Raw genomic sequence first — 57,671 nt, 5'->3', positions numbered from 1 at the left:
ACGGCCAGGGAGACCTGGAGGTTCTTGGGCGCGTTGCCGGTGACGCCGGAGACGGTGATCGGGGACTGGACGGTGCCGAGGTCCGGGACGGCGTACGAGGCGTCGTTGAGGATCTTCGTACGGCGGGTGGTGTCGGCGGGCTCGGGGGCGGGCGGGGGCGTCGCGGCGCCGACCGCCTTGCCGACGTCGATCCGGGGGACGGTCACGCCGGCCTCGTCGGTGACCGGCGTGCCGGTCGACTTCAGCAGCGCCTCCAGCTCGGCCAGGGTCTTGTCCGGGTAGGCCTGGCGCAGGACGGCGAAGGCACCGGCGACGTGCGGGGTCGCCATGGAGGTGCCGCTCTTGGAGTCGTAGCCGGTGAGGACGGAGGAGACGATGCCGTTGCCGGGGGCGAAGACGTCGAGCAGCGGGCCGTGGTTGGAGAACGAGGCGACCTCGTCGTCGTCCGTGGTGGCGCCGACGGAGACCGCGTTGGGCACACAGGCCGGGGCGGTGACGGCGGTCGCGCTGCCGTTGTTGCCGGCCGCGACGACCGTCGCGACCCCGGCCTCGTAGAGGCTGTCGATGATGGTCTTGCGGGCGTCCTTGGTGCAGGCGGCGGAGTAACTTGCCGAGCCCAGGCTCAGGTTGGCGGCGACGATGGGCGTGCCGGCCTGCTTGAGCGCGAGGACCTTCTCCAGCGCGGCGATCTGGGCGCTGGTGAAGCTGCGGATGCACGGGTTGGTGGCGCCGCAGTACTTGGTGGAGTCGAGCCGGGAGAAGACCTGGATGGCGACGATGTCGGCGCCGGGGGCGACGCCGGTGGCGGGGGCCCCGCTCAGTCCGGTGCCGTCACCGGCGGCGATACCCGCCACATGGGTGCCGTGGTCGCACTCGTCGATGCCCGCGCAGGTGTTCGCGGAGTTGGCGGCGCCGGTGCCCTCCTGGGTGGCCGCGCCGTTGCCGCACAGGCTGGTGGCGCCGTAGTTGGGGTCGACCGGGGAGAAGCAGGCCTCGGCGGCGATCCGGCCCTTCAGGAAGGGGTGGTTGGTGGCGACGCCGGTGTCCAGGATCGCGATGGCGCTGCCCTTGCCGGTCCTGCCGGCCGCGATGGCCTTGTCGCCGCCGATGATCGGCACGCTCTCGTCCAGCGAGGGCGCGACCAGCTCGTCCTCGGTGACACTGACGACGCCCGGCTGGGCGGCCAGGTCGTCCAGGCCGTCCTTGTCCACCTCCAGGGTGACCACGGGCAGGGTCTGGAAGGACAGCAGGGTCTCACCGGCGCTCGCCGCGTTGGAGAGATCGCCGCGGTCCTCGGTGACGACATTGACGCGGACGGTTTTGCCGTCGGCGGTCTCGTCGTACAGCGGCGGGTCGACCGGATCGGATTCCGTGACCGCCGTGGTCGATATCTCGGCGGCATAGGCGGGAATTACTCCAAGGCTCACGGTCATCATCAAAGTGGCGACCGTCGCCCATATTTGTCTCTTCATGGCACTCTCGAAATCAGGAAGGTGAATTACCGTGAATTACCCTGGAGTTGTTCCAGGACACGGTTTCGCCTTTCCCCTTCGGCGTTGCCGCGCAGGCATGATCCTTCCACGGGCTACCAGCCGCGAGCGAGAGCTACTTGAGTCTTCTGAGCTTCAATTGAGCCTGATCCCGCGTTTTTGAGCTTCAATTGAGGCTCTGTTTGAGCCTCAATTGAGAATGACTCATCAGGCGCGGTGCGAACCGGACTTGGCACGCGAGGACCCGTCCGGCCACAGCTGCGGCTTGCGCTTGGCGGCGAGGTCCTCCGCCCAGCCGAACCAGACGATGCAGCTGCCGATGAGGATCCAGGCGAAGACGAGCACCGGCCAGGGGCTCTCCAGGAACCAGGAGAAGTGCTGCCACATCAGGTCGATGCCCCACAGCCGGTCCCAGATCGTCATGGCGACGACGATGCAGGTGTTGTGCCACAGATAGATCGTGACGGCACGGGAGTTGAGGAGGGTGATCGGCCGGTCGAAGCGCCGCAGCCGCTTGGGCCACTCGGACCAGGACGGGCTGACGTGCAGCAGGATCATGACCGTGCCCAGGGACCACAGGGCCTGCGCGAAGGGCATGCTGTCGAGGTCGTTGCCCTGGGAGAAGTCGTGCCGGGTCGCGTACCAGAGGCCCAGCAGGGCGATCGCGGGCGCGACGGACGGGACGACATAGCGCGGCAGCTTCTTGAGGATGCCCTCCTGGTGGGCCATGCCGAGGATCCAGCAGGCGCCGAAGGTGCTGAAGTCGGTGAGGGCGGAGGGGAACCGCTCGCCGGGCAGGGTGAGGTAGCCGAACTCGAAGGCGGCCGACAGCGCGATCGGCGCGAAGACCGTGGCGACCGGCAGGGCGCGCAGCGCCTTCAGCAGGAACGGCGACAGCAGGACGTACCAGAGGTAGGCGCGGATGTACCAGAGCGGTCCGGCGAGGTCCACGGCCCAGTTCTCGGCGAGGTAGCCGTGGATGCCGGGCAGGCCCTCGGCGTACGGCGGGTCGCTCAACGGCAGGACCCAGTAGGTGAGATGGAGCCACCACCAGCCCGGGTGGCCGTCGTCCGAGGGGCCCCAGCCCTGTACGACCATGCCGGTGACGCCCACGACCCCGAGCACCCACAGCGGGGGCAGCAGCCGGCGGATGCGGCTCTTGATGACCTGGGCGGCGGGGCGCTTCAGCGAACGCGCCATGAGGTTGCCGGCGAGGGCGAACATCACGCCCATGGAGGGGAACACCAGCGGCAGCCATGCCCAGCCGGTCAGGTGGTAGAGGACCACGCGGAACAGGGCGAGGGCCCGCAGCAGGTCGAAGTAACGGTCGCGGACGGGGCCCTTGGGCCGGGCGGCCGGTTGCGGCGGCTGCTGCTGTTCGGGGACGGTCGGCACGAGGGGAACGGTCACGTCCACGGCTTTCTGCGACGGAGGGGGATAGTACGGCGTGCTCATCGGGCGGACCCCCCGCCCACGGCCTGCCGGTGTCCGGTGGGCGCGGTCGGCGGGGCGGACACGCCGCCCTTGCGGCGCAGCTTCTGCCAGCGCAGCCGGCCGCCGGTGAGCGCCGTGATCCAGGACTGGAGCAGTACGACGTACATGAGCTGGCGGTAGAGGATCTGCTGCAACGGCAGCGAGATCAGCGGGGTCAGGCGCTCCCGGTCCAGGATGAACGCGTAGGTGGCGCAGACCAGTTGGATGGCGAGGACGCCGAACCAGGCGAGGATCGTCTTGTCGGTGGGCCCGAAGACCAGCCCGTAGACGAGGAACACGTCGATCAGGGGGGCCAGCAGCGGCGCCAGGACCATGAAGAGGGAGACGAGCGGCAGCCCGACGCGGCCGAAGCGACCCGAGGGACCGCGTTCCACCAGCGCCCTGCGGTGCTTCCAGATCGCCTGCATGGTGCCGTACGACCACCGGTAGCGCTGGGACCACAGCTGCTGCACGGACTCCGGGGCCTCGGTCCAGGCGCGGGCCTTCTCGGCGTAGACGACCCGCCAGCCGTCCCGGTGCATCGCCATGGTGATGTCGGTGTCCTCGGCGAGGGTGTCGTCGCTCATGCCGCCGACCCGCTCCAGGGCGGAGCGGCGGAACGCGCCGACGGCGCCGGGGATGGTCGGCATGCACTGAAGGACGTCGTACATGCGGCGGTCGAGGTTGAAGCCCATCACGTACTCGATGTGCTGCCAGGCGCCGATCAGGGTGTCCTTGTTGCCGACCTTGGCGTTGCCCGCGACCGCGCCGACGCGCGGGTCGGCGAAGGGCTGGACGAGTTCGCGGACGGTGGCCGGTTCGAAGACGGTGTCGCCGTCCATCATCACGATCAGGTCGTACCGGGCGTTCGCCAGGCCGCGGTTGAGGGCGGCGGGCTTGCCCGCGTTGAGCTGTCTGATCACGCGTACGTTGGGCAGCCCGAGCCCTTCCACGAGCCGGGCCGTGCCGTCGCTGGACCCGTCGTCGATGACGATGACCTCGATGGGATGCTCGCTGCGCATCAGTGAACGCACGGTGTTCTCGATGCACTTGGCCTCGTTGTACGCCGGCACCAGCACCGACACCGGTTCGGTGACCGGCAGCGGGCCCCAGCGGAAGCCGGGGCGGCGGGTGCGGCGGGCGTGGATGCCGGAGAGCAGCAGCATCAGTCCGAAGCGGGCGAAGACGAGGAACCCGATGACCGCGAGGCCGACGACCAGGACGCCGGTGATGTTGTCGGAGGCGTCGACGAGGAAGACCCAGGCCTTGCCCTTCCACAACTCCGGGCCGGTGACCGGGGTGTGCGCGCTCGGGGCGTGCAGGGCCTCGGTGAGGTTCTGGAACTTGTAGCCCTTCTCCTTCAGCTGCGGGAGAAGCTGCTCCAGCGCCTGGACCGTCTGGTGCCGGTCGCCGCCGGAGTCGTGCATGAGGACGATCCCGCCGTGCCCGGCCTTGGGCGTGGAGTTGCGGACGATCGCCGCCACGCCCGGCTTGCGCCAGTCCTCGCTGTCGGTGTCGTTGACGATGGTGATGTAGCCGCGGCTGCCGATGTACTCGGTGACCGGCCAGGAGTTGTTGTCCATGTTCGCGGCCTTGGAGGAGTACGGCGGCCGGAACAGCGAGCTGCGGATGCCCACCGAGCCCGCGAGCGCGAGCTGGTTCTGGGAGAGCTCCCAGTCGATGCGCTTCGTCGACTGGTAGGACAGATCGGGGTGGTTGAAGGTGTGCAGCCCGATCTCATGGCCCTCGTCGACCATGCGCCGGACCAGGTCCGGGTAGCGGGAGGCCATGGTGCCGGTGATGAAGAAGACGGCGTGCGCGTTGTTCTTCTTCAGGGTGTCGAGGACCTTCGGGGTCCAGGTGGGGTCCGGGCCGTCGTCGAAGGTGAGGACGACGCTGTCGTCCGGCACGGTCATGCTGGTGCTGCGGCCGCTGCGGGTGTCGATGACCGGGCCGCCCTTGAGGATGTCCTGCGGCACCTTGTCGTTGGCGGTGGCGGGGGCCACCCGGTAGTCGGCGAGGATCTCGCTGTGGACGTAGCCGCGCAGCATCAGCATCGCGGTCATCGCGACGAGGACGAGCAGCGGCAGCAGCAGGCGCAGGGGCAGACGGCGACGGGAGCCGTCACGGGCTCCGGTCGCGGGCCCGGGACGGCTTGAGCGGGATGCCATCAGAGGGTGTTCTCCAGGGATGGTGCGGTGGAGCGGCCGGACGCGGTGTTCGCGCCGTCGGCGACGTTGTCCGTACCGGTGCCGGCGCTGCCGCCGGCCGGGGAGTCGGACGGACCGGGCGGGGTGGTCGGCGGGGTGACCGACGGGTTGGGCGAGCTGGTGGTGGGCTCGTCGGTGGGCTTCGCCGAGACGGTGGGGTGGGTGACCGGACTGGTAGCGGTCTTGGTCGCCGTCGGCTTCGGGTCGGCGGACGCGCCCGGGGTGGTGGCCGTGGCGGAGGCGCCGGGCGCGGTGGCGTCGGCGCCCGGGGACGGCGTCGCGCCGTCGCTGAGGGTCGGCGAGGCACCGGGCGACACGCCGGCGTCGTCGGTCGGCACGGCCGGGTCGGCGGGCAGCGGCGTGGTCTCCACCTGCCCGGCCTCCTTGCCCTCCTGGCCCGGCACAGGCAGCCAGGGCGCGTTGGAGTTCCCCGACAGCAGGGTGCTCACGATGACGACGGCGTAGATCGCACAGGCGATCCCGACGAAGATCCCGATACGCCGGAATCTCCGACTCCGCCGCCCTGACTCATCGACGAAGACGGGCCCGTCGGACCCCTCACCCACGGCGCCGCCACCGGCCTGCCCCACGATCCGCTGATCGGCCCGCAACGCCACGGCGTCCAACTGGACGGTCACCTCGTGCGGATCATGGGCACTACCACCGACCCCGTCAACACCGTCCGGACCGCCGGCCGACGCCCACGGGTCCCGAAAGACGCCCCCGCCGGACCCAGTACCGGACCCGTGGCGCAAGCCGAGCCCGGCGCTGGGGCCGAAGTTCGGGCCGGAGGTGGGCTGCGGCGGGGACTTCGGCAGCGTCTCGGTCGGGTCCGGGGAGGCGAGGGCTTCGGTTCCTCTCGTCTCCGGGAACGCCTGGGTGCCGTCCGTCGGCGCAGGGAACTCCCTCGTCCCGGATGCCGCGTCGGGCCATTCCGGTTGGGCGTCTTCTCGCCATTTGTTTTCGCGCACGCAGTCCCCCCACGGGATGGTTCCGGGTGCGCATACGACTCTGGGCACCCGTCGACCGAACCAGGCCCCCACCCGGTCCGAGCGCCCCCTTTATCACATGGTGCTCAGGCGACGAATGTAGCGCACACGAGGCAGGCGTGTTTGCCATGTGTCACTTGTGGACATTTTCGATCTCCATGTCGATGTCCGGAAACCACCCCTCGACGGGCCGGTTCAGCCACCCCTCCGCCGCCGACAGCTCGGCCGCCGCACGTCGAAGGGCGTCGAACCCGGGGTGCACCAGCCCCTTCCGCCACACCAACGAGACGGGCGACAGCGGCACCGGATCGATCAACGGCCGCAGCACGGTCGACGGCATGGCCGGAAAGTCCACCACGGCGAGAATCGGGTTCCGTGTCTTGGCCATGATCCGCTGGAACTCCTCGTGACCGACGGCCATCGGCGCGGGTGAGGCCACCTCGATCCCCCGTCCCTCGAACAGGTGCCGCGCCAGGTCGGTCCACTCGGGCGTCCGGGGATTCCCGGCCCCCGCGTACACCTCCTCACCGGCCAGCTCGGCCAGCGGCACCGCGTCCAGCGCCGCCAGCCGGTGGTCCTCGGGCAGCACGACCGCCATGGGTTCGAGCCGGACGAGCTGATGGCCGAGCCCTGCCCGCAGCGCCGGCTCCAGCCCCGCGAACCGGCCGAAGGAGGCGTCGAGACGACCGGCGAGGATCTCGGCGGCGGCGCCGGTCAGACCGCTCTCGTAGCGGGCCATCAGCTCCTGCTCGGGAGCCAGCTCACGGGCCCGCAGCAGCACCCGGCGCCCGGTGCCGAGCCCCGGCGAGTTGACGTCGACGAGCAGCGGCCGGGCCTGCCCGAAGGCGGCGATCAGCTCGTCCTGCGCGGCGAGCACCCGCCGCGCGTGCGGCACCAGCCGCTCCCCGTCACCGGTCAGCGTGACCTGCCGGGTGGTCCGCACGAACAACTCGGCATCCAGCTCCCGCTCCAGCCGCCGTACGTCCCGGCTGAGCGCCTGCTGGGCCACGTACAGCCGGGCGGCGGCACGGGTGAAGTGCAGCTCCTCGGCGACGGCCAGGAAGGCGCGCAGCAGACGGGGATCGAGGTGGCTCGGGGCGGGCATCCGGCGAACCTACCTCCACCTCGGCATTGACAACAGAGGTGCGTCAATCACCGCGCGGCAGGTGTTGGACCCCGAGATCACCCACCGGCGACGGTGGACCCATGCCGCAACCGACCCACCGCCGCACCCTCTTCACCACCACCGGCGACATGCTGGTCATGGCCGACTTCACCCCACGCCCGCCCCGCGCACCCCGCCCGCCCGGCCCCTATCGCCGCCTCTTCACCCACCCCGGCACCCGCGCCTTCACCGCGGGCAACCTGCTGGCCCGGCTCCCCATGGGCATGTTCAGCGTGAGCGCGGTCGTCATGATCGCCGGGACGCGGGGTTCGTACGCCCTCGCCGGCGCCGTCACCGCGACGGGCCTCGCGGCGACGGCGGTGCTGGCCCCCTTCACCGCCCGCCTCATCGACCGCCACGGCCAAGCCCGCGTCGCCGTACCCGCCACGCTCCTGGCCGCCCTCGGCTCGCTTGCCCTCCTCCTGTGCGTCCGCCACGACGCCCCGGCCTGGACCCTGTTCGCCGCGTACGCCGCCACCGCCACGACCCCCAACATCGGCGGCATGTCCCGGGCCCGCTGGGCCCACCTCCTCAAGGGCGACGACAAGGCGCTGCACACCGCGAACTCCTTCGAGCAGGCCGCCGACGAGCTGTGCTTCATGCTGGGCCCGGTCCTCGCGGCCCTGCTCTGCGGGACCCTCTTCCCGGAGGCGGGCACGCTGGTCGGGGCCGTACTGCTGGTGACGGGAATGCTCCTGTTCACGGCCCAACGCGCGACGGAACCCCCACTCCAGCGACATGCTCCCGCGAAGACACCGCTACGGGCCCCGGGCATGCCCCCGCTGCTGCTCGCCTGTCTGGCCATGGGCGCGGTGTTCGGCTCCATGGAGGTCGTCACGATCGCGTTCGCGGACGAGCGGGGCCATGCGTCGGCGGCCGGTGTCGTGCTCGGCCTCCAGGCAGCGGGTTCATGTGCGGCGGGCCTGGTGTACGGCGCCCTCAAACTGCGCGGCCGGGCCGAGGACCGCCACCCGTGGTGCGTGGCCGCGATGACCGCACTCCTGACCCTGCCGCTCCTGGCGGCGGCCACGACCGGCTCCCTGCTGCTCCTCGCGACCACCCTCCTGATCGCCGGCATGGCGACGGCCCCCACGATGGTCACCACGATGACCCTGATCCAGGAACGCACTCCCCCGGGCCGCCTGAACGAGGGCATGACCCTGGCGGTGACGGGCCTGTTGGGCGGTATTGCCGGGGGCAGCGCGACAGGGGGCTGGACCGCCGAGCACATATCGACAACGGCGGGCTACGGAGTCCCCCTCACAGCAGCAGCCGCGGCCTTGATGATCACGCTGGCGACAACCCCCTAGGGGCGCGGGGCTGTACACATGTGCGGCTCCGCCGCGTGGGCGCGACCAGCCACGACGGAGCCGCACCCGAACAAGCACCACTCACCCCCGCGACCTGATCCGCACCCTCGCCGCCCCTTTGGCCATCAACGTCACCCCAGCCCCCACAGGCACCTCCCTGCCCTCCAAGTCCTCGAACTCAAAGGCACGAAGCAACACCGCCACCCCCAACACCGACTCCAGCATCGAAAGGTGCTGCCCGATACACGCCCGCGGCCCGCCCCCGAACGGAAACCACGCGTACCGAGGCCGCCCAGCCTCCGCCCCCGGCGCGAAACGGCCCGGATCGAACCGCTCCGGCTCAACCCAGTACGCGGGATGCCGCTGCGTGACCCACGGACTGACGATCACATCCGCGCCCGCGGGAATCCGTACGCCGTCGATCTCCGCGTCCGCGACGGACCGCCGCCCGATCACCGGCGCCGAGGGATACAGCCGCATCGCCTCCTTGACGACCATGGTGAGCCGGGGCAGCGCCTCCATGTCCCCGGCCGTGGGCATCCGGTCATCGCCGAGCACCTCATCGACCTCCTTCTGAACCCGCCGCTGCTCTTCCGGATGCCGGGCGAGCAGATGGAGGGCGAAGGCGAGTGCCGTCGCCGTCGTCTCATGCCCGGCCAGCAGGAAGATCAGGACCTGCTCGCGGAGTTCGGCGTCATCGAGGCTGCCGTCCTCGGCGTTCCGGGCGTGGACGAGCAGTCCGGCGAGATCCTCGGAGGCCCCCGCTCCACCCCGGCGCCGACTGTCGATGATCTCGTCGCACACCGCGAACAGCTCACCTTGAAGGCGGGCGGCACCACGGTTCGCCGGAGTGGGCCAGTTCCGCGGCGACTTGAGGGGGGAGAGGCCACGCTTCATCGAATACTGCTGGAGCGGCGGCAGCGTGCGCTCGACGACGTCGAACGCCTTCTCCATGTCCGCCCCGAACAGGATCCGCCCGACCATCCGCAACGCGAACCGGTGCATCTCGCCGACCAGTTCGACGGTGCCGCGCCCCCGCCACTTTGCGGCCAGAGCCACCCCCTCCGCGGCGACCTGCCCCGCGTACCCGTCCACCCGCCGCCGGGTGAACAGCGGCTGCACCAGCCTGCGTTGCCGTAGATACACCTCGTCCTGGCTGGTGAGCAGCCCGTTGCCGATGGTCTGCCGCAGCTCCTCGTAGAAGACGTTGTCCTTGCGGAAGTCGGCGGCCTGCCCGGCCAGCACCTGCTGCGCCCCCGCGGCCGAGAAGACGGCGTAGACCTCCGCCCGCAGCCCGGGCGGACCCGCGCGGAAACGCACCACGTCACCATGGTCACGGCGGGCCCGCTCATAGGTACCCAGAGGGTCCCTGAGCAGGTCGTTCATCGAGCCCAGCAAAGGGCTTCCCGGCACGATCGGCGCCTCGCGCACCACCGTCGTCATCGTCCCGCCTTCCCCGCTCCCGGCGATCGTGGTCGCTGCAATTCTCGCGCGAGCCATTGACTCACTCACAGCCCCCACATACCTTCCCCCGTCGAAGCGCTTCGACGTAAGTCGTCGAAACGGTTCGACGTACCGAGGAAGAACCGAGCACGACCCGCGAACGATCCGAAGCACCATCCGGCTCCGACTCCCCTGGAGGCACGGGATGTTGACGGCACGAAGGCGCGTGGTGGCGACGGCGGTGCTCGCCGCCGGAGCACTGCTCCTGACCTCCTGCGGGGACTCCGACAGCGGATCCTCAGGAGACGGCAAGACACTCAAGCTGTGGCACTACGAGGCCCCGAACAGCGCGATGGGGCAGGCCTGGAACGAGGCGATCAAGGAGTTCAAGGCCAAACACCCGGGCGTAAAGGTGGAGTTCGAGGAGAAGGGCTTCGAGCAGATCCAGAAGACCGCTCCGATGGTCCTCAACTCCTCCGACGCGCCCGACGTGATGGAGTACAACAAGGGCAACGCGACGGCCGGGCTGCTGTCGAAACAGGGCCTGCTCACCGACCTCACCGCAGAGGCGACGAAGCGCGGCTGGGACAAGAAGCTCAGCGCGAGCGTCCGCACCACCAGCGTGTACGACACCAACGGGGTGATGGGCTCCGGCAAGTGGTACGGCGTGCCCAACTACGCCGAGTACACGATGGTGTTCTACAACAAGGACCTGTTCAAGAAGTACGGGATCGCCGAGCCGAAGACGTTCGACGAACTGACCGCCGCGATGGACACGTTCGTCCGGAACAAGGTCACCCCGCTGGCCAACGCGGGCGCCGAGTACCCGGCCCAGCAGTACCTTTACCAGCTCGCCCTGTCGAAGGCGGACCGCGCCTGGGTGGACTCCTACGAGCTGTACAAGGGCAGGACCGACTTCCACGACGCGGCCTGGACGTACGCCGCCGAGACCTATGCCGACTGGGTGAAGAAGGGCTACATCAGCAAGACCTCGTCCAGTACCAAGGCCGAGGACGCGGGTGTCTCCTTCCTCCAGGGCAAGGCGCCGATCTTCTTCTCCGGCAGCTGGTGGTACGGCCGTTTCGTCGACGAGGCCAAGTTCGACTGGGGCACCTTCCTGTGGCCCGACTCGAACCTGACCCTCGGCTCCGGCGGCAATCTGTGGGTGGTCCCCAAGGGCGCCAAGAACAAGGAACTCGCCTACGACTTCATCGACATCACCATGTCGAAGAAGATCCAGAACCTGCTCGGCAACAAGGGCGGTGTCCCGGTCGCCGCCGACGCGAGCGCGATCACCGACGCCCGGTCGAAGGCGCTCATCGACAACTTCAACACCCTCTCCCAGCGCGACGGGCTGGCGTTTTACCCCGACTGGCCGGTGCCCGGCTTCTATGACGTCCTGGTCTCCCAGACCCAGAAGCTGATCACCGACAGCGAGAAGCCGGACGGCTACCTGGACGCCCTCCAGGACGCGTACGACAAGGGCGCGCCGAAGCAATGACGGTGACCGTCGAGAAGCGCGGGGTGACCGGCAAGGCGGCACAGGCCGGTCACCCCCGCCGCCCCCGCGACTCCTACGCCCTCTTCCTGCTCCCCGGCGTGCTCGCCTTCCTGGCCGTGATCATCGTCCCGTTCCTGATGAACACGTACGTCGGCTTCACCGACTGGCAGGGCGTGGGCTCCCCCGACTGGACCGGGCTCGCCAACTACCGCGAGCTGCTGGACGACTCCGAGTTCTGGGCGTCGTTCCGGCACAGTCTGTTCATGGTGGTCGCGATGGCGGCCGTACCGACGGCGGCCGGACTGGTCCTCGCCGCCGCCCTGTTCGACTACGTCGGCAAGCACTTCGGCAGCCGGGTCACCGCCGTCCTGCGCGCCTGCTTCTACCTCCCCCAGGTGCTCCCGATCGCGGTCGCGGGCATCGTGTGGAGCTGGATCCTCGCCCCCGACAACGGCTCCCTCAACGCACTCCTCAAGGCCGTCGGCCTCGCCTCCTGGCAGCAGGACTGGCTCGGCGACCCGGACATCGCGCTCTACAGCGTGATGGGCGTGATGGTGTGGGTGCAGCTCGGCTTCCCGCTGGTGGTCTTCATGGCCGGACTCCAGCGGGTGGACCCGCAGTTGTACGAGGCGGCCGAGCTGGACGGGGCCGGCTGGTGGCGCCGGTTCTGGCACATCACGCTGCCGCAGATCCGCCCGGAGATCTACGTCGTACTGACCTGGTGCACGATCGCCGCGCTGAAGGTGTTCGGCGCGGTGTACGTCCTGACGAAGGGCGGCCCGGGCGGCGCGACCGACGTCCCGTCGTACTTCTCCTTCACCACGTTCTTCGAGAAGACGCAGGTCGGCTACGGCGCCGCGATCTCCACCGTGCTCACGGTCATCATCCTGGCGCTCTCCCTGATCGGGCTGCGGCTCCAGACCCGCGAGGAGGACCGGTCATGACCCGAGCGCTCCGCCGTTACCCGGTGCTGGTCGCCCTGTGCGTCGCGGCCCTCTTCATGATCGTGCCGTTTCTGATCGTCACCCTCAACGCCTTCAAGTCCCCGGCGGAGTACAGCCAGAACGGCCCGCTGAGCCTCCCCGACGGCCTCTATCTCGACGGGCTGAAGGACTTCTGGGAGCGCGTGGACTACGCGCAGAAGCTGTTCAACTCCGTGCTGATCAGCGGCGCGGTGGCGGTCCTCGCGGTGGTGCTGTCGATCCTCAACGCGTACGCGATCGGCATCGGCCGTATCAAGGGCCGACCCTGGGTCCTCGCCTTCTTCGTGCTGGCGAACATGCTGCCGCAGGAGGCGCTGGTCTACCCGATCTACTACCTGAGCAAGGAGGCGGGCCTCTACGACACGAGACTGAGCGTGGTCATCGTCTTCACCGTCATCCAGGCGGCGTTCGGCACGTATCTGCTCTCCTCGGTCCTCGGCCAGTTCCCCCGGGAGATCATCGAGGCCGCGAAGATCGACGGCGCGAGCAAGTGGCAGGTGCTGTGGCGGATCGTCGTCCCGGTCAGCCGCCCCACGCTCGGGGTGCTGATGGTCTTCTTCTTCATCTGGACCTGGAACGAGTTCCTGCTCCCCCTGGTCATGCTGATCTCCAACGACAACCAGACGGTGTCGGTGGCCCTCGGTGTCCTCCAGGGCCAGCGGCTGATGGACGCCACCATGACCAACGCGGCCGCCCTGCTCGGTGTGCTGCCCGCGATCGTGTTCTTCCTCCTCTTCCAGCGCACGCTCACCCGCGGCATCGCCGTGGGAGCGGTGAAGTAAGGAACCCCCCACATGAAGTTCACCGACGGCTACTGGCTGCTCCGCGAGGGCGTCACCGCGGCCCACCCGGTCGAGGTCCTCGACGTCACCGCCGGCGAGGGCGCGCTGGAGATCCACGCGCCGACGCAGCCCATCCGCCATCGCGGCGACCTGCTGAAGGGACCGGTCGTGACGATCAGCGCCCACTCCCCGATGCCCGACGTCATCGGCCTCACCTTCACCCACTTCCAGGGCGAGCGGCCCCGCGGCCCCCGGTTCGACGTCGCCAAGGAGGAGTTCGCGGCCCACACCGAGTACGACGAGGAGCACGCGACCCTCACCTCCGGCGCCCTGTCGGTCCGGGTGGCCCGCACCGGCCCCTGGCACGTCGACTTCCTGGCGCACGGCAGGACCCTGACCAGCAGCGGCCCCAAGGGCATGGGCATCATGCGGGACGCGGACGGCGCCCACTACCTGCGCGAACAGCTGAACCTCACCGTCGGCACCTCCGTCTACGGCCTCGGCGAACGCTTCGGCCCGCTCGTCAAGAACGGCCAGGTCGTCGACATCTGGAACGCCGACGGCGGCACGGCCACCGAACAGGCCTACAAGAACGTGCCGTTCTATCTCACCGACGCGGGCTACGGCGTCTTCGTCGACCACCCGGGCAAGGTCTCCTTCGAGGTCGGCTCGGAGGCCGTGTCACGGGTCCAGTTCAGCGCCGAGGCCCAGCAGTTGACGTACTACGTCATCCACGGCCCGGACCCCAAGGACATCCTGCGCAAGTACACGGCCCTCACCGGCCGTCCGGCGCTGCCGCCCGCCTGGTCGTTCGGGCTGTGGCTGTCGACGTCCTTCACGACGTCGTACGACGAGGAGACGGTGACCTCGTTCATCGAGGGCATGCGGGAGCGTGAACTGCCGCTCTCCGTCTTCCACTTCGACTGTTTCTGGATGCGCGAGTTCAACTGGTGCGACTTCCGGTGGGACCCCCGGGTCTTCCCCGACCCGGCGGGCATGCTGTCCCGGCTGCACGCACGGGACCTGCGGGTCAGCGTCTGGATCAACCCGTACATCGCCCAGCGCTCCCCGCTGTTCGCGGAGGGCAAGGCGCTCGGACATCTGCTGAAGCGCCCCGACGGCAGCGTCTGGCAGTGGGATCTGTGGCAACCGGGCATGGCACTGGTCGACTTCACCTCCCCGGCCGCCCGCGACTGGTACGCGGGCAAGCTGGAGATCCTGCTCTCCCAGGGCGTGGACTGCTTCAAGACGGACTTCGGCGAGCGAGTGCCCACCGACGTGGCCTGGGCCGACGGCTCGGACCCGGAGCGGATGCACAACTACTACTCGTACCTCTACAACCGCACGGTCTTCGAGGTGCTGCGCAAGCACCGGGGCGAGGAGGAGGCGGTCGTCTTCGCCCGCTCGGCGACGGCCGGCAGCCAGCAGTTCCCGGTGCACTGGGGCGGTGACTGCGAGGCGACGTACGAGTCGATGGCCGAGTCGCTCAGGGGCGGGCTCTCCCTCGGGCTGTCCGGTTTCGGCTTCTGGAGCCATGACATCGGCGGCTTCGAGGGCACACCGAGCCCCGCGCTGTTCAAGCGGTGGCTGGCGTTCGGCCTGCTGTCCTCCCACAGCCGGCTGCACGGCAGCTCCTCCTACCGCGTCCCGTGGCTCTTCGACGAGGAATCGGTGGACGTGCTGCGGCACTTCACCCGGCTCAAGCTCAGCCTCATGCCCTACCTCTACGAGGCCGCCCGCACCGCCCACACCGAGGGCACGCCCGTCATGCGGGCCATGGTGCTGGAGTTCCCGGGCGACCCCGGGTGCGCGCATCTGGAGCGGCAGTACATGCTCGGCCCCGACCTCCTGGTGGCGCCGGTGTTCTCCGACGACGGGGAGGTCGCCTACTACGTGCCCGAGGGCACCTGGACCCACCTCGTCGGCGGCGAGACGGTGACCGGGCCGCGCTGGGTGCGCGAGAAGCACGGCTTCCAGAGTGTGCCGCTGCTGGTCAGGCCCGGTGCGGTGATCCCGGTGGGCGCGGTGGCGGAGCGCCCCGACTACGACCACGCCGACGGGGTGACCCTGCACGCCTACCGGCTGCGGCGGGGCGACCGGGTGGTGGTGCGGGTCGGCGAGGTCGCCTTCACCGTCGTACGCGAAGGGGACACGCTTCGGGCCTCGTGCAGCGATCCCTCGGCGCCCTGGGGGCTGGCCGCCGGGGAGCGGACCGTGCGGGCGCAGGCGGGCACCGGCTTCGTCTCGCTGGAGCTGGGCTGATGGTGAAGATCACGGACGTGGCCCGGCACGCCGGTGTCTCCCCCAGCACCGTGTCCTACGCGCTCAGCGGCAAGCGCCCCATCTCGGAGGAGACCCGGCGGCGCGTCGAGGCGTCCATCCGCGAGCTCGGCTACCGCCCGCACGCGGGCGCCCGCGCCCTGGCCAGCAGTAGGTCCAATGTGCTGGCCCTCGTCGTGCCCTTACGGGCCGGCATCCACGTCCCGGTGGTGATGCAGTTCGCCGTGTCGGTGGTGACCACCGCCCGGCGCCACGACCACGACGTGCTGCTGCTGACCCAGGAGGAGGGCGAGGACGGCCTCAGAAGGGTCGCCGACTCCGCGCTCGTGGACGCGTTCGTCGTCATGGACGTCCAGCTCGACGACCCGCGGCTGCCGTTGCTGCGCTCCCTGGACCGGCCCTCGGTGATGATCGGCTTCCCCGCCGACGCCGACGGCCTCACCTGCATCGACCTCGACTTCAGGGCGGCCGGCGAGGCGTGCGTGGAGCATCTGGCCCGACTGGGACATCGGGTGGTCGCCCTGGTCGGCTCACCGCCCGAGGTCTACGTCCGCCAGACCGCGTTCGCCCAGCGGGTGGTCCAGGGTTTCACCGCCGCCGCGGACCGGGGCCGCCTCGCCTCCTCCGTCCACCCCTGTGAGGCGACGCCCGCCGCCGCCCGCGAGGTGGCCGGGCAACTGCTGCGCGAGCAGCCCGCGTTGACCGGGGTCGTCGTCCACAACGAGGCGATCCTGGAGCCGCTCGTCGACGCCTTCGAGCAGCTCGGGCTGCGCGTCCCCGCCGACCTGTCGGTCACCGCCATCTGCCCCGACGAACTCGCCGAGAACCTCCGCGTCCCGATCACCTCGGTCGCCCTGCCGTCCGCCGAGGTGGGCGAGCGGGCCGTGGAACTGCTGATGCGCAAGCTCGATGCCAAGGCCGTGCCCGAGGCCACGCTGCTGCCGCCCCGGATGACGGAACGCGCGAGCACGGCACCGAGGAACACGCCCTGAGACGACCCCTGTTGACGCAAGGCCCTACACGAAGGAGCCGATCGATGAGAGGCAGCAAGAAGAGACGCAGATCCACGCTCGTGGTGGCGCTGGCCCTGATCGCGGGACTCGGCGCCACCGTCCCCGCGCACGCCGACGACCCCGCCTACCCCTTCCGCGACCCGACCCTCTCGGTCGACCAGCGGGTCGACGACCTCCTGGGCCGGCTGACCCTCGACGAGAAGATCTCCCTCCTCCACCAGTACCAGCCCGCGATCCCCCGCCTCGGCATCCAGCCCTTCCGCACCGGCACCGAGGCCCTGCACGGCGTCGCCTGGCTGGGTGAGACCACCGTCTTCCCGCAGGCGATCGGCCTGGCCTCCAGCTGGGACCCGGCCCTGATGGAGCGGGTCGGCTCCGCGGTCGGCGACGAGGCCCGCGGCTTCCAGCAGGAACGACCCGAGGGCTGGGGCCTCAATCTGTGGGCGCCCGTGGTGAACCTGCTCCGCGACCCGCGCTGGGGCCGCAACGAGGAGGGCTACAGCGAGGACCCCGCACTGACCGGTGCCCTGTCGACCGCGTACGGCGAGGGCCTGACCGGCGGCGACCCGGACCATCTCAAGACGGCCCCGACGCTGAAGCACTACCTCGCCAACAACAACGAGTACCACCGCACCACCACCTCCTCCGACCTGCGCCCGCGGGTGGCGAAGGAGTACGACGAGGCGGCGTTCAAGCCCGCGCTCCAGGCGGACGCGGCGACCGGCGTGATGTCCTCCTACAACCTCGTCAACGGCCGCCCCAACACGGTCAACCCGGACCTGGACGACGTCGTGCGCGGCTGGTCCTCGTACGACCTCCTGAACGTCACCGACGCCTTCGCGCCCGGCAACCTCCCCGGCGACCAGCAGTACTTCCCCAGTGTGGTCGAGGGCGACGCGGCGGCGATCAAGGCCGGCATCGACAGCTTCACGGACAACAACGCGGACTCGTCGGTGACGACCGGCGCCGTCAAGTCGGCCATGGACAAGGGCCTGCTGAAGGAAGCGGACGTGGACGAGGCGGCCGGGCACATCCTGTCCGTCCGGGTGCGCCTCGGTGAGTTCGACCCGGGCGGCGGCACGTACGGCGCGATCGACAAGTCCGTCATCAACAGCCCGGCGCACCAGAAGCTGGCCCGCGAGGCGGCGACGGAAGGTGCCGTCCTGCTGAAGAACCAGGCGCACACGCTGCCGCTGAAGAAGTCGGACAAGGACGTGGCCGTGGTCGGCCCCCTCGCCGACACCCTGTACACCGACTGGTACTCCGGCTCCCTCCCCTATGCCGTCACCCCCGCCGAGGGCATCGCCGCCGAACTCGGCACCGACGTCACCAGCAGCGAGGGCGTCGACCGCGTCGCGCTGAGGAACACGGCGACCGGCAAGTACGTCACCGCGGGCACGGACACGGACGGCGAGCCGCTGAAGGAGGCCGACGCCTCGGGCACGGCCACGCAGTTCGACGTCTTCGACTGGGGCGGCGGCGTCGTCACCCTGCGCTCGGCCGCCAACGGCAAGTACGTCGGCTACAACTGGTCGAGCTTCGTCAACGACCAGGTACAGCCCGGCGGTTGGTTCGCCCAGCAGCAGTTCCGGCTGGAGGAGCAGGGCGACGGCACGTACCTGCTGCGTTACGCGGGCTACGAGACCGAGGAGTCCTGGTGGGGCAACCCGGTCTACCTCGGCCCCACCGGCACGGACGGCGCCCTCGGCCTGGTGGCCAAGGAGCAGGCCGCCCACTACACGAAGGACGTCGTCCGCAGCGGCGTCGACGCGGCCGTGGCCGCCGTCAAGGGCAAGGACTCGGCGGTCGTGGTCGTCGGCTCCAACCCGTCGATCAACGGCCGTGAGGCCCACGACCGCACCGACATGAGCCTGGCCCCGGCGCAGGAAGCCCTGGTCAGGGCGGTCCGCAAGGCCAACCCGAACACGGTCGTGGTGGTCGAGAACAGCTACCCGACCACGCTCGGCGCCCTCCAGCAGGACGTCCCCGCACTCCTGTGGACCTCCCACGCGGGCCAGGAGACCGGCAACGCCCTGGCGGACCTCCTCTACGGCGACGCCAACCCCTCGGGCCGTCTCACCCAGACCTGGTACCGCTCCGAGTCCGACCTCCCCTCGATCCTCGACTACGACATCATCAAGTCCGACCGCACCTACCAGTACTTCAAGGGCCAGGCCCTCTACCCCTTCGGCCACGGCCTGTCCTACACCTCCTTCCGCTACGGCGACCTGCGCAGGACGGCGAACGGCTACGAGGTGAAGGTCACCAACACCGGCAGCCGCGCGGGCGACGAGGTCGTCCAGCTCTACACCCACCAGCGCGTCTCCCGTGACAAGCAGCCCCTGAAGCAGCTGAAGGCGTTCCAACGGGTCTCGCTGAAGCCGGGCCGGACGAAGACGGTCCACCTGAAGCTGTCGCCGAAGGACCTGGCCCACTGGGACGTCACCCGCTCCAAGTGGACCGTGGAGAAGGGCACTTACGACGTCCTGGTCGGCTCCTCCTCCGCCGACATCCGCTCCCGCGCCACCTGGCAGGTCGCCGGCGAGACCATCCCGGCCCGCGACCTCACCCGCACGACCCGCGCCGAGAACTTCGACGACTACGACGGCACCCGCCTCGTCGACGAGTCCAAGGAGCGCGGTACGGCGGTGGCGGCGGCGTCCGACCGGGCGTGGCTGAAGTTCACGGACACCCGACTCGGCTCGGGCGCGACCGAGTTCAGCGCCCGGGCGGCCGGCGCGGCGGGCACGGTCGAGATACGCCTCGGCTCCCCGACCGGCACACTCGTCGGCACGGCGGCCTTCGGCGGCACCTCGTCGCCGTACACCTACGAGACGGTGAGCGCCGACCTGTCACGCGCGACGAAGGGCCGTACGGACGTGTACCTGGTGCTGAAGGGAGCGGGCCTGCGCCTGTCGACGTTCAGTGTGAGATGAGCCTGGGCCGCCGCGTGGCGCAGACCCGCGCCACGCGGCGGACGCCCTTCAGCCGGCCAGCCCCCACGCCGCACCCATCCGGTAGGCGGCGCACAGGTTCACGTCGAGGATGTACGCCCCGGCACTCCCGCACTGCCCGCTCCCGCTCCCCGGATCGACGGGCTGCCCGTGTCCCATCCCGGTGACGCTGTACGTCTCGACGACGGCGCTGCCGCCCGCGTCCTGGTACGTCCGGTGCGGATACCCGGCGACGGTGTCACTGACGTCGGCCGTCTGGTCCGCACCCCGCACATCGGTCCACTGCTTGACGAGGTCGGTCATGTTGACGGGCTTGACGGTGTAGTCGGCCGTGCCCTGGAAGGCGACCAGCGTCGGCCAGGGCCCGGTGTACCCGGGCCGCGCGGCCCGCACGCGGTCACCCCACTGCGCGGCGGTCTGGGTGGCCCCGACGTACATGCACACGTACGGCGACCCGGCGGCCTGCGCACACCCGTACGGCAGCCCTGCGACGATCCCGCCCGCCGTGAACTTCTCCGGGTACGCGGCCATCATCACGGCGGCGAGCCCGCCCCCGGCGGACAGTCCCGTCACATACACCCGGCCCCCGGCGACATCGGCGACCTGCCGGTCCACCATCTGCGCGACCGACGCGGCCTCGCCCTGGCCGCGGGTGATGTCGCCGCTCTGGACCCAGTTGAAGCAGAGCGAGGAGTTGTTCGCGCTCTGCTGCTGCGGCAGCACGACGGAGAAGCCCCACCGGTCGGCGAGCTGTGTCCATCCGCTGCCGGTGCCGTACCCGGAGGCGTTCTGGGTGCAGCCGTGCAGCGCGACGACGACCGGCCGCCCGGCGGGCAGTCCGTCGGGAACGTACCGGAACATCCGCAGCGCCCCCGGGTTGCTCCCGAAGCCGGTGACCTCCTGGAGGGAGGCGGCGGACGCGGGCGCCGGGGTGAGGAGGACGGCGAGGAGGACCGTCAGGACGGCGAGGAGGCTCGCGGCTCTGGTGTGTGTCATGGGCAGGGACCGTAGAAGCATGAACGACCCCCGGACATGGGGCCGCACACCACAACACGAGCGCCGGGCGTGGGGCCATGAGGACTACCAGAGGCCGCCGTATCGGACGGTCCGGCCCGGCCCGAGCTCGGGAGCGACCCGTAGGGTCAACTCCCGCCCCACACCGTCCAGTCGCTCGTGCGTGGCACGGAACGCCTCCTGGTCCCGGTCCTGGAGCCAGACGTCCATGGCAGCGTCGATCTGCGCGGACCACTGGTTGAGATCGCCGACGAGTTCCTCGGACAGGTCGAGCGCCGCGGTGGGGTCGTCCGGCGCGAAGTCCCCGAAACCGTCGGCGCGCAGCGGGTACCACCGGTACTCGCCGTGGACGACGACGTCCCGCGGGTGCGCCGGGGAGCCGTGCGCCTCGGCGCCCCAGTACAGCCGCCCGCAGCCCCAGCACACGTACTTCTCGGTGCGATGCCGCTCGTCCCGGTACCGCACCTCCCACTCGGGCCCCAGCCACCTGGCCAGCTCCTGGGCCGCCTCCACCCCCTGCCGGACGTGCTTGCGCAGCGCGGGACGGGAGGTGAAGCCGTCGGCGGGCCGGGCCCGGTACCACGCGCGCAGCCGCTCGGCGAGGCCGCCGGGCAGCTCGTCCCACGGCAGCTCGGCACCGGCCTGGAGCAGCAGCGGCCGGGGGGCGTCTTCATCGGTCATGGCAGGGCTCTCGGAAACTCACTGGCTCAGGACGTCGGGGTATGACAAAGCCCCGCTGCTCAAGAGCAACGGGGCTGTGCCCACATGGGGTGCCCATCGGTCTGGGCGAGTGGAGATGGCGGGAATCGAACCCGCGTCCAACGGTGCTGAATCAGGGCTTCTCCGTGTGCAGTTCGCTGTGATTTTCTCGGCCCCGGCAATCACGCGAACAAGTCGCCGACGGGCCCAGTCACTGTTTGATTTCCCATCCGACCCCGTGACCGGGCCGAATGGTTTAGTCCCCTAGATTATGCCAGGGTCCGGGTCGGGAACACCCCCGGTCTGACACCCGTTAAGGGCCTTCACTCACTGCTTATTAGGCAGCGAGGGCGAAGGCGCGGGAATCGCTCTTGGAATTGGCGATTATTGGTTGCGACATATGGTTAACGAGATCATTGCCGCTTCCTCGACACGCTTCCCCTGCTTCGACATCCGCTGTCGAAACCGATCATCCCCATGTTGTGTTTTCAATGTGCGCGCCGACCGTGGCCGGTGCTGATGCCATCCTACGTGACCAACGTGGGCCGGTGCCAGCCTATTCCTACTGCCCCCGCTGCTTCCGCTTCGCCGCCGCGATCGCCCGGTCCGACTCCCGCCGGTCCTGCTTCTCACGCAGGGTCTGGCGCTTGTCGTACTCCTTCTTGCCGCGCGCGAGCGCGATCTCGGCCTTCGCCCGGCCGTCCTTGAAGTAGAGGGCGAGGGGCACGATCGTGTGCCCCGTCTCCTGGGCCTTCGACTCCAGCTTGTCGATCTCCTCGCGGTGCAGGAGCAGCTTGCGCTTGCGGCGCGCGGAGTGGTTGGTCCAGCTGCCCTGGTGGTACTCCGGGATGTGGGCGTTGTGCAGCCACGCCTCGCCCCCGTCGATCTGGACGAAGCCGTCGGTCAGCGAGGTCCGTCCCTCCCGCAGCGACTTGACCTCGGTGCCCATGAGGACCAGACCGGCCTCGAAGGTGTCGATGATCGCGTAGTCGTGCCGGGCCTTCTTGTTCTGGGCGACGATCTTCTTCTTGCCGCCCTTCTCGCCGTCCCTGGCCTTGGCGGCGGCCGTCCCGCCCTGCTTGGGCTGGGACTCCTTCGGTACGTACATTCCCTTGCTCATAGTGCCGTCCATTTTCGCACTACGGAGGGGGTGCGTGGAAAGCCGTTTACGTCGTGGGACGCGGGTCGCCTACGACTCGGGGGCGAGCCCGCTCAGCACGGTCTCCGCCCGCTCCAGCACCTGCTGGTCGGCGTCCAGGTCCGGGGTGATGCCCTTGCCGTCGACACCTCGCCCGGAGGGGGTGCGGTAGTGGCCCACGGTGAGCTCGGCGACCGCCCCGTCCGGCAGCCGGCTGGGCATCTGCACCGAGCCCTTGCCGAACGTCCGGGAGCCCACGACCACGGCCCGTCCGCGGTCCTGCAACGCGCCGGTGAGCAGCTCGGCCGCGCTCATCGTGCCGCCGTCGACGAGTGCGACCAGGGGTCTGGTGGTGTCGCCGCCGGATTCGGCGTGCAGGACCTGCTGCTCGCCCTCGACGTCGTAGGTGGCGACGAGGCCGCCGTCGAGGAAGGCGGAGGCGGCGGTGACGGCCTCGGTGACGAGACCGCCGGAGTTGCCGCGCAGGTCGAGGACGATCCCGGCGCCGACGGGGGCCTGCCGGACGGCGTCGCGTACGACGTCGCCCGAGCCCTTCGTGAAGGAGTCGATCTTGATGAGGGTGATGCCGCCGGGGAGTTTGCGCACGGTGACCGAGTCCGTGGACAGACGCGCCCGCCGCACGGTCTGCGTCCACGCGCGTGTGCCGCGCTCCAGGCCGAGGGTGACCGCCGTCCCGGCGGCCGCGTCCTTGGCGTCACCGCGCAGTAAGGAGACCACCTCGGTGACCGGCCGCCCGTCGACGTCGGCGCCGTCCACGCTGCGCAGCAGATCCCCGGCGCGGATCCCGGCCCCGGCCGCGGGCGACCCGGCGCGCACCTTGGTGACCTCGATCCGGCCGTCGCGCTCCCGCCGTGCCCACAGCCCGACGCCGGTGTACCGGCCGTCGAGGGCCTCCTCGAACTCCTCGTACTCCCCCTGGGAGTAGACGGCCCCCCACCGGTCCCCGCTGCGGCTGACGGCCCGCTCGGCGGCCTCCATGGGCGACTTGCCGTCGGCCATGGCCTCCTCGGCGGCCTTCGCCACGTCCTGGTGATGCCCGGCGGGAGCGGCCGAACGGGCCGCGTCGGGCGTGGATTTCCGGTCGGGTCCCGGCAGCGACCCCGTCGCCGCCCCCGCGACCAGCACACTCGCGAACACCAACGTCAGAGCCGCCCCGCGGCCTACGCGGCGGGGCTGACAGAACAGGTCGCGGCCTGACATGCGGGTGAGTCTAGGACAACGCGAAGGGCCGCACGGTCGGTTGACCGGACGGCCCTGTTGGCGTGCGTCACACCTTGAGGTACTTGCGCAGCGCGAAGAAAGCGGCCATCGCCGGCATCAGCAGGCTGGTGGCCAGGATCAGCGGAAGCTTCGTCAGTACGGCGTCCCAGCCGATGAAGTTGATCAGGTTCAGCTTCTCGGACAGGGCCAGGCCGTGGTCGATGATGAAGTACCGGGAGACCACCAGGAAGGCGCAGGCGACGCCGCCACCGATCAGACCGGCGACCGCGGCCTCCATGATGAACGGGGCCTGGATGTAGAAGCCCGAGGCACCGACCAGGCGCATGATGCCGGTCTCGCGCCGCCGGCTGAACGCGGAGACGCGCACGGTGTTGACGATCAGCATCAGCGCCACCACGAGCATCAGCGCCATGACCGCGCGCGCCGCCCAGTTCATGCCGTTCAGCAGCCCGAAGAGGTTGTCGAGGATGCCCTTCTGGTCCTGCACCGACTGCACGCCGTCCCGGCCGTCGAAGGCGGTCGCGACGACCTGGTACTTCTCCGGGTCCTTGAGCTTGATCCGGTACGACTCCTGCATCTGGTCCGGCGTGAGGGAGGCGGCCAGCGGGGAGTCGCCGAACTGCTCCTTGTAGTGCTTGTACGCCTGATCCTGGGTCTCGTAGGTGACCTTCTCGACGACCGACATCTTGTCCAGGTCGGCGAGGATCTGCTTCTTCTGGTCGTCGGTCACCGCGCCCTTGGCGCAGTTGGGGTCGGACTCGGCGTCGCTCTTGTTGCAGAGGAAGACCGAGACGTTGACCTTGTCGTACCAGTAGCCCTTCATGGTGCTGACCTGGTCGCTCATCAGGAGCGAGGCGCCGAACAGGGCGAGCGACAGGGCGACGGAGACGACGACGGCGAACGTCATCGTCAGATTGCGACGGAGACCGACACCGATCTCGGACAGTACGAACTGGGCGCGCATGGCGTCTGGTTGGGCCTTTCCGTGGACTGTGCGGTCAGTGCTGGTAGCCGTAGACGCCGCGCGCCTGGTCGCGGACGAGGCGGCCCTGCTCCAGCTCGATGACGCGCTTGCGCATCTGGTCCACGATGTTCTGGTCGTGCGTCGCCATCAGCACGGTGGTGCCCGTCCGGTTGATCCGGTCGAGCAGCTTCATGATGCCGACGGAGGTCTGCGGGTCGAGGTTGCCGGTGGGCTCGTCGGCGATCAGCAGCTTGGGCCGGTTGACGAAGGCCCGCGCGATGGCGACGCGCTGCTGCTCACCACCGGACAGCTCGCCCGGCATCCGGTCCTCCTTGCCGCCGAGCCCGACGAGGTCGAGCACCTGCGGCACGGACTTGCGGATCTCACCCTTCGACTTGCCGATGACCTCCTGCGCGAAGGCCACGTTCTCGGCGACCGTCTTGTTGGGCAGGAGCCGGAAGTCCTGGAACACCGTCCCCAGCTGGCGGCGCATCTGCGGCACCTTCCAGTTGGAGAGGCGCGCGAGGTCCTTGCCCAGGACGTGCACCTGGCCGTGGCTGGTCCGCTCCTCGCGGAGCACCAGCCGCAGGAAGGTGGACTTTCCGGAGCCGGAGGACCCGACGAGGAAGACGAACTCACCCTTCTCCACTTCCAGGGAGACATCCCTGAGTGCGGGGCGGGTCTGCTTGGGGTAGACCTTGGAGACGTTGTCGAATCGGATCACGGATGCACCACGGTTAGCCGGGGGTAGATGAGCGTGACCATACGCGAACCGGGTGTGTGAGCGCAGGCACAGGTTGCGGTTGCGTGCCGCTTGTGCCTTTTGTACCTGGCCTTCCGGGAGCGCCCGAGCCGATTCCGAGGGAACCTGGCACAGTGGAGGGGGAACGTTCTCCGCCCCGGGAGCGTTCTGTGGAGAGAACCGGTATGAGGAGGGCGAGCGCATGACGTACGACCGGCTGGTGTGCGCGAACTGCGCGGCGCCCGTCAACGAGGGCCGCTGCCCCGTGTGCCGCGCCAACCGCGAGCGGCTCTCGCAGGAGAACCAGAACCCGTTCGCGCAGCTCAACCCCATGACACTGATCGCCCTGCTCGCGGTACTGATCGCGGCGGTGGCACTGCTGGCGCACCAGACCGCGTAACGCCGGCACGGACGCCCGAGAGGCCCGGAGCGAGTCCTTCGCTCCGGGCCTCTCGTCGTACGACAGGCGCACGCTGCGCGTGCGCGTGACTACCGTCAGGCGACAGCGCCGCCGCGGCCGCCCATGAGGCGCGGCAGGATGCGGAAGCCGATGCCGCCGGCGATCATCGTGGCGGCGCCCACCAGCAGGAAGGCGGTCTGCCCGGCACCCGTCTCGGCCAGCTCGCCGCCACCGCCCTGGGCGGTGGTGTCGGAGCCGGTGTCGGCGAGGGCGGAGGAGCCCTCTTCCTGGGCGGAGGCGTCGGAGCCGCCGTCGGGGTCGGCGTTGTTGCCGCCACCGCCGTTGCCGTTGTCGCTGCCGCCGCCACCGTTGCCGCCGTCGTCGGTCGGGTCCTCGGAGGGCTCCTCCGTCGGGTCCTCGGTCGGGTCCTCGGTCGGCTCGGTGGGCTCGGTCGTGGGCTCCTCGGTGATGGGCGGCTCGTCGGTGGGAGCCGGGTCCGTCGGAGCGGGGTCGGTCGGGGCCGGGTCGGTGGGCGCCGGGTCGGTCGGGATGTCCGTGGGCGCGGGAGGCGTGGGATCGTCCTCACCGGTACCGGTGTCGACGTTGACGCCGATACCGGCGACGTTCACGTCTATCTCCAGCGCGGAAGCGGCGCCGGCGGCGGTCAGCGAGGCACCGGCCGCGATCACGGCACCGGCGGCTATGCGCGCGATCCGGATCCGCGTCTTCTTGGTCATGTGGTTGCTACCCCCAGTAGCTCATCGTCGATTGGGCGGCGCTCGGGGCCGTGATCAACGGGGGTGGCGGTACTCAACTCTCCCCCGGTTCACATGCGCCCCAGAGATACGCATGCCGCGCTTTACCCTTCCCATTTTTCAAAGCAACGTCAAGGGAGTAGTGCGCCGGATGCCCAACTAGCCGACCTTATGCCGGAATTAACCGCTGTGAGCGAGCTGTAGAACCCGGACAAAAGACAACCGCCCCCGAATCGGGGGCGGTTGAAGAATCGACCATCACGGGATTGCCCGGATGGTCAAGTCGACAAAGTTACTTCTCCTGCTGCTTGCGCCAGCGAATTCCCGCTTCCAGGAACCCGTCGATCTCACCGTCGAGCACCGCCTGCGGGTTCCCGACCTCGAACTCCGTCCGCAGGTCCTTGACCATCTGGTACGGGTGCAGGACGTACGACCGCATCTGGTTGCCCCAGGAGCTGCCGCCGTCCTTGAGGGCGTCCATCTTGGCCCGGTCCTCCTGGCGCTGCCGCTCCAGCAGCTTCGCCTGCAGAACGTTCATGGCCGTGGCCTTGTTCTGGATCTGCGAGCGCTCGTTCTGACAGGAGACGACGATCCCGGTGGGCAGGTGTGTGATGCGCACCGCGGAGTCGGTCGTGTTGACGCCCTGGCCGCCGGGGCCGGAGGACCGGTAGACGTCGATCCGCAGATCGGACTCGTCGATGTCGATGTGGTCGGTCTGCTCGACGACGGGCAGGACCTCCACACCCGCGAACGACGTCTGCCGGCGGCCCTGGTTGTCGAAGGGCGAGATCCGCACGAGCCGGTGGGTGCCCTGCTCGACGGAGAGCTGGCCGTAGGCGTACGGCACCTGCACCGCGAAGGTGGTCGACTTGATGCCGGCCTCTTCGGCGTACGACGTCTCGTAGATCTCGGTCTTGAAGCCGTGCCGCTCGGCCCAGCGCAGGTACATGCGCTGGAGCTGCTCGGCGAAGTCGGCGGCGTCGACGCCACCGGCCTCGGCACGGATGTTGACGAGCGCCTCACGGGCGTCGTACTCACCGCTGAGGAGCGTGCGGACTTCCATCTCGTCCAGCGCCTTCTTCACGGAGACCAGCTCGGACTCCGCCTCGGCGCGGGTGTCCGGGTCGTCCTCCTCCTCGGCCATCTCGAAGAGCACGGAGAGATCGTCGATCCGTCCGCGCAGGGCCTCGGCCTTCCGCACCTCCGCCTGGAGGTGGGAGAGCTTGCTGGTGATCTTCTGCGCCTCGTCCGGGTCGTCCCACAGGGACGGCGCGGCCGCCTGCTCCTCGAGCACGGCGATGTCTGCCCTCAGCTTGTCGAGGTCCAGAACGGCCTCGATCGACTCCATGGTCGAGGAGAGGGACTTGAGCTCTTCGGATACATCGACGACTGCCACGCCTCCAGCCTAACGGCTCCGCCAAGCGACGAGCGCCGGGCGCCGGCGGGCTTCTTTCGCCCCCGCCGCCCCTACCCGTCCCGTCCCGGGGGCCGCGCCCCCAGACCAAGGGCGGAGCACCCTGGGCGGGGTCGAAGGGGCGGCAGCCCCTGGGGATGGGAACGGGTAAGGGCGGCGGGGGCGAGGGAACCCGGCGCCCGCCCCCACCGGATCGTCACGGCGACGACGGCGCCGAGTTCTTCGTGTCCTGCGGCGTCGCCCCCGCGTCGTCCCCGGACACCGCCGCCCAGGTACCGACCCCGGCCGCGGCCACCAGCAGCACCGCCGCCACACTCACCACCACCCGGCGCCGCCGCGTGGTCGCCCGGTTCCGCGCCGAACCCGGCCTAGGCGCGCCGGAGGCCCGCGGCACCCGCGCCGTCCCCCGCGCACCCCCCGCCAGCTCATCGGGCGCCGGCACCCTCATCGACGTATGCGTGTCCCGGTTGGAGTCGGCCGGCTTCGCCCCCGGCACCAGCGGCACCGCTCCCCGTCGCACCGGCGACGAAGACGACGGCGCCGGCTCCTCCGCCGGAGCGGCCTCGTCGCCCTCGTCCTCCTCGGCGTCCGGCTCGTCCACGTCCAGCGGCGGCATCCCGGCCAGCATCGGCAGCAGCTCCCGCAGCCGCGCCCCGAGCTCGGAGGCCCGCAGCCGGGAGGCCGGCGCCTTGGCCAGGCACTGCACGATCAGCTGCCACAGCTCGTCGGGGATGCCGGGCAGCGGGGCGACGCTCTCCGTCACATGGCGGCGCAGCACCGCGCCCGGGTGCCCGCCGCCGAAGGGCGTGAAGCCGGCCAGCAGCTCGTACAGCACCGTCGCCAGCGCGTAGATGTCCACCGCCGCGCGCGGGGGCAGCCCCTCGACGATCTCCGGCGCCAGATAGTCCGGCGTGCCGATGATCTTCGTGGCCCGGGTCCGCCGCGGGGTGTCGATCAGCTTCGCGACCCCGAAGTCGGTGAGCAGCGCGCGATGCGAGCCGCCGGGGCCCAGCGGACCCTGCATGTCGAGGAGGACGTTCTCCGGCTTGACGTCCCGGTGCACGACGCCCGCCGCGTGCGCGGCCGCGAGCCCGTCGGCGATGTCCGCGACGATCGCCACCGCGGCCTCGGGCGCGAGCCGCCGGTCGCGGTCGAGGCGGGTGCGCAGGTCGGTGCCGCGGACGAGGTCCATGACCAGTGCGAGGTCGTTGCCGTCGACGACCAGGTCACGGACCGAGACGACGTTCGGGTGCTCCAGCCCGAGCAGCGCCGTGCGCTCCTGCACGAACCGTCCGACGAGCTCCTCGTCGGACGCCAGGTCCTCGCGCAGCAGCTTGATGGCGACGGGGCCCTCGGGCCCCTCGCCCAGCCACACCGTGCCGGCGCTGCCCCGCCCGAGGATCTGGTGGGCGGTGTACCGGCTGCCGATCTTCCGTGCCAAGGCTGCTCCTACCGACGCGACTTGGCGACAAAAATACGCGTCCGACGAGCCGACCTTCACCGCGGAGACCGAAATCACCCGCTGGGTGTCGACAAATCAACAGACTCGCCGCGGGCCGGAGCGGCCCAAAGCGTCACTGGCCGGACGAACCGCCACCCAGGTCACCGATCCACCCGGACACGGTCCCGATCCAGTCCCCGATCTGGTCCCAGTAGCTCTTGCCGGTGCCGATCCAGTCCTGCAACGGGCTCAGTTCCCAGATCAGCCAGCCCGCGACGAACAGGATGACGATCGTGAACAGACACCCCTTGAGGCAGCCGAGCCCGGGGATCTTCATCGGGCTGGAGCTGCGCTGCCGGGGCTCGCGCTGCGGCTGCTGGGGCTGTTGCGGCTGCTGGGGCGGCGGCGCGTACCGCTGAGGGGGCTGCTGGGGCTGCGGCTGCGGGGCGTACCGCTGCGGTTGTTGCTGCTGCTGCGGATAGCCGTACCCCTGCTGGGGCTGCGGGCGCTGCTGGGGGCGCGGCTGCTGCTGCGGGCGGGCGACCTGCCGCTGGGGGCGGCGGCGCAGCGGGTCCTGGTTCGGGTCGAGGTACTGGACCTGCGTCTGCTCGTTGCGGTCGCGGGCCGCGCGCAGCTGGTTCTGCCAGGGGTGCGGATCCTCGGGGCCGGGTCCGCCGGGCTGGCCGGGCTGCCCCTGCGGCACCGGCGGCATGACGGCCGTCGGGTCGGCCGCGCCGCGGTTGGGCAGCACGGCGGTGGGGTCGGCGGCGCCCACGTGCGGCAGCACGTTGGTGGCGGCGTTCGGGTCGTACGCCCCCGCGCCGTGCGGCAGCACCTGGGTGGGGTCCGCGGAACCCGGTACGGCGGCCGGGGCCGGGTCGGGCGCGAGGAGGGCCGCGACGTTCTCGGCGGCGGCGATCTGCGCGGAGTTCGCGTGCACCCCGATGCCCTCGGCGACGACGCGCAGGCCGCGCGCGAGGTTCTCGGCGCTGGGCCGGTCGTCGGGGTTCTTGCGCAGACAGCGCTCTATGACCGTCCACAGGGGGTCGGGGACCGTGGACGGGCGGCGCGGCTCCGAGCTCAGATGCTGGTGGAGGACCTCCAGGGCCGAGCCGCCGGAGAACGGCGGGCGGCCGGTGACCAGTTCGTACAGCAGGATGCCGGCGCCGTAGATGTCGACGGCGGAGGTCTGCGGGCGGCCCTCGGCGGACTCGGGGGCGACGTACGCGGGCGTGCCCACGAACTCGTGGGTGCGGGTCAGGCCCGGGGAGTCGGCGAGGCGCGCGATGCCGAAGTCGGTCAGCAGCGGGTGCATCTGACCGCCGTTCTGCCGGAGCAGGACGTTGGCGGGCTTCAGGTCGCGGTGGACGACGCCGTCGGCGTGGCTCGCGGCGAGCGCGTCGGCGATCTGCGCGGTGAGCAGGGCGGCCCCGACGGGGGTGAAGGGGCCGTTCTCGCGCAGGTAGCGGTGCAGGTCGGGGCCCTCGACGAGGTCCATGACCAGGGCCAGCAGATCGCCCTCGACGACCAGGTCGCGGACCCGGACGATGTTGGGGTGGGTGAGCCGGAGCAGGACGGAGCGCTCCCGCAGGAACCGCATCACGATGTCCGGATCGCTCGCGAGCTCCTCCTTGAGGACCTTGATCGCGACGGTCTCACCGGGCTGGCCCTGCACGGCCGCCTCGGCGCCCGCGGCCTCGCGCTGGCGGGCTCGCCAGACGGTCCCCGTCGCGCCGCGTCCGAGCGGCTCCTCGAGGAAGTACTTGCTGCCTACCGGCCGCACGTCATGCGCTCCCTGCTTGCTTGCCTGTGTTCCGGTCCACTGTAGTGCCGCATCCCCTGGCGGCGGCCTGTCGTCTTTCTGTGCGTCTTACGTACCGGTTCCCGTGGTTGTTCGAAGGAAAGACGCTCGACCCGGTCGGCCGGTTGCCAGAGCCGGACGTGACCGATCTCAAGTGATCAACGGCGCGGCATTGGTCAGGCACTTTTGGGGGCAGAGCTGACCAATCAAGATCACTTACCGCCGGGGGGCGGGCAGACTGTCAGTGGCAGGTGCGAGGATGCGTGCAGTACTGGCCGATGTGCTCGCGCGGGGTGGGGGACCGTCCGCGCCCGGGCAGAAGGGACCGCTGACGGCGATGCAGATCCGGCTGACCGTCGTAGACCCGCTGGCCCCGCCTCCCGAGGCCGCCCGGGGCCGCACCCCGAGGTGCGACGTGCTGGTCACAGCACCCGCGGGGACAGCCCTGGCGGCGATAACCTCCACGCTCGCCTCCGCGGTCTCCGGTGACGGCGCCCCCACCACCGGCCAGCCCGTGCTGTACGCCGGTGCCGAGCGGCTGGACGCTCAGCGCTGCACCCTCGGCGAGCCCCCGCTGACCGACGGCGCGGTGCTGTCGCTCGGCGCGCCCACCGACCCCGAGCCGCACCCCGAGGTGGCCGACGCCCCGGCCCGTCTCGACGTGGTCGCCGGCCCGGACGCGGGCGGGGTCCATCTGCTGCACGGCGGCCGGATCGAGATCGGCCGCTCCGCCGACGCCGACGTCCCGCTCGACGACCCGGACGTCTCCCGGCTGCACTGCGCGGTCACGGTCGGGGCCGACGGCCGCGTCTCCCTCGCCGACCTCGACTCCACGAACGGCACGGCCCTGGACGGCACCCGCGTGGGCACCCGTCCGGTCCGCTTCCCTCCCGGCGCCCTGCTGCGCATCGGCGAGTCGGCACTCCGTCTGGCCCCGCCCGGCGGCCCCGGCGCCCACCTGCCCACGGCCCCGGACGGCGAGGGGCACGTACGCGTACCGACGCCGCCGGACGAGGACTCCGACGGGGCCGACGCAGCCCCCTCCGCCCCGACCCGGCACACGACCGGCACGGCCGGATGGGCCGCACAGGGAGAGGATCAGGGACACGGCAGCGCCGAAGAGCCCGTCGTGCCCGGCCAGGGTGGTGCCCCTCGGATCGAGAGCCGCGGGAACCGGCCCTACGAGACCCGGACCCGGGGCGGCGGTTCCCGACGCCGGGTGTCCGACGTGGCGGGGGCGGCACGCGCCGCGGGCGCCCCAGGGGCGGACGCCGGTGCCTCGGGGGCGGCGGACCCGAAGGACTCCTGGCCGGGTACGGGGGACAGCGGGCGGACGCACGGGGGACGGCTGGGCGCGGGAGAGGCGTACGCGCACGGCGAGACCCCCCGCGGCGGACACCTCGGAGGCCCGAGCGGAGACCTCGGCGGCCCGAGCGGAGGCCACGCGCCCTCCGGCGACAGCCCGGCCTCTGACGGGACTTACACCGCCCCGGCACAGCACGGCCCCGTCGGCGGCCCCCTGTCCGACGCCCCCGTCTCCGGCGGGGCCGCCCGCCGCGATGCCGACGCCGCCGAGCACGCGCGCACCGCGGACGGGGCCGACGCCACCGACGCTCCGGGCACCGGCCGCCGCAAGGGCACCCCCCTCCGCGGCACCGACGTGCCACAGGGCCTGCGCAAGCGTGGCGGGCTCGGCGCCTGGGCGCGACGGCTCACCGGCGGCCGGGGCGAGCAGGACGCGGCCGCGTCCCGGAGCGAGGCGTACGACGACGAGTCGGCCGCCGCCCCGGTGGCCGAACCCGTCTCGGGGGCGCCCCAGGCGCCGGAGACCTGGCCGGACCCGGCGGCGCTGCTGCTGACGGCCCTGGGGCCGGGACCCCGGCTCTGGGAGCGCGGCCCCGGCCACCCGGAGGCGCTCACAGTGCGACTGGGCACGGCCGACCGGGCCGCTCCCGACGGCTCGGGACTGCTGCCCGCGGTGCCGGTGACCGCCGATCTGCGGGAGGCCGGGGCGCTGGGCCTGGCCGGTCCGCGCGCGCGGCTGGCCGGGCTGGCCCGCGCGGTGCTCGCCCAGCTCGCCGCGCTGCACTCCCCCGACACCCTGGAGATAGTCCTGCTCAGCGCGGACCGCTCGCGCTCCGTGGCGGAGCGCACCGCCGAGTGGGGTTGGCTCGGCTGGCTGCCGCATCTGCGCCCCGGCCACGGCCAGGACTGCCGACTGCTCCTCGCCTACGACCGCGAGCAGGCCACGGCCCGCACGGAGGAGCTGCTCAGGCGGCTGGAGGACCTGCCCGCGCAGCCTGCGGCGGCGGCGCCCCGGCGTCCCTCCTGGGCGCGGGACGACGAAGCCGAGGGCACCCCGGGCTTCGTGGGGCCGTACACCGTCCTCGTCGTCGACGGCGACCCCGGCGGCGCCGATGTGCGCGAGGCCGTGGCGCGGCTGGCGCTGGAGGGGCCACGGGCCGGTATTCATGTGGTGTGCCTCGCCGAGACGTCACCTGCCTCGCCGGCGTCGCCGGTGACGGAGACGTACGAGGCGGCGTGCACGGCGGCGCCGACGTTCCGCGCGTGCGGTGCGGTCGCGCTGCTCAGCGGCGATGTGGCGACCGCGCTGCGGCTGCTGCGGGTGGCGCGGGCCGGCGGCGACCACGCCTCCGCCATCTCCGGCGCCTCCGCCACCTCCGCCGGCGAGACCCCGGCCGGCCCCGTCGGCCACGGCACGGTCGCCGCCGTGGACGCCGTCTCCCCCGCCTGGGCGGAGCGGTTCGCGCGGGCGCTCGCCCCGTTGCGCACGGACGGCACCGGACAGGAGCGGCACGCGCGCGTGTCGGCGCCGCTGCCCCAGCAGGCGCGGCTGCTGGACGAGTTGGGGCTGGCCAGGGCCACCCCGGCGTCGCTGATGGCCCGTTGGGCGGACGCGGCGGACGACACCGAGGCGCTCGGCGGACGGGCCTGGGCCGTGCTCGGCGCAGGGCCGCGCGGGCCGGTCAGCGCCGATCTGGTGGCCGACGGCCCGCATCTGCTGATCGAGGGACCGGCGGGCAGCGGCCGTACGGAACTGCTGCGGGCGGTCGTCGCGTCGCTGGCCGCGGCCGAGCGGCCGGACCGGCTGAGCATCGTCCTGATGGACGGCCGGGACGGTGTGGGCGCGGTCGGCGGCGGCCACGGCGAGGGCCTCAGGGTCTGTACGGACGTACCGCATGTGACCACCCATCTCGCCGCCAACGACCCGGTCCGGATGCGGGAGTTCGCGCAGTCCCTGAGCGCCGAGCTGAAGCGCCGCGCGGAGCTGCTGGGCCGGTCCGACTTCGCCGAGTGGCACACGGGCCGCGAGCTGACGGGCCGTATGGTCGCCCAGCGGGGAGCGGCCGGGAACGGCGACCTGGACTCTCCGCCCAGCTCGACCATGCGTCTGCGCCCGGGCGGCGCGGCCCGGCAACGGACCGAGCCGGCGCCCCCGTTGCCCCGTCTCGTGGTCGTCGTCGACGATCTGGACGCGCTGGTCTCGCCCCCGCTCGGCTCCCCCGGCAGACCGTCGGCGGGCTCGGTGATCCGGGCGTTGGAGGCGGTGGCGCGGGAGGGCGAGCGGCTCGGCGTCCACCTGGTCGCCGCGGCGACCTCGGGCGGCCGTACGGCGGAGTCCGAACCGGCGCGGCGGGCGGCGCTGCGGGTCACGCTGGACGCGGTGGCGGCCGGTCCGGACGAACCGGCGCCGGGGCGCGGCCTGTTGACGTGGGCGGACGGCCGTACGACGGCGTTCCAGGGCGGGCGGGTCACCGGCCGTATCCCGCGGACGGCGACGCTGCGGCCGACGGTGGTGCCGTTGGACTGGGAGCGGATGGGCGATCCACCGGCCCGCCGCCCGGTGCGCGAGTTGGGGAACGGCCCGACGGATCTGGCGCTGCTGGCCAGCGCGTTGGAGCGGGCGGCCCGGGAGGTCGCGGCCACGGAGGTGCCCTCCCTCCTCTAGAACGCAGCGTTACGACGGCGCAACGATCTCCCGCTTGACACCGCACGCGGTCTTGCCGACCCCATGCCCCCGGCGTAGACCAGAGGCCACGGGACAGCGCTCGACGTTCGACGACGAACGAAGAACGGGGCAGTGATGCGCAGCACGAGCAGCACATACCGGACACGCAGGGCCATGGCGACGGCCGCGGCCCTCCTCGCGGGAGCCCTCGTGCTCACCGCGTGCGGCGGAGACGACGACAACGCGAGTGACAACGAGAGCGAGGGCACGGACAACAGCACCTCCGTGACGCTCCCCAAGCTCGACGGCCAGACCCTGGAGGTCGCCGCCGTCTGGACCGGAGCGGAGCAGGAGAACTTCACCCAGGTCCTGAAGGAGTTCACCAAGCGCACCGGCGCCAAGGTCAAGTTCGTACCGACGGGCAACAACACCTCCACCTTCCTCGGCGCCAAGATCGAGGGCGGACAGCCGCCGGACGTGGCGTTCCTGCCACAGGTCGGCGTGCTGAAACAGTTCGCGGAGAAGAAGTGGCTCAAGCCCCTGGGGGCGGAGGCCAAGGCCCAGTTGGACAAGAACTTCTCCCAGGGCTGGCGTGACCTCGGGGCGGTGGACGGGCAGCAGTACGGCGTCTATGCGAAGGCCGCCAACAAGTCGCTGATCTGGTACAACACCGCGGCCTTCGACGCGGCCGGGATCACGCAAACGCCGAAGACGTGGAAGGAGTTCCTCACCACCGCGCAGACGCTGTCCGACGCCGGCTCCCCCGCCGTGTCGATCGGCGGCGCCGACGGCTGGACGCTGACCGACTGGTTCGAGAACGTCTATCTGTCCCAGGCCGGGCCGGAGAAGTACGACCAGCTCGCCCAGCACAAGATCAAGTGGACGGACCCGTCCGTCAAGCAGGCCCTCACCACGCTCGCCCAGCTGTGGGGCAAGGACGAACTGATCGCGGGCGGCCGCAAGGGCGCGCTGGACACGGAGTTCCCGAAGTCGGTCACCCAGGCCTTCACCGGGGACACCCCGGCCGCGATGGTCTTCGAGGGCGACTTCGTGACCGCGAACATCAACGCCGACACCAAGGCGAAGGTGGGCACGGACGCCAAGGTCTTCCCGTTCCCGGCGGTCGGCGCCGACTCCCCCGTGGTCAGCGGCGGTGACGTGGCCGTGGCACTGAAGGACGGCAAGGGCGCCCAGGCGCTGCTGACGTTCCTCGCCTCCACCGACGCGGCTGAGATCTGGGCGGCGCAGGGCGGCATCCTCTCCCCCAACAAGGAGATGGACCAGAGCAAGTACAAGGACGACGTGACCCGGCAGATCGCCAAGGCGCTCATCGACGCCGGTGACGACTTCCGGTTCGACATGTCCGACCAGGCCCCGGCGGCCTTCGGCGGCACGCAGGGCACCGGCGAGTGGAAGGACCTCCAGGACTTCCTGAGCAACCCGGGCGATGTCGCGGGCGCCCAGCAGAAGCTGGAGGCCGACGCGGCCAAGGCCTACGGGTCGAGCTGACGCCGTGGCCTCGGTGGCGAACTCGACGGAGGGCGCCGGCGCACTGCCGACGCCCTCCGTCCCTCCGCGCAAGAGCGTGACGCGGACCAGACTGTGGGTGGCGGTGCTGTTCCTGCTGCCCGCGCTGGTCCTGCTCGGCGCGCTCGTGGTCTACCCGATCGGGTACTCGATCTGGCGCAGCCTCTACGACGCCGGCGGCTCGAACTTCGTCGGCCTGGACAACTACGGCGACATCTTCAGCAACGACGCCACGCTGACGGCCGTACGCAACACGGCGATCTGGGTGGCGGTGGCGCCGGCCGTCGTCACCGCGTTCGGTCTGATCTTCGCGGTGCTGACCGAACGGGTGCGCTGGGGCACGGCGTTCAAGCTGATCGTCTTCATGCCGATGGCGATCTCGATGCTCGCGGCCGGCATCATCTTCCGGCTGGTGTACGCGGCGGACCCGGACCAGGGCGTCGCGAACGCGGTGGTGACGAGTGTGCACGACGCGTTCGTGGACTCCTCGGTCTATCCGAAGGCCCGGCCGAACGCGGCGGTGAGCGATCTGAAGGCCTCGGGCGACGGCTCGTTCACCACGACCGGCACGGTCAAGGCCGGGACCCCCGCGCTCCTCCCGCTCGTCGGCATCGCGCCCAACAAGCTCCCCGGCACCCCGGAGGCCGCCAAGGAGGCCACCGGCGACGGCGTGGACGGCACGGTCTGGCTGGACTTCAAGCTGGGCGGCGGCGGTACGAAGGGCGAGATCGACGCCGGTGAGAAGGCGCTGAAGGGCGTCAAGATCGAGGCCGTGAAGAACGGCGAGGTCGTCGCCTCCACGAAGAGCGGCGCCGACGGCACCTTCCATCTCCCCGGCGAGGCGGACGGGGCCCAACTGAGGCTCCCCGGCTCGAACTTCGCGGCCCCCTACAACGGCATCGACTGGCTCGGCCCGACCCTGGTCACCCCGGCGATCATCGGGGCGTACGTATGGATGTGGGCGGGCTTCGCGATGGTGCTGATCGCGGCCGGGCTGGCCGGGGTCGACCGCAACCTCCTGGAGGCGGCCCGGGTCGACGGCGCCAACGAGTGGCAGGTGTTCCGGCGGATCACGGTGCCGATGCTGGCGCCGGTCCTGGTCGTCGTCCTCGTCACGCTGATGATCAACGTGATGAAGATCTTCGACCTGGTCTACATCATCGCCCCGCAGCCCACCATGGACGACGCCAACGTGCTGGCCCTCCAGCTCTACCAGGCGTCCTTCGGCGGCGGCAGCAGCTACGGCCTCGGCAGCGCGATCGGCGTCATCCTGCTGCTGCTCGTGCTGCCGGTGATGTGGATCAATCTGCGACGGCTGCGCAAGGAGCGTGAGCGGTGACCACTCTCGACACGACCGCCACTCCTGACACGACCGTGCGCGCCAAGCGTTCCCTCGCCGCCCGGGTGGCGAGCGGGACGGCCGGCGGGGCCCTGCGGATCTTCCTGATCTGCATCGCGCTGGTCTGGCTGGTGCCGACCTTCGGGCTGCTGGTCTCCTCGTTCCGCGATCCGACGGACATTGCCGCCTCGGGCTGGTGGAAGGTGTTCAGCGCACCGGGCCAACTGACCGCGCACAGCTACGAGACGCTGCTGAAGAACGAGACGATCACCGACTCCCTGTTCAACACCATCTGGATCACGGTTCCTGCGACCCTGCTGGTGGTGCTCTTCGGCGCGATGGCGGGTTACGCGTTCGCGTGGCTGGACTTCAAGGGCCGCGACACCTGGTTCATGGTCGTGGTGGGGCTGTTGGTGGTGCCGGTGCAGGTGGCGCTGATCCCGCTGACCGTGCTGTTCCGGGAGCTCGGGATCTTCGGCGACATCATCGCCGCGGTCCTGTTCCACGTCGGCTTCGGACTGCCGTTCGCGATCTTCCTGTTGCGCAACTTCTTCGCGGAGATCCCCCGGGAGCTCCTGGAGGCGGCGCGCCTGGACGGGGCGGGCGAGGCCCGGCTGTTCGCGACGGTCGTCCTCCCGCTCGCCGCCCCCGCACTCGCCTCGCTGGGCATCTTCCAGTTCCTGTGGGTGTGGAACGACATGCTGGTGGCGCTGGTGTTCACCAACGCCGACTCACAGCCGCTGACGGTCGCCCTGCAGCAGCAGGTAAGGCAGTTCGGCAGCAACATCGAGATCCTCGCGACCGGCGCCTTCATCTCGATGGTCATCCCGCTGATCGTGTTCTTCGCGTTCCAGCGGCAGTTCGTGTCCGGCGTGATGGCGGGCGCGGTCAAGTAGCGCGTACGACATGGAGGTTGACGTATCAGAGGGGGCGGGCCGGGAGTGGTCCGCCTCCTCACGCGCGCCCGGAGTCCCCCGTATGCCGCAAGCGTCGTAACCAAGTCACTCCACCGGCCGTTCCCGGGCCGAACGCCCGCGCCGACCCCACCCCCATGGATGTGCCTTGCCCAGGTTCAGTGTCATCGTCCCCGTGTACGAGGTCCAGGCGTATCTGCACGCGTGCCTGGAGTCGGTGCTCTCCCAGTCGTACCCGGATCTGGAGCTGATCGCCGTCGACGACCGCTCGCCGGACGTCTGCGGGGAGATCGTCGACGAGTTCGCGGCCCGCGACCCCCGGGTGCGGCCGGTGCACCTCGCCGAGAACCGGGGGCTCGGCCCGGCCCGCAACGCCGGTCTGGCGGCGGCCACCGGCGACTACGTGCTGTTCCTGGACGGCGACGACACCCTCACCCCGGACGCGCTCCGGGCGATCGCCGACCGGCTGAAGGAGACGGGCGAGCCGGACGTGCTGGTCCACGGGCACGCGCGCACCGACTGGCGGGGCGTGGCCGCCGACGACGTGCCGGGCCTCCAGCTCACCGAGCAGGGGCCCGCGCCGTTCCGCCTGGAGGACCGCCCCGGGCTGCTGCGGCTGACCACGGCGGTCTGGAACAAGACGTACCGGCGGGAGTTCGTGGAACGCGCGGGCCTGCGCTTCCCGTCCGGGCACCACACGGACATCCCCTGGACGTACCCGCTCCTGATGAGGGCGGAGACCCTCGCGACCCTGGACGGGGTGTGCGTGCACCACCGGCAGCGGCGGCGCCGGGGCGACGGCCCAGGCCGCCACTTCGACGTCTTCGACCAGTACGACCGGCTCTTCGCGTACGTCGACCAGCACCCCGAACTCGTACGTTGGCGGCCGGTGCTGTTCCGCCGCATGGTCGACCACCTGTCGGCGCTCTTCGCCGAGTGCCGGGGCACCCGCGCCGCGTTCCTGAGCAAGGCCCGTGACCACTACCGCCGTTACCGCTCCCCGGGCCACCCGGTCCCGCTGCGCGCACGCCTGCGTCACACCCTGGTCCGGCTGAACCTGCACCGCACCTACCGCGCGTCGATGGCGGCCAGGCGAATCGGGCGCCGGACCGCGGCCCTCGCCACCCGCCTGGCCAGGTCCCTCCACACGGCGACCCTGCGGCTCCACTACCGGGTCCAGCTCCGTCTTCCCCTGCGTGCGGACCGCGCGGTCTTCGCGGCCCACCGGGGCCGCGGCCACGGCGGCAACCCGGGCGCCCTCGAATCGGCGTTCCGTGATCTCGCCCCGCACATCCGCACGGCGTGGATCGCCGACCCCGAGCACCATCACACGATCCCGGCCGCCACGCGCCGCGTCCGTCCCGGCACCGCCGCCTACTGGACGGCGCTGGCCCGCTCCAAGTACCTCGTCGACGACGTCGGGTTCGACCGCCGTCTGGTCAAGCGCCCCGGCCAGGTCCTCGTCCAGACCCAACAGGGCACGCCCCTCGCGCACATGGGCCTGGACCTTCTCGAACACCCCGCCGCAGCCCGCGACATGGACTTCGATGCCCTCCTCAAGGACGTCGACACCTGGGACTACGTCCTGTCCGCCAACCGCCACGCCACCCTGACCTGGGAGCGCGTGTTCCCCGGCGGCTACACCACACTGCCGTACGGAAATCCCCGCAACGACGTGTTCCAGCGGGCCACTTCGGAGGACGTACGACGGCTGCGCGAGCAACTCGGCGTACCGGAGGGCGCGGTCGCGATCCTGTACGCGCCGGCCCACCGCGACTACCGCCGCACCCAGCGCCCCGCCCTCGACCTGGATCGCGTCCTGCGCCGCCTGGGCCCCCGCTTCGTCGTACTGGCCCGCGCGCACCACCGTCACGAGGGCCCGCGTGCCGCCGACCCGTCCCGGGTCATCGACGTCACGGGCCACCCGAGCGTGGAGTCCCTCTGCCTGGCCTCGGACGCCCTGGTCACCGACCACTCGTCCCTGATGTTCGACTACGCGGGCCTCGACCGGCCGATCGTGGTCCACGCCGCCGACGACGACTACGCGGCCTACGAGGCGGCCCGCGGCACCTACTTCGACCTGCGCTCCTTCCCGCCGGGCGCGGTCGCGCGCAGCGAGGACGAGCTGATCGACATCTTCGCCACCGGCCACTGGCGCGGCTCCCGCTCCACCCAGCTGCGCTCGGCGTTCCGCGAGCGTTTCTGCCCGTACGACGACGGCCGCGCCGCCGAGCGGGTCGTACGCCATGTCGTGCTGGGCGAGACCGAGTCGCCGCCGGTGCTGCCGCTCGCCGACCGGTACCCCGTGCCCTCCGCGGCGGCGGCCCTGGCACACTCCCCGCTGGCGACGGTGCCACGGCCCGCGTCGCCCTCGGCCGCCCTCACCGACAGCATCTGATCGCCCCTCGTCTCCCGGAGTCACCATGCCGTCCAGTCCGTCCCGGCCCACCCCGACCCGGCCGTCCACCTGGCGCCCGGCCGGTCGTCCCGGCCGCTGAGGGAACACGAAGCCGAGAAACGCGAAGGGCCGGTGCGGGAAGCACCGGCCCTTCGTATGCGTGACGTTCGTGACGACTACTCGATGACGAGCTCGACCGGGACGTTGCCGCGGGTGGCGTTGGAGTACGGGCAGACCTGGTGGGCGGTCTCGACGAGCTTGCGCCCGGTCGCCTCGTCCACGCTGTCCGGCAGCTCGACGCGGAGCGTCACCTTGAGGGCGAAGCCCTCGCCCTGCTTGCCTATGCCGACCTCGGCGGTCACCGCGGCGTCGCTGACGTCGACCTTGGCCTGCCGGCCGACGAGACCGAGGGCGCTGCCGAAACAGGCGGCGTAACCGGCGGCGAACAGCTGCTCGGGGTTGGTGCCCTGACCGTCGCCGCCCATCTCCACCGGGAAGCTCAGCGGGAGGTCGATCTTGCCGTCGTTGGAGACGGCGCGACCCTCGCGGCCGTGGGTGGCGGTGGCGACAGCGGTGTAGAGCGCGTCCATGGAAAACCAGTCCTCTCGGAGGTCGTGACTCGGGGGTCGTGAACCCGATGACCACAAGTAGAGCACACAATTCAGTTGTGCACAATCTAATTGCTCGACCGAGCTATCCTGGAGTCATGACCTCGCCCACGACCGACTGGCTCCGCCTCGACCAGCAGATCTGCTTCTCGCTGCACTCGGCGTCCCGCGCCTTCAACGGCGTCTACCGCGTGATCCTCAAGGACCTGGGGCTCACCTACCCCCAGTACCTGGTGATGCTGGTCCTGTGGGAACAGGGCGATCTGCCGGTCAAGAAGCTCGGCGAACATCTGCGCCTCGACTCCGGCACGCTCTCGCCGCTGCTCAAGCGGCTGGAGGCGGCAGGTCTGGTGCACCGTGAGCGCAGCACCCGCGACGAGCGGTCCGTGGAGGTGCGGCTCACCGAGCAGGGCAGGACCCTGCGCGAGCACGCCCTCCAGGTGCCCCGCCGCATCGCCGGCGCGACCGGCTTCGACGTGGACGAGATCCGCGAGCTGCGGGCCCGCCTCGACGAACTGACGACGGCACTGGACGCGGCGGCGTCGAACGCGGCGGCACAGGAGTAGCCACCCGCACGGATGGGCACGAGAACGGCGATCCGGCGCCTTACGATCCGCCGTGATGAGACCTCGCCCCGCCCTCCTGCTGTCCGCCGCCTGGCTCACCACCCGCACCCTGATGCTGTGGCTGCTCGCCCACGACACGCTGCCCCTGCTGGGCGGCGGCGGTGTCGCCCGTGAGGTGTGGCGGCTGTACGCCCACTGGTACGGCGTCCTGACCACCGGCGCCTTCCCCGCGCACGACCCGCTGTGGCAGTACCCGCCCGGCGCGGGCCCGGTCCTGCTGTCCCCGGCCCTGCTGCCCGGCCTGACGTACTTCCGGGCGTTCGTGGCCCTGACCCTCCTCACCGACGCGGCGATCACGTACGCACTGGCCCGCGCGGGCGCTCGCCCCGGCCGCAGTCCGCACGGCGCCGCCCTCTGGACCGGCGGCCTCCCGCTCCTCCTGCACGTCCCGCTCGCACGCTACGACGTGCAGGTCACGGCCCTGGCCGTCCTCGCGCTGTTGACGCTGCCGCGCTCCACGCGTGCGTGCGGCGCGTTCGCGGCGCTGGGCGCGCTGGTGAAGGTGTGGCCGGTGCTGGTGCTGCTGGGCGTGGAGCGGGGCCGCGCGACCCGGTCGGCATGGCGGTGGGCGGCGCTGACGGGGACGGCGGCCCTCGCCCTCCTGCTGGCCCGCTTCGACAACGCCCTCGCGTTCCTGCGCCAGCAGGGCGGCCGGGGCGTGCAGATCGAGTCGCTCGGCGGCACGGCGCTCGCCCTCGCCACCCACGCCGGCTGGCCGGGCACGGTCCGCTACCAGTACGGCGCCCTGGAGTACACCGGTCCGTACGTCTCCCTGCTCGCCCACGCCTCCCTCGCCGCCACCGCGGTCGCCGGCGGCCTCCTGCTGTGGTGGCGGGTGCGGGCCAGACGCTGGACGCCAGCGACGCCGTACGACGCGGCGCTCACGGCCGTGCTGCTGTTCACGGTGACCAGCCGGGTGATCAGCCCGCAGTACCTGGTCTGGCTGCTGGGCCTGGCGGCCGTGTGCCTGACCTCGCGGCACACCGCGCAGCGCCCGGTGGCCGCGCTGATCGTGGCGGCGACGGCGGTCAGCGCGGTGGTGTACCCGGTCCTGTACGCCGAGGTGGAGGCCGCGACCTGGACGGGCTGCGCGCTGATGCTGCTGCGCAACGCGCTGCTGGTGACGGCGGCCGCCCTGTCCTTCACGCGCCTGTGGCGCACGACGGGCGCCCGCCCGGAACCCCTGCGCGCGCCCACCCGTTCGCGGGGTGGGTCCACTGCCGTCTCCGGCGCCGCCCCCGGCCTGGTTGACTGACACCGCTGCCCGACCACGCGCCGAGCACGCCCACCACCACGACCACGATGACCACCACGCTCACTGACGAGGGGACGGCCGTACATGACCTGGCTGATCACCGGCGGCGCCGGATACATCGGAGCGCACGTCGTACGGGCGATGACCCAGGCGGGCGAGGGCACGGTGGTGTACGACGACCTGTCGACGGGCATCGCCGAGCGGGTCCCGGACGGGGTGCCGCTGGTGGTCGGCTCCACGCTGGACGGCGAGCGGGTGGCGCGCGCGCTGGCCGACCACGGGATCACCGGGGTCGTGCATCTGGCGGCGAAGAAGCAGGTGGGCGAGTCGGTCGAGCTGCCGCTGCACTACTACCGGGAGAACGTGGAGGGGCTGCGCGTCCTGCTGGAGCAGGTGACCGGGGCCGGGGTGCCGTCGTTCGTCTTCTCCTCGTCGGCGGCCGTGTACGGCATGCCGGACGTGGAGCTGGTGACGGAGGAGACCCCGTGCGTGCCCATGTCGCCGTACGGCGAGACGAAGCTGGCGGGCGAGTGGCTGGTCCGGGCGACGGGCCGGGCGACGGGCCTGGCCACCGCGTCCCTGCGCTACTTCAACGTGGCGGGCGCGGCGACCCCCGCCCTCGCCGACACCGGCGTCTTCAACCTGATCCCCATGATCTTCGAGAAGCTCACCGAGAACGCGCCCCCGCGCATCTTCGGCGACGACTACCCGACCCCCGACGGCACCTGCGTCCGTGACTACATCCACGTGGTCGACCTGGCGGAGGCCCATGTGGCGGCGGCCCGCGCCCTGCGCTCCGCGCCCGGCCGTGATCTCACCCTCAACATCGGCCGCGGCGAAGGCGTCTCCGTCCGCGAGATGATCGACCGCGTCAACGCCGTCACCGGCTACGACCGCCCCCCGACCGTCACCCCCCGCCGCCCCGGCGACCCGGCCCGCGTCGTCGCCTCCGCCGACCGCATCACCGCCGAACTCGGCTGGAAGGCCCGACACGACGTGGAGGACATGATCACCTCGGCCTGGGAGGGCTGGGTACGACTGCACCCGGAGGCGGCCCGCGGCTGAGCCCGGGCAGGGTCTACGGCACCCGGGCCATCCACGTGGCCGTCCGGGTGCCTGCACCACCTGCACGACCTACACCGTCTACAACGCCTTGATCGCCGCCGCCGTCGCCCGCGCGAGCGCGTCGAGGTACCCCTTGGGCAGCTTCGGGCTGCGGATCACGACCGAGCGCCAGTACAGCGGCCCGGAGATCAGGTCCAGGGCCAACTCGTCGTCGCGGCCCACCCGGACCTCACCGCGCTGCTCCGCCGCCACGATGATCTTGCTGGCGACGCCCTCCTGACCGTCCCGCAGCGCCTTCTGCACGGCCTCGGCGATCTCGGGATTGCGGGCCGCCTCGGCCTGGAGGTCCGGCAGGATCTGCGAGGCCACCGGGTGCCGCAGCGCCCTTGACGTCATCTCGTACAGCAGCCGCAGATCGCTCTCCAGCGCGCCCGTGTCCGGCGCCGGAAGCCCCTGCACGGCGAGCGCCGACACCACGTCGAGCACCAGGTGCAGCTTGGAACGCCAGCGGCGGTACACCGCCGTCTTGCCGACGCCCGCGCGGCGCGCGATCCCCTCGATGGACATCCGCGCGTAGCCGACGGCCGCGAGCTCCTCGAAGACGGCCGCCCGGATGGCCTCCGTCACGTCCTCGCGCAGCACGGCCGCCCCGGCGGGTGCCCGGCGGCGCGGACGCGTCTGCGGCTCCTCGGCGTTGGTCGTCATACGGACCAGCATAGGGCGTTACGACGAAACGGTTGCGTTCCGACGTGCACTCGGCCTACGCTCACGTTGCGACGATACGGTCCCGTCCCGACGTAAGAGAACGCAAAGAGAAGCGTAAGGAAACGCCGGGCGCCGCCCCCTCCGTACCCCCCAAGTGAAAGCAGCGGATGTGAGCCAGGTTCTCCACACACCGCCCTCGGCACCGGCACCCCCGGTCGAGGCCGACCTCGCGGCCCTAGCCGCCCGCCACGGCCTCTCGGTCAGCGGTGCCCGTCCGACGCTGCCCGAGTACATCCGCCAGCTGTGGGCCCGGCGGCACTTCATCACCGCGTTCTCGACCGCCAAGCTCACCGCCCAGTACAGCCAGGCGAAGCTCGGCCAGATCTGGCAGGTGATGAACCCGCTGCTCAACGCGGCGGTGTACTTCCTCATCTTCGGTGTGCTGCTCGGCACCAAGAAGGGTGTTCCGGACTACGTCCCCTTCCTGGTGACGGGCGTGTTCATCTGGACGTTCACCCAGAGCTCGATCCTGGCGGGCACCCGCGCGATCTCCGGCAACCTCGGCCTGGTGCGCGCCCTGCACTTCCCGCGGGCCGCGCTGCCCATCTCGTTCTGCCTCCAGCAGCTCCAGCAGCTGCTGTTCTCCATGTGCGCCCTCGTCGTGATCCTGCTCTGCTTCGGTGTGCCGGTGGCGGCGTCCTGGGTGCTGGCGATCCCGGCACTGGTCCTGCAGTTCGTCTTCAACGCCGGCGTCTCGATGGTCATGGCCCGGCTCGGCGCCAAGACCCCGGACATCGCGCAGCTGATGCCGTTCGTGCTGCGTACGTGGATGTACGTCTCGGGCGTCATGTGGAGCATCGAGCACCTGGCGAGCAAGCACAGCGACTGGCCGTCGTGGGTGGTCCCCGTCCTCCAGGCCAACCCGGCCGCCGTCTACATCGACCTGATGCGCTTCGCGCTGATCGACAGCTTCCACGCGAGCCAGCTGCCGACCCATGTGTGGCTGATCGCGACGGGCTGGGCCCTGCTCGCCGGAGTCGGCGGCTTCATCTACTTCTGGAAGGCTGAGGAGACGTACGGCCGTGGCTGAGAACGCGAACATCAACGACCAGGTAACCGCCCCCACCGTGATCGCGGACAGCGTGGACATCGTCTACCGCGTCAACGGCACCGGCGCCGGCAAGGGCTCCGCGACCGCCGCCCTCAACCGCATCCTGCGCCGCGAGAAGACCGAGAAGGCGTCCGGCGTGCGCAAGGTGCACGCCGTGAAGAAGGTGTCGTTCGTCGCCTACAAGGGCGAGGCCATCGGCCTCATCGGCACCAACGGCTCCGGCAAGTCGACCCTGCTCAAGGCGGTCGCGGGCCTGCTCCCCGTGGAGAGCGGCGCCATCTACACCGACGGCCAGCCCTCCCTGCTCGGCGTCAACGCGGCCCTGATGGGCGACCTCACCGGCGAGCGCAACGTCTACCTCGGCGGCCTCGCGATGGGCATGTCCCGCGAGCAGGTCAAGGAGCGCTACCAGGAGATCGTCGACTTCTCCGGCATCAACGAGAAGGGCGACTTCATCACCCTGCCCATGCGCACCTACTCCTCCGGCATGGGCGCCCGGCTCCGCTTCTCCATCGCCGCCGCCAAGGACCACGACGTCCTCCTCATCGACGAGGCCCTCGCGACCGGCGACCGCTCCTTCCAGAAGCGCTCCGAGCAGCGCATCCGCGAGCTGCGCAAGCACGCCGGCACGGTGTTCCTGGTCAGCCACAACAACAAGTCGATCCGCGACACCTGCGACCGCGTCCTGTGGCTGGAGCGCGGCGAGCTGCGCATGGACGGTCCGACGGAGGACGTCCTGAAGGAGTACGAGGCCTTCACCGGTGACAAGACGGACAGGGCGGCGAAGCCCAAGGCCAAGCCGAAGCCGAAGGTCGCCGTCTAGGACCGGCTGAGCACTTCGTGCGGCACCGCCCACGTGCGGCGGACCAGGAACCGGAAAGCCGACGCGAGCACGAGGGACACGGCCTTCACGGCGTTCGACCCGAGCGGTCCGTGAAGGCCGAGGCCGTGATAGCCGACGTAGAACAGGCCGCTCTCCATCACCACGCCGATCCCGCGGAAGGCGAAGAACAGGGCGGGCCGCTCACCGATCCCCACCTCGCGGTCGTGGTGGGCGAGGAGGCGCAGGCCCAGGTAGTTCGTGAACACGGCGATGACGCTCGCGAGCACCGTCGCCACCAGGGCCCGCCGGCCGAGCCCGTGCAGCAGCACATTGAAGACGGCGAAATTCACCACGGCACCGCTGCCGCCGACAACCCACGCGTTCACGGCACAACTCTTAGCGGGAAACGGTAATTCGTGGCCCTCCCCTTTGCCTAAAGCAAGCCAAGAAAAGGGCGCCCCGAGCCGATTCCCGGCCCGGGGCGCCCTGTTGCTCGTACCGCACTACGAGCTCGTACGGCCTACGAATGCGTCCGCAGCAGCGTGCGCATCGTCCGCATGGCCACCGACAGGTTGGCGAGGTCGAACGTCTCCGAGCCCTGGATCTCCTCCAGGGTCGTGCGCGCCCGGCCGAGGATCGCCGCGTTCTTCTCCTCCCAGGCCTTGAAGCGCTGCTCGGGGGTGGAGGTGCCGTTGCCGACCGCGAGGACGTCCGCGGTCAGTGCCGCGTGGGCCGCGTAGAGGTCCTCACGGATGGAGGCGCGGGCCATGGACTGCCAGCGGTCCGCGCGGGGCAGCTCGATGATGCGGTCCATGAGCTGGGTGATGTGCAGCACGTCGGCGAGGTCGTAGTAGACCTCGGCGACGTCCAGCGGCTTCTTGCCCATGCGGTCGGCCACCGAGACGATGTCGAGCGTGGGGAAGGCGGAGGAGAACCCGGCCACGCGCGTGGCGAGTTCGTCCGGCACGCCGGCGCCCGACAGCTCGTCGTAGATCTGCTGGTACCACTCCAGGTCCGCGCCCCGGAGCAGCTTCGGCAGCTGCGACCACACCTGCTCGACGCGCTCGCCGAAGAACTCGACGGTCTCGGCGAGCTGGAGCGGCTGCGGCCGGTTGTTGAGCAGCCAGCGCGTGCCACGCTCGACGAGCCGGCGCGAGTGCAGCCGGATACGGGTCTGCACGGCGGCCTCGACCCGGTTGTCGAGGGCCTCCACCCCGTCCCACACGGCGGCCGAACGGAAGATCGCGCGGGCCGCGGTCTGCGCCCGGACGATCTCCTCCAGGGAGGCCCCGGTCTCCTCGCGCAGGCGGTGCAGATAGGTCGTACCGCCCGTGTTGACCGTGTCGTTGACCAGGACCGTCGTGATGATCTCGCGGGCCAGCGGGTGGCTGTGCATCTGGTCGGCGAACTTCTCACGCAGCGCGGTCGGGAAGTACGCGTCGAGCAGGGTGCGCAGATACGGGTCGTCGGGCAGCGAGGTGTGCAGCAGCTCGTCGGAGACCGTGATCTTCGTGTACGCCAGCAGCACGGCCGTCTCCGGGCCCGTCAGGCCCTGGCCGTTGGTGAGGCGCTCGCGGATCTGGCGGTCGGTGGGCAGGAACTCCAGGGCCCGGTCCAGCAGTCCGGCACGCACCAGGTGGCGCATGTACCGCTGCTGGGCGTGGAGCATGTCCTTGGACTGGGCGAGGGCGTTGGCGATGGCCGTGTTCTGCGCGTAGTTGTTGCGCAGGACCAGGCGGCCGACCTCGTCGGTCATCTCGGCGAGCTGCTTGTTGCGCTGCTTGACGGTCATGTCGCCTTCGGTGACCAGGCCGTTGAGCAGGATCTTGATGTTCACCTCGTGGTCGGAGGTGTCCACGCCCGCGCTGTTGTCGATGGCATCGGTGTTGATCTTGCCGCCGTGCAGTGCGAACTCGATCCGGCCGAGCTGGGTCAGGCCCAGGTTGCCGCCCTCGCCGACGACCTTGACGCGCAGGTCGGCGCCGTCGACGCGGATCGGGTCGTTGGCCTTGTCGCCGACGTCCGCGTGCGTCTCCGCGCTCGACTTCACATACGTGCCGATGCCGCCGTTCCACAGCAGGTCGACCGGCGCCTTGAGGATGGCCTTCATCAGGTCGGCCGGCGTCATCTTGGAGACCTTGCCCTCGATGCCGAGGGCCTCGCGGATGGTCGCGTTGAGCGGGATGGCCTTGGCGGTACGCGGGAACACGCCGCCACCGGCCGAGATCAGCTCGGTGTTGTAGTCGGCCCAGCTGGAGCGCGGCAGCTCGAAGACGCGGCGCCGCTCGGCGTAGGAGGTCGCCGAGTCCGGCTTCGGGTCGATGAAGATGTGCCGGTGGTCGAAGGCGGCGACCAGGCGGATGTGCTCGCTGAGCAGCATGCCGTTGCCGAACACGTCACCGGACATGTCGCCGATGCCGACGACCGTGAAGTCCTCGGTCTGCGTGTTCACGCCCAGCTCCCGGAAGTGCCGCTTGACGGACTCCCAGGCACCGCGCGCGGTGATGCCCATGCCCTTGTGGTCGTAACCGGCCGAGCCGCCGGAGGCGAAGGCGTCGCCGAGCCAGAAGTTGTACGACTCGGCGACCCCGTTGGCGATGTCCGAGAAGGTCGCGGTGCCCTTGTCGGCGGCGACGACGAGATAGGTGTCGTCCTCGTCGTGCCGGACGACGTCGGCGGGCGGGACGACCTCGCCGGCCACCATGTTGTCGGTGATGTCGAGCAGCGCCGAGATGAACGTCTTGTAGCTGGCGATGCCCTCGGCCAGCCACGCGTCCCGGTCCACGCCCGGGTCGGGCAGCTGCTTGGCGACGAAGCCGCCCTTGGCGCCCACCGGCACGATGACGGTGTTCTTCACCATCTGCGCCTTCACCAGGCCGAGGATCTCGGTCCGGAAGTCCTCACGCCGGTCGGACCAGCGCAGACCACCGCGCGCGACCTTGCCGAACCTGAGGTGCACGCCCTCGACGCGCGGCGAGTAGACCCAGATCTCGAACGCCGGGCGGGGCGCGGGCAGGTCCGGGATGGCCTGCGGGTCGAACTTCATGGAGACGTAGTCGTGCGGCTTGCCGCCGGCGGCCTCCTGGAAGAAGTTGGTGCGCAGGGTCGCCTTGATGACGGTCAGGAAGGAACGCAGGATGCGGTCCTCGTCGAGGCTCGCCACCTGGTCGAGCGCCGCGTCGACCTCTTCGAGGAGGGCGTCGACGATCTCGTGGCCCGCGCGCTGCCGGTCCGGCGACATCCGCGCCTCGAACAGGGAGACCAGCAGGCGCGTGGTGTGGACGTTGTTGCGGAGGGTGTCCTCCATGTAGTCCTGCGAGAACGTGGAGCCCGCCTGGCGCAGGTACTTGGCGTACGCCCGCAGCACCATCGCCTGCCGCCAGCCCAGGCCCGCGCTGAGCACGAGGGCGTTGAAGCCGTCGTTCTCCGCCTTGCCGGTCCAGGTCGCGGCGAAGGCCTCCTGGAAGCGCTCGCGGCCGTCGTCGCCGAGGTAGTCCCCGGCGCCGTTCTGCGACTTGGGCATGCGCAGACCGAAGTCGTAGATCCAGGCCGTCGTACGGTCCGAGCAGCGCAGTTCGTACGGCCGCTCGTCGGTCACCTCGACGCCGAGGCGGCTGAGCACCGGCAGCACCGCGGACAGGGAGACGGCCTCGCCCTTGCGGTAGATCTTGAAGCGGCGCTCCTCGGGGGCCGAGCCGACCGGCTCGTACAGGCTCAGGGCGAAGTTGTTCTCCTCGGTGAGCTGCTCCAGGTGGCACAGGTCGGCGACGGCCGCGCGCGGGGTGTGGTCGGCCTTGTAGCCCTCGGCGAAGGCGCTGCCGTAGCGGCGCAGCAGTTCGGCGGCGCGCTCCTCGCCCAGCTCTCCGGTGAGGGCCTCGGCGAATCCGTCGGCCCAGGAGCGGGCGGCCTCGACGAGGCGGGCCTCGATGCGCTCCTTGTCGCTGTCGCTGAGCTCGGGCAGCTCGGTGCCCTGCGGGACCCGGACCACGAAGTGCAGCCGGGACAGGATCGACTCGGTGTTCCAGGCGGTGAAGTCGACGCTGATGCCGCCGAGCTCCTCCTTCAGGATGTCGATGATCCGCAGCCGGACGCCGGTGGTGTACCGGTCGCGGGGCAGGTAGACGAGGGCCGAGTAGTAGCGGCCGTACTCGTCCTGGCGCAGGTAGAGCCGCAGCCGGCGCCGCTCCTGGAGGTAGAGGACGCTGGTGACGATGGACTGGAGCTCGTCGGCCGGGGTCTGGAAGAGCTCGTCGCGCGGGTAGGTCTCCAGGATCTGGAGCAGGTCGCGCCCGTCGTGGCTGTTGGGCGAGAACCCGGCGCGCTGGAGCACCTCGTCCACCTTGCGGCGGATGACGGGCACGCGGCGGACGGACTCGGTGTAGGCCGCGGAGGAGAACAGCCCGAGGAAGCGCCGCTCCCCGACGACGTTGCCCTCGGCGTCGAACTTCTTCACGCCGATGTAGTCGAGGTACGACGGCCGGTGCACGGTCGCGCGGCTGTTGGCCTTGGTCAGCACCAGCAGCTTGTGCTCGCGCGCCTTGGCCCGGGCGTCGGCGGGCAGCCGCTCGAAGGAGGGGCTGACGGGGTGGCTCTCGTCCTCGGCGTGGTGCGGGTCGGAACGCAGGATGCCGAGGCCGGTGCCCGGCACGGCGGCGAGGGAGTCGTCCTCGCGGAGCTGGTACTCGCGGTACCCGAGGAAGGTGAAGTGGTCGGCGGCCAGCCAGCGCAGCAGCTCACGGGCCTCCTCGATCTCCTGCTCGCGCAGATCGGAGGCGACGGGCTCGGCGGGCAGCTCCTCGGCCATCCGCAGCGCCGCGTCCCGCATCTTCTCCCAGTCCTCGACCGTCTCGCGGACGTCCGACAGCACTCGCAGCAGATCGGCGGTGATCTGCTTGAGGTCCGCGCGGTCGGTCTCGCGGTCGATCTCGACGTGGATCCAGGACTCGGTGTGCGCGTCGTGCGGAAGCTCGCTGCGGTCGCCGGCGGGGCGCTGCGGGAGCACCTCGATCAGCTGCCCCGTGAGATCCCTGCGGACGACGACCTGCGGGTGGATGACGACGTGGATCCCGCGTCCCTGCCGGGTCAGCTCGTTGGTGACCGAGTCGACCAGGAAGGGCATGTCGTCGGTGACGACCTCGACGATCGAATGACTGCACGCCCAGCCGTTCTCCTCCACGGTGGGCGTGAGGACCCGCACGTTGGCCGTGCCCTGTGGCCGGTTCTCGGCCAGCCGGTAGTGGGAGAAGGCGGCTCCGAAGACGTCGACCGGGTCGCGGTCGGTGAGGTCCTCCGGGGCGGTGTGCAGGTAGTAGCGCTGGAGGAACGCGAGCACGGACTCCCGGTCAGGGGTGCCCTCGTCCGTCGTCCCGGTCGGTAGGTGCCCCCCGACCGGGCTGTTCTCAGCTACCCGGGCGGCCCTCTCGAGCAGCTCGGCCTTGGCTTCGTCCAGCTTGGTCTGCATTGTCCTCTGGCTCCTGTCGCGCGCCGTTGCGTGACGTTGAAGGAAGTTCGGTGTCTTCCCCTGCGGCTCTACGCCACGGCCCGGGGTGTCCGGTCCGTTCCGACGCTATGCCGCGAGGCGAGATGGGCGGAGTGATATCAGCCAATGTCGACGCCCTCGAAAGGTGTGACGCTGCTCTCTGGGAGGCCCTGTCATGGGGTGTGCGCGGCGCCCTGGAGGGTTCCGCACCTCCGTCCCGCCCGCGCGGACCAGCGACTGACGCCCGGACACGGATGTCGTCCGTGTTCTCCGGGCGCAGGGCAGGGGCGACAGTGCCCCCGCGAGATATCGCGCTGATCACGCCACCAAGGCTATCGCTCCCTACAGGGGCCCCGTCATGAGCCGTATGTGTACAAAACCAGGGGTCGAACTTTGACGTTCTGCACAGTCCCCGCCCTCGCGCCGAACGGTCACGCCGCTATGCGCTCCGCCTCCGCGACGGCCTCGGCCAGTGAGTCGACGACCGGAACGCCGACCTCCTCCAGGCTCGCCCGGCTGTGCGATCCCCCGGTGTACAGCACCGCCCGCGCCCCCACGTGCAGCGCGGCCACCGCGTCGTCGGCGGCGTCCCCGATCACCACCGTACGAGCCGGATCGACCCCGGCGAGCGCCGCCACGTGCCGCTCCATGTGCTCCGCCTTGCTTCCCCCGGACGGCCCGGTACGCCCGTCGACCCGGACGAAGTGCGCCTCGATCCCGAACCCGCGCACCAGGGGCACCAGATCCTCGTGGCCGTACATGCTGAGGATCGACTGGCTGCGCCCCGCCGACCGCCACCCGATGAGCAGCTCCGTCGCCCCGACCGTCAGCCCGCACCCCACCCGGTGCTCGGTGTAGTACCGGTGGAAGGTCTCGTCCATGACCAGCCACTCGGCCTCGGTGGGCAGCCGCCCCATCAACCGCTCGTAGAACTTCGGCACCGGCACGCAGTACAGCGCCCGGTACTGCTCCATCGTGATCGGCGCGAGCCCCAGCTCGGCGAACGCCGCGTTCGTCGCCCCGATGATCGCGTCGTTGTCGTGGAACAGCGTCCCGTTCCAGTCCCAGACGATGTGTGCGCCCGTGTGCGTCCCCATGCCGTGCATCCCCATGCCAAAAACCTACCCGCCCCCACTGACAATCAAGAGACCCGCAGGTCAGGGGCCAAATAGGCCCTGGCCGACGCCCAACCGGCGCGGCCGGACCGCCTCAGCCGTCCAGCCCCACCAGGTTCGCGATCTCCTGCGTGGCGTACCAGAGCAGTTCGTGGTCCTCGGTCCCGTCCACGACGAACTGCGCGTCGTCGTCCCCGCCGTCCGCCGCCTCCAGCGCCCGCGCCCCCGCGGCCACGTCGTCCTCGGCGTCGCCCGCGTCGACATGCACCGCGGCCGCCTTGGCCAGAGCCACACCCGGGGCGACGCGCACCTCGCCGAGCGCCGCCGGATCGAGCCCGCGGTCCGGGTCGGCCACCGCCGCGCCGTCCGGCACGTCGACGGCGACCACGACCCGGCGCCGTACCGCCTCGGGGTCGGCCGCCAGCAGCCGCAGCGAGGCGAGCGCGGCCCGGTTCAGCGCCGCGTACTCCAGTTCCTCGATGTCGTCGGAGAGGTACCACTCGCGCAACGCGGGCGTCACGGCGTAGGCGACGAGCGGACCGGGACCCAACTCGCCCGTCTTGTACGCCTCGGCGAGACCGGAGAGGGTCAGGGGGACGTAGACGCGCATGATGGTTGCCGCTTTCGTGGTCGGAGGGAGGGATCCGGGGAGGCCGACGACATGCCCTCGGAGGCCTTCAGGATACGTGCGGAAGCAGCCCTGGCGTCCCCTTTCGAGTCCCCACCCCGACACCCGGAGGCGTCCACCCGCGTCCGGAAACTCACCCGGCCCGCCCCCGCGATCCCGGGCTTCCAACCCCCCGAATCACCCGGATAAGCGAACCTTCCCGCCCCTCGCCATCAGCCCGGCCCTTCCTTGCCGCGGCCGCTCTCGTCCCCGTACAAGATCCCCAACCGCCGAAGTTACCGCCCGGTATACGTCGCACCGCTCCGGGCTCCATGAACGGGGATCTCGATGAACAAGGTCATGACCAGGTCGCAGCTCCGCCCCGGCACCCGCCCGCCGAGCCGCCGCGACACCCGCCGCCCCGGCGGCGCCCCGCCCCGCACCCCGGCCGGCGGCGCCACCCGCACCGCCCCCGGCGACGGCCGTCCGCCGGGCTCCCCGAACGGCGCCGGCCCCACCACCCGCACCAGGCCCGCGGACAACCGCCCGGCGACCCCCACGGCCACGCCCACGCGCACCGCCCCCGACGCCCCCGGAGCGAGCCACGCCGCCCCCACCCGGACCCCGCACACCCCTGTCCCCCAGCTCCATCCCACCGACCACATCGCCGAGCTCCTCGTCCTGGTCCTCAGCGGCCAGCGCCCCGTCCACTCGATGCTCCGGCACACCGTCGGGCAGGCCTACGACGAACTGGCCACGCTCGCCGAACGCGGCCCCCTCCGCGCCCGCGGCACTCGCCCCGTGGTCCGCGACATCGGCTACTACGTCCCGCGCCCCGGCGCCTTCGAGGCCTTCGCCCGCATCGGCGCCGGCGACCAGCTGCGTGCCATGGCCTTCCGCGTGGAACAGGGCCGGGACCGCCGCTGGCGCTGCACCGCGGTGGAACTGGGCGGCCTCCGCGAGCGCCGCACGGCCGACAACTGAGACCCGTCACGTCAGGGCCTCCCGAGACGCCACTGTGGCACCACATGGCATCACTCGGCGCCAAACCTCACCGGGCAGCGCCACGTGACACCATCGCAAGCCAACCCAGCGCCACCCGATTTCCGCAGGTCAAGGCATCGATCCACACACCCCGCTCTCCCCTGACACCGTCTCGACACCTTCATGGTTGCGCGTAGCGCCAAAGTGGTGCCATGATGACGCCATGGACCTCACCCCGTACGTCGACACCCTCCGCCGCGAACTGGCGGTGGCCGCCGAGGCCGGTGGCGACGAAGCTCGCGAGCTGGCCGAGCGACTCACCGCCCCTCTGGAGTCGGCGACCCGGCTGACCATGCTCAACGTGCTCTCCGCCGCGATGGACGAGATCACCCGCGAACTCGCCCCCGGCTCGGTCGACGTACGGCTGCGCGGCCTCGACCCCGATTTCGTGGTGACTCCGCCGCCCACCTACGCCGACTCCCCCGCCGTAGAACCGCTCCCGACCCCCGCCGACGGCGACGAGGGCGGCACAGCCCGCGTCAACCTGCGGCTGCCGGCCCACCTCAAGGCCCGCGCCGAGGAGGCCGCGAACCGCGAGGGCCTGTCGGTCAACGCGTGGCTGGTGCGCGCCGTGTCGGCCGCGGTGGACGGCGGGGCACAGCCCCGTACGGCACAGAAGACCCGCACCGGACAGAACTTCACGGGCTGGGTGCGCTAGCCCAGCCCGCCCACCACTTCACCCACACCACGTCCCACCTGCGGGGACGCCCCCACGAGCCACGAGGACGGTACAGCCATGCCTACTTTCGACACTCCCGAGCCGATCTCGGTCGTCGCCCACGTCGGCGCCGGGTACGTCCAGTTCAGCGCCACCGACCGGGCCGACACCGTCGTCGACGTGCAGCCGGGCGACCCGAAGCGGGACAAGGACGTGAAGGCGGCCGCGCAGACCGAGGTCACGTTCGTCAACGGCGTCCTCGGCATCAGGACGAAGGAGCGCCGCGTGATCGGACCGAGCGGCGTCGTCTCCGTGACGGTCGAACTGCCCACCGGCTCCGGCGTCGACGCGACCGGCTCCTGGACGCAGGTGCTCGGCGAGGGTGTCCTCGGCGAGGTCCGCGTGAAGACCTCGACCGGTGACGTCCGGCTCGACACGACCGGGTCCCTGCGCCTGGAGGTGTCGCACGGCTCGATCACCGTGGGCCACGCCGAGGGCCGCGCCGAGATCAGCAGCAGCAGCGGCAACATCCGCGTCGGCACCGTAGCGGGACCCGCCGTCCTGAAGAACACGAACGGCACCACGACCGTCGGCGTCGTCACCGGCGAGCTGCGGATGAGCGGCACCAACGGCGGCATCGACATCACACGCGCCGAGGCGTCGGTCGTCGGCACCTCGACCAACGGCCACCTGCGCGTCGCCGAGGTCGCCCGCGGGGAGGTCCGGCTGGACACCTCCAACGGCTCCATCGAGGTCGGCGTCCGCGAGGGCACCGCCGCCTGGCTCGACGTCAGCTCTCACCGCGGGCAGGTCCGCAACACGCTGACCGCGTCCGAGGCCCCGGAGCAGACGGAGGACACCGTCAAGATCCGCGCGCGGACCAACTGGGGCAACATCGACGTCCTCCGCGCCAAGCCCTGAGCCACGCGCCTCGTCCCCACCGTCCCCCACCTCCTCACCCACTTCAGCCTTCGAGCGGAGGGCTCCATGCCTTCATCTGTCATGTCCACGTCTACACAGCAGGACGGTGATCCGTCCCCGGTCGCCGTCTGCGCCACCGGCCTGCGCAAGTCCTACGGCGACAAGACCGTCCTCGACGGGATCGACCTGCGCATCCCGGCAGGCTCGGTCTTCGCCCTGCTCGGCCCGAACGGCGCCGGCAAGACCACCGCCGTGAAGATCCTCTCCACCCTCATCACCCCCGACGCGGGCACAGCCCACATC

General features: G+C 71.0%; 44 protein-coding genes and 1 other RNA gene (1 of these 45 running past the window's edge). 22 read left to right on the top strand and 23 right to left on the bottom strand.

Translation table 11 applies throughout. From position 1 onward, the window contains the following. From ACIHIX_RS29995 to ACIHIX_RS29975, 5 genes are all read right to left on the bottom strand, one after another. Window positions 1-1,433 carry the 5' portion of a proprotein convertase P-domain-containing protein gene (locus ACIHIX_RS29995; RefSeq protein ID WP_399961986.1) on the bottom strand. The gene continues 904 nt to the left of window position 1, outside the view, so only the first 1,433 of its 2,337 coding nucleotides appear in the window; its start codon is at window positions 1,431-1,433; its stop codon lies off the left edge, out of view. A gap of 264 nt (window positions 1,434-1,697) precedes the next feature. Then, window positions 1,698-2,945: an acyltransferase gene (locus ACIHIX_RS29990; RefSeq protein WP_399961550.1), complete on the bottom strand. Its 1,248-nt coding sequence runs from the start codon at window positions 2,943-2,945 to the stop codon at window positions 1,698-1,700. Continuing rightward, on the bottom strand, window positions 2,942-5,134 hold the full coding sequence (locus tag ACIHIX_RS29985; RefSeq protein WP_399961548.1) for a bifunctional polysaccharide deacetylase/glycosyltransferase family 2 protein: 2,193 nt from the start codon (window positions 5,132-5,134) through the stop codon (window positions 2,942-2,944). Before ACIHIX_RS29985 ends, ACIHIX_RS29990 begins: the two co-directional genes overlap by 4 nt. Further along, window positions 5,134-5,811, bottom strand: coding sequence for a hypothetical protein (locus tag ACIHIX_RS29980; RefSeq protein WP_399961546.1), 678 nt, complete (start codon window positions 5,809-5,811; stop codon window positions 5,134-5,136). The genes ACIHIX_RS29985 and ACIHIX_RS29980 overlap by 1 nt, the downstream gene beginning before the upstream one ends. 484 nt (window positions 5,812-6,295) lie before the next feature. Further along, on the bottom strand, window positions 6,296-7,267 hold the full coding sequence (locus ACIHIX_RS29975) for a LysR family transcriptional regulator (protein ID WP_399961544.1): 972 nt from the start codon (window positions 7,265-7,267) through the stop codon (window positions 6,296-6,298). Window positions 7,268-7,368: 101 nt separating this feature from the next. On the opposite strand from ACIHIX_RS29975, the gene ACIHIX_RS29970 reads away from it, so the two are divergent. Continuing rightward, the gene (locus tag ACIHIX_RS29970; RefSeq protein ID WP_399961543.1) at window positions 7,369-8,637 is read left to right on the top strand and encodes an MFS transporter; all 1,269 of its coding nucleotides are present in this window, start codon (window positions 7,369-7,371) and stop codon (window positions 8,635-8,637) included. Between the two features lie 81 nt (window positions 8,638-8,718). On the opposite strand, the gene ACIHIX_RS29965 is transcribed toward ACIHIX_RS29970, so the two are convergent. Next, window positions 8,719-10,080: a cytochrome P450 gene (locus ACIHIX_RS29965; RefSeq protein WP_399961541.1), complete on the bottom strand. Its 1,362-nt coding sequence runs from the start codon at window positions 10,078-10,080 to the stop codon at window positions 8,719-8,721. A 205-nt stretch (window positions 10,081-10,285) separates the two neighbouring features. Here ACIHIX_RS29965 and ACIHIX_RS29960 point away from each other — a divergent pair, with 205 nt between their 5' ends. From ACIHIX_RS29960 to ACIHIX_RS29935, 6 genes are read left to right on the top strand one after another with little or no spacing between them, the layout of a single operon-like run. Continuing rightward, the gene (locus ACIHIX_RS29960; protein ID WP_399961539.1) at window positions 10,286-11,581 is read left to right on the top strand and encodes an ABC transporter substrate-binding protein; all 1,296 of its coding nucleotides are present in this window, start codon (window positions 10,286-10,288) and stop codon (window positions 11,579-11,581) included. Next, window positions 11,578-12,525, top strand: a complete 948-nt coding sequence (locus ACIHIX_RS29955; RefSeq protein ID WP_399961537.1) for a carbohydrate ABC transporter permease — start codon at window positions 11,578-11,580, stop codon at window positions 12,523-12,525. Before ACIHIX_RS29960 ends, ACIHIX_RS29955 begins: the two co-directional genes overlap by 4 nt. After that, on the top strand, window positions 12,522-13,346 hold the full coding sequence (locus ACIHIX_RS29950; RefSeq protein ID WP_399961535.1) for a carbohydrate ABC transporter permease: 825 nt from the start codon (window positions 12,522-12,524) through the stop codon (window positions 13,344-13,346). Before ACIHIX_RS29955 ends, ACIHIX_RS29950 begins: the two co-directional genes overlap by 4 nt. 12 nt (window positions 13,347-13,358) lie before the next feature. Then, the gene (yicI, locus tag ACIHIX_RS29945) at window positions 13,359-15,608 is read left to right on the top strand and encodes an alpha-xylosidase (protein ID WP_399961533.1); all 2,250 of its coding nucleotides are present in this window, start codon (window positions 13,359-13,361) and stop codon (window positions 15,606-15,608) included. Continuing rightward, the gene (locus ACIHIX_RS29940; protein ID WP_399961531.1) at window positions 15,608-16,618 is read left to right on the top strand and encodes a LacI family DNA-binding transcriptional regulator; all 1,011 of its coding nucleotides are present in this window, start codon (window positions 15,608-15,610) and stop codon (window positions 16,616-16,618) included. Before yicI ends, ACIHIX_RS29940 begins: the two co-directional genes overlap by 1 nt. Window positions 16,619-16,662: 44 nt before the next feature. Continuing rightward, on the top strand, window positions 16,663-19,575 hold the full coding sequence (locus ACIHIX_RS29935) for a glycoside hydrolase family 3 C-terminal domain-containing protein (protein ID WP_399961529.1): 2,913 nt from the start codon (window positions 16,663-16,665) through the stop codon (window positions 19,573-19,575). A gap of 48 nt (window positions 19,576-19,623) precedes the next feature. On the opposite strand, the gene ACIHIX_RS29930 is transcribed toward ACIHIX_RS29935, so the two are convergent. The 7 genes from ACIHIX_RS29930 to ftsE all read right to left on the bottom strand — a co-directional run bounded on the left by ACIHIX_RS29930 (window position 19,624) and on the right by ftsE (window position 25,374). Continuing rightward, window positions 19,624-20,589: an alpha/beta hydrolase family esterase gene (locus ACIHIX_RS29930; RefSeq protein ID WP_399961527.1), complete on the bottom strand. Its 966-nt coding sequence runs from the start codon at window positions 20,587-20,589 to the stop codon at window positions 19,624-19,626. Window positions 20,590-20,673: 84 nt separating this feature from the next. Further along, complete coding sequence (locus tag ACIHIX_RS29925; protein WP_399961525.1) at window positions 20,674-21,288, bottom strand: hypothetical protein; 615 nt, start codon at window positions 21,286-21,288, stop codon at window positions 20,674-20,676. A 107-nt stretch (window positions 21,289-21,395) separates the two neighbouring features. Beyond that, window positions 21,396-21,783: a transfer-messenger RNA gene (ssrA, locus tag ACIHIX_RS29920) on the bottom strand. A gap of 85 nt (window positions 21,784-21,868) precedes the next feature. Further along, window positions 21,869-22,414 (bottom strand): SsrA-binding protein SmpB, encoded by a 546-nt coding sequence (gene smpB / locus ACIHIX_RS29915; protein WP_059192139.1) that lies wholly within the window; start codon window positions 22,412-22,414, stop codon window positions 21,869-21,871. A gap of 81 nt (window positions 22,415-22,495) precedes the next feature. Continuing rightward, window positions 22,496-23,665 carry a S41 family peptidase gene (locus ACIHIX_RS29910; RefSeq protein ID WP_399961523.1) on the bottom strand — a complete coding sequence of 390 codons (1,170 nt, stop codon included), beginning with the start codon at window positions 23,663-23,665 and terminating at the stop codon, window positions 22,496-22,498. 67 nt (window positions 23,666-23,732) lie between these two features. Further along, window positions 23,733-24,650: a permease-like cell division protein FtsX gene (gene ftsX / locus ACIHIX_RS29905; protein WP_399961521.1), complete on the bottom strand. Its 918-nt coding sequence runs from the start codon at window positions 24,648-24,650 to the stop codon at window positions 23,733-23,735. Window positions 24,651-24,684: 34 nt separating this feature from the next. Further along, a complete protein-coding gene (ftsE, locus tag ACIHIX_RS29900; RefSeq protein ID WP_020132390.1) occupies window positions 24,685-25,374 on the bottom strand; it encodes a cell division ATP-binding protein FtsE in 690 nt (229 codons plus the stop codon). Window positions 25,375-25,594: 220 nt separating this feature from the next. Here ftsE and ACIHIX_RS29895 point away from each other — a divergent pair, with 220 nt between their 5' ends. After that, a complete protein-coding gene (locus ACIHIX_RS29895) occupies window positions 25,595-25,792 on the top strand; it encodes a hypothetical protein (RefSeq protein WP_399961519.1) in 198 nt (65 codons plus the stop codon). A gap of 95 nt (window positions 25,793-25,887) precedes the next feature. On the opposite strand, the gene ACIHIX_RS29890 is transcribed toward ACIHIX_RS29895, so the two are convergent. The 4 genes from ACIHIX_RS29890 to ACIHIX_RS29875 all read right to left on the bottom strand — a co-directional run bounded on the left by ACIHIX_RS29890 (window position 25,888) and on the right by ACIHIX_RS29875 (window position 31,185). Further along, the gene (locus ACIHIX_RS29890; protein ID WP_399961517.1) at window positions 25,888-26,529 is read right to left on the bottom strand and encodes a hypothetical protein; all 642 of its coding nucleotides are present in this window, start codon (window positions 26,527-26,529) and stop codon (window positions 25,888-25,890) included. A gap of 310 nt (window positions 26,530-26,839) precedes the next feature. Continuing rightward, the gene (gene prfB, locus ACIHIX_RS29885; protein ID WP_399961515.1) at window positions 26,840-27,943 is read right to left on the bottom strand and encodes a peptide chain release factor 2; all 1,104 of its coding nucleotides are present in this window, start codon (window positions 27,941-27,943) and stop codon (window positions 26,840-26,842) included. A gap of 214 nt (window positions 27,944-28,157) precedes the next feature. Beyond that, window positions 28,158-29,402, bottom strand: a complete 1,245-nt coding sequence (locus ACIHIX_RS29880) for a serine/threonine-protein kinase (RefSeq protein WP_399961512.1) — start codon at window positions 29,400-29,402, stop codon at window positions 28,158-28,160. A gap of 133 nt (window positions 29,403-29,535) precedes the next feature. After that, a complete protein-coding gene (locus tag ACIHIX_RS29875) occupies window positions 29,536-31,185 on the bottom strand; it encodes a serine/threonine-protein kinase (protein ID WP_399961510.1) in 1,650 nt (549 codons plus the stop codon). A 355-nt stretch (window positions 31,186-31,540) separates the two neighbouring features. On the opposite strand from ACIHIX_RS29875, the gene ACIHIX_RS29870 reads away from it, so the two are divergent. From ACIHIX_RS29870 to ACIHIX_RS29850, 5 genes are all read left to right on the top strand, one after another. Next, window positions 31,541-35,173: an FHA domain-containing protein gene (locus tag ACIHIX_RS29870; protein ID WP_399961984.1), complete on the top strand. Its 3,633-nt coding sequence runs from the start codon at window positions 31,541-31,543 to the stop codon at window positions 35,171-35,173. A gap of 174 nt (window positions 35,174-35,347) precedes the next feature. Next, window positions 35,348-36,682: an ABC transporter substrate-binding protein gene (locus ACIHIX_RS29865; protein ID WP_399961509.1), complete on the top strand. Its 1,335-nt coding sequence runs from the start codon at window positions 35,348-35,350 to the stop codon at window positions 36,680-36,682. A 76-nt stretch (window positions 36,683-36,758) separates the two neighbouring features. Beyond that, window positions 36,759-38,039, top strand: a complete 1,281-nt coding sequence (locus ACIHIX_RS29860) for a carbohydrate ABC transporter permease (protein WP_399961507.1) — start codon at window positions 36,759-36,761, stop codon at window positions 38,037-38,039. Further along, entirely contained in the window at window positions 38,036-38,935 is a 900-nt protein-coding gene (locus ACIHIX_RS29855) for a carbohydrate ABC transporter permease (protein ID WP_399961505.1), read from the top strand. The genes ACIHIX_RS29860 and ACIHIX_RS29855 overlap by 4 nt, the downstream gene beginning before the upstream one ends. 166 nt (window positions 38,936-39,101) lie before the next feature. Further along, the gene (locus tag ACIHIX_RS29850) at window positions 39,102-41,351 is read left to right on the top strand and encodes a CDP-glycerol glycerophosphotransferase family protein (protein ID WP_399961503.1); all 2,250 of its coding nucleotides are present in this window, start codon (window positions 39,102-39,104) and stop codon (window positions 41,349-41,351) included. 176 nt (window positions 41,352-41,527) lie between these two features. Here the strand turns inward: ACIHIX_RS29850 and ACIHIX_RS29845 are convergent, their stop codons facing one another. Next, window positions 41,528-41,941: an organic hydroperoxide resistance protein gene (locus tag ACIHIX_RS29845; RefSeq protein ID WP_194075398.1), complete on the bottom strand. Its 414-nt coding sequence runs from the start codon at window positions 41,939-41,941 to the stop codon at window positions 41,528-41,530. A gap of 116 nt (window positions 41,942-42,057) precedes the next feature. On the opposite strand from ACIHIX_RS29845, the gene ACIHIX_RS29840 reads away from it, so the two are divergent. The 3 genes from ACIHIX_RS29840 to galE all read left to right on the top strand — a co-directional run bounded on the left by ACIHIX_RS29840 (window position 42,058) and on the right by galE (window position 44,905). Beyond that, on the top strand, window positions 42,058-42,525 hold the full coding sequence (locus ACIHIX_RS29840) for a MarR family winged helix-turn-helix transcriptional regulator (protein ID WP_399961500.1): 468 nt from the start codon (window positions 42,058-42,060) through the stop codon (window positions 42,523-42,525). A 55-nt stretch (window positions 42,526-42,580) separates the two neighbouring features. Further along, window positions 42,581-43,840, top strand: coding sequence for a glycosyltransferase 87 family protein (locus ACIHIX_RS29835; protein ID WP_399961498.1), 1,260 nt, complete (start codon window positions 42,581-42,583; stop codon window positions 43,838-43,840). A gap of 84 nt (window positions 43,841-43,924) precedes the next feature. Beyond that, a complete protein-coding gene (galE, locus tag ACIHIX_RS29830; RefSeq protein WP_399961496.1) occupies window positions 43,925-44,905 on the top strand; it encodes a UDP-glucose 4-epimerase GalE in 981 nt (326 codons plus the stop codon). A gap of 78 nt (window positions 44,906-44,983) precedes the next feature. Here the strand turns inward: galE and ACIHIX_RS29825 are convergent, their stop codons facing one another. Beyond that, window positions 44,984-45,622 (bottom strand): TetR/AcrR family transcriptional regulator, encoded by a 639-nt coding sequence (locus ACIHIX_RS29825; protein ID WP_399961494.1) that lies wholly within the window; start codon window positions 45,620-45,622, stop codon window positions 44,984-44,986. Between the two features lie 157 nt (window positions 45,623-45,779). Here ACIHIX_RS29825 and ACIHIX_RS29820 point away from each other — a divergent pair, with 157 nt between their 5' ends. Together ACIHIX_RS29820 and ACIHIX_RS29815 are read left to right on the top strand one after the other, a co-directional pair. Continuing rightward, the gene (locus ACIHIX_RS29820; RefSeq protein ID WP_399961492.1) at window positions 45,780-46,700 is read left to right on the top strand and encodes an ABC transporter permease; all 921 of its coding nucleotides are present in this window, start codon (window positions 45,780-45,782) and stop codon (window positions 46,698-46,700) included. After that, a complete protein-coding gene (locus ACIHIX_RS29815; protein WP_399961490.1) occupies window positions 46,693-47,544 on the top strand; it encodes an ABC transporter ATP-binding protein in 852 nt (283 codons plus the stop codon). The genes ACIHIX_RS29820 and ACIHIX_RS29815 overlap by 8 nt, the downstream gene beginning before the upstream one ends. Here the strand turns inward: ACIHIX_RS29815 and ACIHIX_RS29810 are convergent. The 4 genes from ACIHIX_RS29810 to ACIHIX_RS29795 all read right to left on the bottom strand — a co-directional run bounded on the left by ACIHIX_RS29810 (window position 47,541) and on the right by ACIHIX_RS29795 (window position 54,748). Next, entirely contained in the window at window positions 47,541-47,930 is a 390-nt protein-coding gene (locus tag ACIHIX_RS29810) for a GtrA family protein (protein WP_399961488.1), read from the bottom strand. The two genes, ACIHIX_RS29815 and ACIHIX_RS29810, sit on opposite strands and share 4 nt — an antisense overlap. Before the next feature lie 134 nt (window positions 47,931-48,064). Then, window positions 48,065-53,005 carry an NAD-glutamate dehydrogenase gene (locus ACIHIX_RS29805; protein ID WP_399961486.1) on the bottom strand — a complete coding sequence of 1,647 codons (4,941 nt, stop codon included), beginning with the start codon at window positions 53,003-53,005 and terminating at the stop codon, window positions 48,065-48,067. Window positions 53,006-53,454: 449 nt separating this feature from the next. Further along, window positions 53,455-54,120: an HAD family hydrolase gene (locus ACIHIX_RS29800; protein WP_399961484.1), complete on the bottom strand. Its 666-nt coding sequence runs from the start codon at window positions 54,118-54,120 to the stop codon at window positions 53,455-53,457. Window positions 54,121-54,232: 112 nt separating this feature from the next. Beyond that, the gene (locus ACIHIX_RS29795; RefSeq protein ID WP_399961482.1) at window positions 54,233-54,748 is read right to left on the bottom strand and encodes a DUF6912 family protein; all 516 of its coding nucleotides are present in this window, start codon (window positions 54,746-54,748) and stop codon (window positions 54,233-54,235) included. 345 nt (window positions 54,749-55,093) lie between these two features. Between ACIHIX_RS29795 and ACIHIX_RS29790 the strand changes: the two genes are divergently transcribed. The 4 genes from ACIHIX_RS29790 to ACIHIX_RS29775 form a co-directional block, all read left to right on the top strand. After that, on the top strand, window positions 55,094-55,729 hold the full coding sequence (locus tag ACIHIX_RS29790) for an Rv3235 family protein (protein WP_399961481.1): 636 nt from the start codon (window positions 55,094-55,096) through the stop codon (window positions 55,727-55,729). Between the two features lie 223 nt (window positions 55,730-55,952). After that, window positions 55,953-56,447 (top strand): toxin-antitoxin system HicB family antitoxin, encoded by a 495-nt coding sequence (locus ACIHIX_RS29785; RefSeq protein WP_399961479.1) that lies wholly within the window; start codon window positions 55,953-55,955, stop codon window positions 56,445-56,447. 78 nt (window positions 56,448-56,525) lie between these two features. Next, a complete protein-coding gene (locus ACIHIX_RS29780) occupies window positions 56,526-57,368 on the top strand; it encodes a DUF4097 family beta strand repeat-containing protein (protein ID WP_399961477.1) in 843 nt (280 codons plus the stop codon). Between the two features lie 66 nt (window positions 57,369-57,434). Continuing rightward, on the top strand, window positions 57,435-57,671 hold a 237-nt coding region (locus ACIHIX_RS29775), incomplete at its 3' end, for an ATP-binding cassette domain-containing protein (RefSeq protein WP_399961475.1).

The sequence above is a fragment of the Streptomyces sp. NPDC051913 genome, from assembly GCF_044593635.1.
Lineage (GTDB): Bacteria > Actinomycetota > Actinomycetes > Streptomycetales > Streptomycetaceae > Streptomyces.
Note: the sequence above shows the minus strand (reverse complement) of the source record. Positions and strands in the feature narration are given on the sequence as shown.

Bases quoted from the DNA above. Each gene is read 5' to 3' on its own strand.
- ACIHIX_RS29990 (WP_399961550.1), bottom strand. From the start codon at position 2,945: ATGAGCACGCCGTACTATCCCCCTCCGTCGCAGAAAGCCGTGGACGTG.
- ACIHIX_RS29985 (WP_399961548.1), bottom strand. From the start codon at position 5,134: ATGGCATCCCGCTCAAGCCGTCCCGGGCCCGCGACCGGAGCCCGTGAC.
- ACIHIX_RS29975 (WP_399961544.1), bottom strand. From the start codon at position 7,267: ATGCCCGCCCCGAGCCACCTCGATCCCCGTCTGCTGCGCGCCTTCCTG.
- ACIHIX_RS29970 (WP_399961543.1), top strand. From the start codon at position 7,369: ATGCCGCAACCGACCCACCGCCGCACCCTCTTCACCACCACCGGCGAC.
- ACIHIX_RS29965 (WP_399961541.1), bottom strand. From the start codon at position 10,080: ATGACGACGGTGGTGCGCGAGGCGCCGATCGTGCCGGGAAGCCCTTTG.
- ACIHIX_RS29960 (WP_399961539.1), top strand. From the start codon at position 10,286: ATGTTGACGGCACGAAGGCGCGTGGTGGCGACGGCGGTGCTCGCCGCC.
- ACIHIX_RS29955 (WP_399961537.1), top strand. From the start codon at position 11,578: ATGACGGTGACCGTCGAGAAGCGCGGGGTGACCGGCAAGGCGGCACAG.
- ACIHIX_RS29950 (WP_399961535.1), top strand. From the start codon at position 12,522: ATGACCCGAGCGCTCCGCCGTTACCCGGTGCTGGTCGCCCTGTGCGTC.
- yicI (WP_399961533.1), top strand. From the start codon at position 13,359: ATGAAGTTCACCGACGGCTACTGGCTGCTCCGCGAGGGCGTCACCGCG.
- ACIHIX_RS29940 (WP_399961531.1), top strand. From the start codon at position 15,608: ATGGTGAAGATCACGGACGTGGCCCGGCACGCCGGTGTCTCCCCCAGC.
- ACIHIX_RS29935 (WP_399961529.1), top strand. From the start codon at position 16,663: ATGAGAGGCAGCAAGAAGAGACGCAGATCCACGCTCGTGGTGGCGCTG.
- ACIHIX_RS29930 (WP_399961527.1), bottom strand. From the start codon at position 20,589: ATGACACACACCAGAGCCGCGAGCCTCCTCGCCGTCCTGACGGTCCTC.
- ACIHIX_RS29925 (WP_399961525.1), bottom strand. From the start codon at position 21,288: ATGACCGATGAAGACGCCCCCCGGCCGCTGCTGCTCCAGGCCGGTGCC.
- smpB (WP_059192139.1), bottom strand. From the start codon at position 22,414: ATGTACGTACCGAAGGAGTCCCAGCCCAAGCAGGGCGGGACGGCCGCC.
- ACIHIX_RS29910 (WP_399961523.1), bottom strand. From the start codon at position 23,665: ATGTCAGGCCGCGACCTGTTCTGTCAGCCCCGCCGCGTAGGCCGCGGG.
- ftsX (WP_399961521.1), bottom strand. From the start codon at position 24,650: ATGCGCGCCCAGTTCGTACTGTCCGAGATCGGTGTCGGTCTCCGTCGC.
- ACIHIX_RS29895 (WP_399961519.1), top strand. From the start codon at position 25,595: ATGACGTACGACCGGCTGGTGTGCGCGAACTGCGCGGCGCCCGTCAAC.
- ACIHIX_RS29890 (WP_399961517.1), bottom strand. From the start codon at position 26,529: ATGACCAAGAAGACGCGGATCCGGATCGCGCGCATAGCCGCCGGTGCC.
- ACIHIX_RS29870 (WP_399961984.1), top strand. From the start codon at position 31,541: ATGCAGATCCGGCTGACCGTCGTAGACCCGCTGGCCCCGCCTCCCGAG.
- ACIHIX_RS29865 (WP_399961509.1), top strand. From the start codon at position 35,348: ATGGCGACGGCCGCGGCCCTCCTCGCGGGAGCCCTCGTGCTCACCGCG.
- ACIHIX_RS29845 (WP_194075398.1), bottom strand. From the start codon at position 41,941: ATGGACGCGCTCTACACCGCTGTCGCCACCGCCACCCACGGCCGCGAG.
- ACIHIX_RS29840 (WP_399961500.1), top strand. From the start codon at position 42,058: ATGACCTCGCCCACGACCGACTGGCTCCGCCTCGACCAGCAGATCTGC.
- ACIHIX_RS29835 (WP_399961498.1), top strand. From the start codon at position 42,581: ATGAGACCTCGCCCCGCCCTCCTGCTGTCCGCCGCCTGGCTCACCACC.
- galE (WP_399961496.1), top strand. From the start codon at position 43,925: ATGACCTGGCTGATCACCGGCGGCGCCGGATACATCGGAGCGCACGTC.
- ACIHIX_RS29825 (WP_399961494.1), bottom strand. From the start codon at position 45,622: ATGCTGGTCCGTATGACGACCAACGCCGAGGAGCCGCAGACGCGTCCG.
- ACIHIX_RS29805 (WP_399961486.1), bottom strand. From the start codon at position 53,005: ATGCAGACCAAGCTGGACGAAGCCAAGGCCGAGCTGCTCGAGAGGGCC.
- ACIHIX_RS29800 (WP_399961484.1), bottom strand. From the start codon at position 54,120: ATGGGGACGCACACGGGCGCACACATCGTCTGGGACTGGAACGGGACG.
- ACIHIX_RS29795 (WP_399961482.1), bottom strand. From the start codon at position 54,748: ATGCGCGTCTACGTCCCCCTGACCCTCTCCGGTCTCGCCGAGGCGTAC.
- ACIHIX_RS29790 (WP_399961481.1), top strand. From the start codon at position 55,094: ATGAACAAGGTCATGACCAGGTCGCAGCTCCGCCCCGGCACCCGCCCG.
- ACIHIX_RS29785 (WP_399961479.1), top strand. From the start codon at position 55,953: ATGGACCTCACCCCGTACGTCGACACCCTCCGCCGCGAACTGGCGGTG.
- ACIHIX_RS29780 (WP_399961477.1), top strand. From the start codon at position 56,526: ATGCCTACTTTCGACACTCCCGAGCCGATCTCGGTCGTCGCCCACGTC.